At 56.2% G+C, this 54,592-nt stretch carries 57 protein-coding genes, 2 pseudogenes and 2 riboswitches (1 of these 61 cut by a window edge); of the genes and pseudogenes, 38 read left to right on the forward strand and 21 right to left on the reverse strand.

Annotated features, from left to right (window positions below; genetic code table 11):
- Window positions 1-374: 374 nt before the first annotated feature.
- Both AC3WJN_RS17545 and AC3WJN_RS17550 read right to left on the reverse strand, forming a co-directional pair.
- Window positions 375-884 (reverse strand): methyl-accepting chemotaxis protein, encoded by a 510-nt coding sequence (locus AC3WJN_RS17545; RefSeq protein ID WP_327945028.1) that lies wholly within the window; start codon window positions 882-884, stop codon window positions 375-377.
- A gap of 12 nt (window positions 885-896) precedes the next feature.
- Window positions 897-1,397: pseudogene (locus tag AC3WJN_RS17550) on the reverse strand (protoglobin domain-containing protein); the annotation flags it as partial.
- A gap of 505 nt (window positions 1,398-1,902) precedes the next feature.
- Between AC3WJN_RS17550 and AC3WJN_RS17555 the strand changes: the two are divergent.
- Both AC3WJN_RS17555 and AC3WJN_RS17560 read left to right on the forward strand, forming a co-directional pair.
- Window positions 1,903-2,439, forward strand: a complete 537-nt coding sequence (locus AC3WJN_RS17555; protein WP_005829356.1) for a suppressor of fused domain protein — start codon at window positions 1,903-1,905, stop codon at window positions 2,437-2,439.
- A gap of 16 nt (window positions 2,440-2,455) precedes the next feature.
- Window positions 2,456-2,920, forward strand: coding sequence for an NUDIX domain-containing protein (locus tag AC3WJN_RS17560; RefSeq protein ID WP_005829358.1), 465 nt, complete (start codon window positions 2,456-2,458; stop codon window positions 2,918-2,920).
- A 109-nt stretch (window positions 2,921-3,029) separates the two neighbouring features.
- On the opposite strand, the gene AC3WJN_RS17565 is transcribed toward AC3WJN_RS17560, so the two are convergent.
- The gene (locus tag AC3WJN_RS17565; protein WP_007787441.1) at window positions 3,030-4,214 is read right to left on the reverse strand and encodes a DMT family transporter; all 1,185 of its coding nucleotides are present in this window, start codon (window positions 4,212-4,214) and stop codon (window positions 3,030-3,032) included.
- 149 nt (window positions 4,215-4,363) lie between these two features.
- Between AC3WJN_RS17565 and AC3WJN_RS17570 the strand changes: the two genes are divergently transcribed.
- Window positions 4,364-5,800 (forward strand): aminotransferase-like domain-containing protein, encoded by a 1,437-nt coding sequence (locus AC3WJN_RS17570; protein ID WP_007787443.1) that lies wholly within the window; start codon window positions 4,364-4,366, stop codon window positions 5,798-5,800.
- A gap of 40 nt (window positions 5,801-5,840) precedes the next feature.
- Window positions 5,841-6,053: pseudogene (locus AC3WJN_RS17575) on the forward strand (hypothetical protein); the annotation flags it as partial.
- A gap of 13 nt (window positions 6,054-6,066) precedes the next feature.
- Here AC3WJN_RS17575 and AC3WJN_RS17580 read toward each other — a convergent pair.
- The 3 genes from AC3WJN_RS17580 to AC3WJN_RS17590 are packed head-to-tail and all read right to left on the reverse strand — an operon-like array spanning window position 6,067 to window position 7,501.
- The gene (locus tag AC3WJN_RS17580; protein WP_081494740.1) at window positions 6,067-6,300 is read right to left on the reverse strand and encodes a Ger(x)C family spore germination C-terminal domain-containing protein; all 234 of its coding nucleotides are present in this window, start codon (window positions 6,298-6,300) and stop codon (window positions 6,067-6,069) included.
- Window positions 6,243-6,572, reverse strand: coding sequence for a Ger(x)C family spore germination C-terminal domain-containing protein (locus tag AC3WJN_RS17585; protein WP_081494741.1), 330 nt, complete (start codon window positions 6,570-6,572; stop codon window positions 6,243-6,245). The genes AC3WJN_RS17580 and AC3WJN_RS17585 overlap by 58 nt, the downstream gene beginning before the upstream one ends.
- Window positions 6,566-7,501 carry a spore germination protein gene (locus tag AC3WJN_RS17590; RefSeq protein ID WP_007787447.1) on the reverse strand — a complete coding sequence of 312 codons (936 nt, stop codon included), beginning with the start codon at window positions 7,499-7,501 and terminating at the stop codon, window positions 6,566-6,568. Before AC3WJN_RS17590 ends, AC3WJN_RS17585 begins: the two co-directional genes overlap by 7 nt.
- Window positions 7,502-7,886: 385 nt before the next feature.
- Here AC3WJN_RS17590 and AC3WJN_RS17595 point away from each other — a divergent pair, with 385 nt between their 5' ends.
- The 3 genes from AC3WJN_RS17595 to floT all read left to right on the forward strand — a co-directional run bounded on the left by AC3WJN_RS17595 (window position 7,887) and on the right by floT (window position 11,478).
- The gene (locus tag AC3WJN_RS17595) at window positions 7,887-9,242 is read left to right on the forward strand and encodes an Nramp family divalent metal transporter (RefSeq protein ID WP_081494743.1); all 1,356 of its coding nucleotides are present in this window, start codon (window positions 7,887-7,889) and stop codon (window positions 9,240-9,242) included.
- Between the two features lie 110 nt (window positions 9,243-9,352).
- Entirely contained in the window at window positions 9,353-9,874 is a 522-nt protein-coding gene (locus tag AC3WJN_RS17600) for an NfeD family membrane protein (protein WP_005829372.1), read from the forward strand.
- Between the two features lie 17 nt (window positions 9,875-9,891).
- Entirely contained in the window at window positions 9,892-11,478 is a 1,587-nt protein-coding gene (floT, locus tag AC3WJN_RS17605; protein WP_007787451.1) for a flotillin lipid rafts scaffold protein FloT, read from the forward strand.
- Between the two features lie 95 nt (window positions 11,479-11,573).
- On the opposite strand, the gene AC3WJN_RS17610 is transcribed toward floT, so the two are convergent.
- Entirely contained in the window at window positions 11,574-12,329 is a 756-nt protein-coding gene (locus AC3WJN_RS17610; protein WP_007787453.1) for a polysaccharide deacetylase family protein, read from the reverse strand.
- A 174-nt stretch (window positions 12,330-12,503) separates the two neighbouring features.
- Between AC3WJN_RS17610 and AC3WJN_RS17615 the strand changes: the two genes are divergently transcribed.
- Window positions 12,504-13,913 carry an aspartate kinase gene (locus AC3WJN_RS17615; RefSeq protein WP_005829378.1) on the forward strand — a complete coding sequence of 470 codons (1,410 nt, stop codon included), beginning with the start codon at window positions 12,504-12,506 and terminating at the stop codon, window positions 13,911-13,913.
- On the opposite strand, the gene AC3WJN_RS17620 is transcribed toward AC3WJN_RS17615, so the two are convergent.
- Entirely contained in the window at window positions 13,838-14,281 is a 444-nt protein-coding gene (locus AC3WJN_RS17620) for a M67 family metallopeptidase (protein WP_237716709.1), read from the reverse strand. The genes AC3WJN_RS17615 and AC3WJN_RS17620 overlap by 76 nt on opposite strands.
- A gap of 112 nt (window positions 14,282-14,393) precedes the next feature.
- Between AC3WJN_RS17620 and AC3WJN_RS17625 the strand changes: the two genes are divergently transcribed.
- The 6 genes from AC3WJN_RS17625 (at window position 14,394) to AC3WJN_RS17650 (ending at window position 19,476) form a co-directional block, all read left to right on the forward strand.
- Window positions 14,394-15,245, forward strand: a complete 852-nt coding sequence (locus tag AC3WJN_RS17625; RefSeq protein ID WP_007787458.1) for a DUF72 domain-containing protein — start codon at window positions 14,394-14,396, stop codon at window positions 15,243-15,245.
- Between the two features lie 21 nt (window positions 15,246-15,266).
- Complete coding sequence (locus AC3WJN_RS17630; protein WP_005829385.1) at window positions 15,267-16,091, forward strand: sulfite exporter TauE/SafE family protein; 825 nt, start codon at window positions 15,267-15,269, stop codon at window positions 16,089-16,091.
- 28 nt (window positions 16,092-16,119) lie between these two features.
- Window positions 16,120-17,598, forward strand: a complete 1,479-nt coding sequence (locus AC3WJN_RS17635) for a bifunctional metallophosphatase/5'-nucleotidase (protein ID WP_007787461.1) — start codon at window positions 16,120-16,122, stop codon at window positions 17,596-17,598.
- The gene (locus AC3WJN_RS17640) at window positions 17,595-17,834 is read left to right on the forward strand and encodes a DUF6154 family protein (protein WP_005829389.1); all 240 of its coding nucleotides are present in this window, start codon (window positions 17,595-17,597) and stop codon (window positions 17,832-17,834) included. Before AC3WJN_RS17635 ends, AC3WJN_RS17640 begins: the two co-directional genes overlap by 4 nt.
- Window positions 17,835-17,917: 83 nt before the next feature.
- Window positions 17,918-18,220, forward strand: a complete 303-nt coding sequence (locus tag AC3WJN_RS17645; RefSeq protein ID WP_005829391.1) for a YunC family protein — start codon at window positions 17,918-17,920, stop codon at window positions 18,218-18,220.
- A 272-nt stretch (window positions 18,221-18,492) separates the two neighbouring features.
- Window positions 18,493-19,476 (forward strand): HD-GYP domain-containing protein, encoded by a 984-nt coding sequence (locus AC3WJN_RS17650; protein WP_007777803.1) that lies wholly within the window; start codon window positions 18,493-18,495, stop codon window positions 19,474-19,476.
- A gap of 5 nt (window positions 19,477-19,481) precedes the next feature.
- Here AC3WJN_RS17650 and corA read toward each other — a convergent pair whose 3' ends face one another.
- Window positions 19,482-20,417, reverse strand: coding sequence for a magnesium/cobalt transporter CorA (corA, locus tag AC3WJN_RS17655; RefSeq protein ID WP_005829396.1), 936 nt, complete (start codon window positions 20,415-20,417; stop codon window positions 19,482-19,484).
- A 357-nt stretch (window positions 20,418-20,774) separates the two neighbouring features.
- On the opposite strand from corA, the gene AC3WJN_RS17660 reads away from it, so the two are divergent.
- Together AC3WJN_RS17660 and AC3WJN_RS17665 are read left to right on the forward strand one after the other, a co-directional pair.
- Window positions 20,775-21,566 carry a YybI family spore inner coat protein gene (locus AC3WJN_RS17660; protein WP_007777806.1) on the forward strand — a complete coding sequence of 264 codons (792 nt, stop codon included), beginning with the start codon at window positions 20,775-20,777 and terminating at the stop codon, window positions 21,564-21,566.
- Window positions 21,567-21,745: 179 nt separating this feature from the next.
- Window positions 21,746-23,062 (forward strand): globin-coupled sensor protein, encoded by a 1,317-nt coding sequence (locus AC3WJN_RS17665; RefSeq protein WP_005829401.1) that lies wholly within the window; start codon window positions 21,746-21,748, stop codon window positions 23,060-23,062.
- Window positions 23,063-23,131: 69 nt separating this feature from the next.
- On the opposite strand, the gene AC3WJN_RS17670 is transcribed toward AC3WJN_RS17665, so the two are convergent.
- Window positions 23,132-23,611, reverse strand: coding sequence for a cysteine dioxygenase (locus tag AC3WJN_RS17670; protein ID WP_025844114.1), 480 nt, complete (start codon window positions 23,609-23,611; stop codon window positions 23,132-23,134).
- 341 nt (window positions 23,612-23,952) lie between these two features.
- Between AC3WJN_RS17670 and AC3WJN_RS17675 the strand changes: the two genes are divergently transcribed.
- Both AC3WJN_RS17675 and yunB read left to right on the forward strand, forming a co-directional pair.
- Window positions 23,953-25,158, forward strand: a complete 1,206-nt coding sequence (locus AC3WJN_RS17675; RefSeq protein ID WP_327953618.1) for an MFS transporter — start codon at window positions 23,953-23,955, stop codon at window positions 25,156-25,158.
- Between the two features lie 42 nt (window positions 25,159-25,200).
- The gene (gene yunB, locus AC3WJN_RS17680) at window positions 25,201-25,926 is read left to right on the forward strand and encodes a sporulation protein YunB (protein WP_035316748.1); all 726 of its coding nucleotides are present in this window, start codon (window positions 25,201-25,203) and stop codon (window positions 25,924-25,926) included.
- A gap of 190 nt (window positions 25,927-26,116) precedes the next feature.
- On the opposite strand, the gene AC3WJN_RS17685 is transcribed toward yunB, so the two are convergent.
- The gene (locus AC3WJN_RS17685; RefSeq protein WP_197186794.1) at window positions 26,117-26,533 is read right to left on the reverse strand and encodes a hypothetical protein; all 417 of its coding nucleotides are present in this window, start codon (window positions 26,531-26,533) and stop codon (window positions 26,117-26,119) included.
- A gap of 187 nt (window positions 26,534-26,720) precedes the next feature.
- On the opposite strand from AC3WJN_RS17685, the gene AC3WJN_RS17690 reads away from it, so the two are divergent.
- The 6 genes from AC3WJN_RS17690 to AC3WJN_RS17715 all read left to right on the forward strand — a co-directional run bounded on the left by AC3WJN_RS17690 (window position 26,721) and on the right by AC3WJN_RS17715 (window position 32,963).
- Window positions 26,721-27,371: an HAD family hydrolase gene (locus tag AC3WJN_RS17690; protein ID WP_025844110.1), complete on the forward strand. Its 651-nt coding sequence runs from the start codon at window positions 26,721-26,723 to the stop codon at window positions 27,369-27,371.
- Between the two features lie 86 nt (window positions 27,372-27,457).
- A riboswitch (FMN riboswitch) is annotated at window positions 27,458-27,603 on the forward strand.
- 105 nt (window positions 27,604-27,708) lie between these two features.
- Window positions 27,709-27,860: riboswitch (FMN riboswitch) on the forward strand.
- 133 nt (window positions 27,861-27,993) lie between these two features.
- Window positions 27,994-29,094, forward strand: a complete 1,101-nt coding sequence (gene ribD, locus AC3WJN_RS17695; protein WP_005829412.1) for a bifunctional diaminohydroxyphosphoribosylaminopyrimidine deaminase/5-amino-6-(5-phosphoribosylamino)uracil reductase RibD — start codon at window positions 27,994-27,996, stop codon at window positions 29,092-29,094.
- A 107-nt stretch (window positions 29,095-29,201) separates the two neighbouring features.
- Window positions 29,202-29,873: a riboflavin synthase gene (locus AC3WJN_RS17700; RefSeq protein ID WP_005829414.1), complete on the forward strand. Its 672-nt coding sequence runs from the start codon at window positions 29,202-29,204 to the stop codon at window positions 29,871-29,873.
- Between the two features lie 18 nt (window positions 29,874-29,891).
- Window positions 29,892-31,091, forward strand: a complete 1,200-nt coding sequence (locus AC3WJN_RS17705; protein WP_005829416.1) for a bifunctional 3,4-dihydroxy-2-butanone-4-phosphate synthase/GTP cyclohydrolase II — start codon at window positions 29,892-29,894, stop codon at window positions 31,089-31,091.
- A gap of 14 nt (window positions 31,092-31,105) precedes the next feature.
- The gene (ribH, locus tag AC3WJN_RS17710) at window positions 31,106-31,570 is read left to right on the forward strand and encodes a 6,7-dimethyl-8-ribityllumazine synthase (protein WP_005829418.1); all 465 of its coding nucleotides are present in this window, start codon (window positions 31,106-31,108) and stop codon (window positions 31,568-31,570) included.
- A 250-nt stretch (window positions 31,571-31,820) separates the two neighbouring features.
- Window positions 31,821-32,963, forward strand: a complete 1,143-nt coding sequence (locus tag AC3WJN_RS17715; protein WP_005829420.1) for a Ger(x)C family spore germination protein — start codon at window positions 31,821-31,823, stop codon at window positions 32,961-32,963.
- A gap of 15 nt (window positions 32,964-32,978) precedes the next feature.
- Here the strand turns inward: AC3WJN_RS17715 and AC3WJN_RS17720 are convergent, their stop codons facing one another.
- The 3 genes from AC3WJN_RS17720 to AC3WJN_RS17730 form a co-directional block, all read right to left on the reverse strand.
- Window positions 32,979-34,508 carry an aldehyde dehydrogenase family protein gene (locus tag AC3WJN_RS17720; protein ID WP_005829423.1) on the reverse strand — a complete coding sequence of 510 codons (1,530 nt, stop codon included), beginning with the start codon at window positions 34,506-34,508 and terminating at the stop codon, window positions 32,979-32,981.
- 2 nt (window positions 34,509-34,510) lie between these two features.
- A complete protein-coding gene (locus AC3WJN_RS17725; protein WP_005829425.1) occupies window positions 34,511-35,161 on the reverse strand; it encodes a TetR/AcrR family transcriptional regulator in 651 nt (216 codons plus the stop codon).
- A 108-nt stretch (window positions 35,162-35,269) separates the two neighbouring features.
- Window positions 35,270-36,277 (reverse strand): M23 family metallopeptidase, encoded by a 1,008-nt coding sequence (locus AC3WJN_RS17730; protein WP_005829427.1) that lies wholly within the window; start codon window positions 36,275-36,277, stop codon window positions 35,270-35,272.
- A gap of 164 nt (window positions 36,278-36,441) precedes the next feature.
- Between AC3WJN_RS17730 and larC2 the strand changes: the two genes are divergently transcribed.
- Entirely contained in the window at window positions 36,442-37,485 is a 1,044-nt protein-coding gene (larC2, locus tag AC3WJN_RS17735; protein WP_007777821.1) for a nickel pincer cofactor biosynthesis protein LarC2, read from the forward strand.
- A 45-nt stretch (window positions 37,486-37,530) separates the two neighbouring features.
- The gene (locus AC3WJN_RS17740) at window positions 37,531-38,082 is read left to right on the forward strand and encodes a DJ-1/PfpI family protein (protein ID WP_005829432.1); all 552 of its coding nucleotides are present in this window, start codon (window positions 37,531-37,533) and stop codon (window positions 38,080-38,082) included.
- Window positions 38,083-38,135: 53 nt separating this feature from the next.
- Here AC3WJN_RS17740 and larC read toward each other — a convergent pair whose 3' ends face one another.
- Complete coding sequence (gene larC / locus AC3WJN_RS17745) at window positions 38,136-38,897, reverse strand: nickel pincer cofactor biosynthesis protein LarC (RefSeq protein ID WP_005829434.1); 762 nt, start codon at window positions 38,895-38,897, stop codon at window positions 38,136-38,138.
- Window positions 38,898-39,029: 132 nt separating this feature from the next.
- Here larC and AC3WJN_RS17750 point away from each other — a divergent pair, with 132 nt between their 5' ends.
- The 3 genes from AC3WJN_RS17750 (at window position 39,030) to lipA (ending at window position 43,363) form a co-directional block, all read left to right on the forward strand.
- Window positions 39,030-40,154, forward strand: coding sequence for a metallophosphoesterase family protein (locus AC3WJN_RS17750; protein ID WP_007777825.1), 1,125 nt, complete (start codon window positions 39,030-39,032; stop codon window positions 40,152-40,154).
- Window positions 40,151-42,355, forward strand: a complete 2,205-nt coding sequence (locus AC3WJN_RS17755) for an ATP-binding protein (protein ID WP_007777827.1) — start codon at window positions 40,151-40,153, stop codon at window positions 42,353-42,355. The genes AC3WJN_RS17750 and AC3WJN_RS17755 overlap by 4 nt, the downstream gene beginning before the upstream one ends.
- A 99-nt stretch (window positions 42,356-42,454) precedes the next feature.
- The gene (lipA, locus tag AC3WJN_RS17760; protein ID WP_005829441.1) at window positions 42,455-43,363 is read left to right on the forward strand and encodes a lipoyl synthase; all 909 of its coding nucleotides are present in this window, start codon (window positions 42,455-42,457) and stop codon (window positions 43,361-43,363) included.
- Between the two features lie 80 nt (window positions 43,364-43,443).
- Here lipA and AC3WJN_RS17765 read toward each other — a convergent pair whose 3' ends face one another.
- Window positions 43,444-44,340, reverse strand: a complete 897-nt coding sequence (locus AC3WJN_RS17765; protein WP_005829443.1) for a YhcN/YlaJ family sporulation lipoprotein — start codon at window positions 44,338-44,340, stop codon at window positions 43,444-43,446.
- A 125-nt stretch (window positions 44,341-44,465) separates the two neighbouring features.
- Between AC3WJN_RS17765 and AC3WJN_RS17770 the strand changes: the two genes are divergently transcribed.
- On the forward strand, window positions 44,466-45,104 hold the full coding sequence (locus AC3WJN_RS17770; protein WP_007777835.1) for a YutD family protein: 639 nt from the start codon (window positions 44,466-44,468) through the stop codon (window positions 45,102-45,104).
- Window positions 45,105-45,976: 872 nt separating this feature from the next.
- Here AC3WJN_RS17770 and AC3WJN_RS17775 read toward each other — a convergent pair.
- The 3 genes from AC3WJN_RS17775 to glpX all read right to left on the reverse strand — a co-directional run bounded on the left by AC3WJN_RS17775 (window position 45,977) and on the right by glpX (window position 47,643).
- Window positions 45,977-46,231, reverse strand: coding sequence for a hypothetical protein (locus AC3WJN_RS17775; RefSeq protein ID WP_007777841.1), 255 nt, complete (start codon window positions 46,229-46,231; stop codon window positions 45,977-45,979).
- 155 nt (window positions 46,232-46,386) lie between these two features.
- On the reverse strand, window positions 46,387-46,656 hold the full coding sequence (locus AC3WJN_RS17780; RefSeq protein ID WP_005836598.1) for a DUF3055 domain-containing protein: 270 nt from the start codon (window positions 46,654-46,656) through the stop codon (window positions 46,387-46,389).
- Between the two features lie 12 nt (window positions 46,657-46,668).
- A complete protein-coding gene (gene glpX / locus AC3WJN_RS17785; RefSeq protein ID WP_005836600.1) occupies window positions 46,669-47,643 on the reverse strand; it encodes a class II fructose-bisphosphatase in 975 nt (324 codons plus the stop codon).
- Window positions 47,644-47,883: 240 nt separating this feature from the next.
- On the opposite strand from glpX, the gene AC3WJN_RS17790 reads away from it, so the two are divergent.
- From AC3WJN_RS17790 to AC3WJN_RS17810, 5 genes are all read left to right on the forward strand, one after another.
- The gene (locus AC3WJN_RS17790; RefSeq protein WP_005836602.1) at window positions 47,884-48,318 is read left to right on the forward strand and encodes a DUF86 domain-containing protein; all 435 of its coding nucleotides are present in this window, start codon (window positions 47,884-47,886) and stop codon (window positions 48,316-48,318) included.
- A gap of 94 nt (window positions 48,319-48,412) precedes the next feature.
- On the forward strand, window positions 48,413-49,039 hold the full coding sequence (locus AC3WJN_RS17795; protein WP_005836603.1) for a helix-turn-helix transcriptional regulator: 627 nt from the start codon (window positions 48,413-48,415) through the stop codon (window positions 49,037-49,039).
- A 52-nt stretch (window positions 49,040-49,091) separates the two neighbouring features.
- Window positions 49,092-49,760, forward strand: coding sequence for a hypothetical protein (locus AC3WJN_RS17800; protein WP_007777853.1), 669 nt, complete (start codon window positions 49,092-49,094; stop codon window positions 49,758-49,760).
- A 35-nt stretch (window positions 49,761-49,795) separates the two neighbouring features.
- Window positions 49,796-49,939, forward strand: a complete 144-nt coding sequence (locus AC3WJN_RS17805; RefSeq protein WP_157179492.1) for a hypothetical protein — start codon at window positions 49,796-49,798, stop codon at window positions 49,937-49,939.
- Between the two features lie 58 nt (window positions 49,940-49,997).
- Window positions 49,998-50,777, forward strand: a complete 780-nt coding sequence (locus AC3WJN_RS17810) for a TIGR01457 family HAD-type hydrolase (protein ID WP_007777856.1) — start codon at window positions 49,998-50,000, stop codon at window positions 50,775-50,777.
- Here AC3WJN_RS17810 and AC3WJN_RS17815 read toward each other — a convergent pair.
- A complete protein-coding gene (locus AC3WJN_RS17815; protein WP_025843829.1) occupies window positions 50,760-51,281 on the reverse strand; it encodes a phosphatidylglycerophosphatase A family protein in 522 nt (173 codons plus the stop codon). The genes AC3WJN_RS17810 and AC3WJN_RS17815 overlap by 18 nt on opposite strands.
- Before the next feature lie 123 nt (window positions 51,282-51,404).
- Between AC3WJN_RS17815 and AC3WJN_RS17820 the strand changes: the two genes are divergently transcribed.
- Genes AC3WJN_RS17820 through AC3WJN_RS17830 form a run of 3 tightly spaced genes read left to right on the forward strand, consistent with a single transcriptional unit; the run spans window position 51,405 to window position 54,353 of the window.
- A complete protein-coding gene (locus AC3WJN_RS17820; RefSeq protein WP_290426483.1) occupies window positions 51,405-52,490 on the forward strand; it encodes a protein kinase family protein in 1,086 nt (361 codons plus the stop codon).
- Entirely contained in the window at window positions 52,447-53,406 is a 960-nt protein-coding gene (locus tag AC3WJN_RS17825) for a 2-hydroxyacid dehydrogenase (RefSeq protein WP_429779514.1), read from the forward strand. Before AC3WJN_RS17820 ends, AC3WJN_RS17825 begins: the two co-directional genes overlap by 44 nt.
- Entirely contained in the window at window positions 53,403-54,353 is a 951-nt protein-coding gene (locus AC3WJN_RS17830) for an alpha/beta hydrolase (RefSeq protein ID WP_026558116.1), read from the forward strand. Before AC3WJN_RS17825 ends, AC3WJN_RS17830 begins: the two co-directional genes overlap by 4 nt.
- 52 nt (window positions 54,354-54,405) lie before the next feature.
- Here the strand turns inward: AC3WJN_RS17830 and AC3WJN_RS17835 are convergent, their stop codons facing one another.
- Window positions 54,406-54,592, reverse strand: the 3' portion of a protein-coding gene (locus AC3WJN_RS17835; RefSeq protein ID WP_005836042.1) for a NifU family protein. Its footprint extends 35 nt past the window's final position; the window shows 187 of its 222 coding nt (coding positions 36-222); its start codon lies beyond the right edge, outside the window; it ends in the stop codon at window positions 54,406-54,408.

Genomic DNA, 54,592 nt, shown 5'->3' on the forward strand with positions numbered 1-54,592 from the left:
CTTTGAATCATGCTCGTTGCTCCATTCGTTTTTCCTAAATCATACCACATTTTCTTTAGTTTTCAGACACGTCCTAAGTAATTTAAACTTGGTTCAATATCGAAAAATATAGCTTTTCAAGGAGGAACGGAATCGCTGTCTTGTCAGTGAAACAGTCGCCACCGTTTGACCACAGATGGCGGAAGCAAAACTAAACGGTCCTTTTTTCAACTGTTGCCCACCGAGATCAGAGTTTTAAAGTCTGACTTTAAAACCCCGAATATGCGAGAGTATGTTGCTGCCACTTCCTTCGCAAGGACAGCCCCTTACCAAAAAAAGCGCCAAGAAGAAGGCGCGTTATGCCCCCCTCCTGGCGCTCTCCCATCGAAACAACACTACCCCCTGCCCTGCAACCGGCTGCACAGCTCATCCAGCGTTTGAATAATTGATAATAATTGCTCCGAGGATGAATCCAGTTGGTCGGCGGACTGGGAGAAAAGCGTGACTTGCTCCTCGATCTTATGCAGTTGCTGATTGATGCTGGATAGCGATTGGTTGATTTCTTTGGAAGAAGCGTTGGACTTGTCGGCGAGCTTGCGCACCTCGTCGGCGACGACGCCGAAGCCGCGGCCGTGCTCTCCGGCTCTGGCAGCTTCGATGGCGGCATTCAGGCCGAGCAGGTTGGTTTGGGCAGATACGTCGGAGACGAAGCGGCTTAAGCTTTCGATTTCTTCGTTTTGCTGCTTGAGCACGCGCATCGATTGGACGATTTTCTCATTGTATTCCGCTAGCGTGGTGGCGGATTGGGCGAAGACGGAGGAGATTTGCAGCGCGGCTTGGGTAGTCGTTGCCAGTTCGGCGGCCATTTGCTCCATGTTGTTGCGGTAGGCGGCGTTTTCGCGCATCGTTTCCCCGATGTACTGCTCCAAAATGATAGCGGAGTCGAAAAACACCCTTTTGGACAGCGCCTGGTAAAAGGCGTCTGGATCGGGGAGGGCGTGCAGCCGTTCTGCAAATAGCCGCAAATAAAGAGAATAGCCTCCCAAAAACCAGGAGGCAGACAAACCGATCCGGGCATGCGTCGAGCCGATGCGTTGACGGCTGGCGATATAACTTTCGTCAATGACATGGCTCGCCAATGTTTCGATGTAGTCGTACTGCATGCTTTTCAATCTGTCTACCGCGGCATTGGCGTGAATCAGTTGCCGCAGGTGCGAATGCCGCTCCAGCTCCTCGTAAAAACAGTCCACGATTTCGTGCAAGTGAGCCTGAAAAAACCCCTTCTGACTGGCTAACAGATCCAAATCCGCCTCTGTCAAAGCGTAAAACTCCAGTAATTCTCTCCACTTCTGTTCTACTGTAACTATGTTGACGACCCCTTTTTCTTGTCTGCTTGTCTGATATGTTTTGGTAAACACTATTCAAATTCTATCAGAAAATTCATGGGAGAATGAAGGGATTTTGAGAATGGTTTGCTAATTGGTTGAAAAAAGTCCGGGAAAAACGCTTCGGAAGCGTCGAAAAGGGCCAGAAACCGAACAAAAAAAGCGAACCTAAACAAGAATCTAAAGACAAACCAAAAAGCAGGTCATCCGAGGAAGGCATCCCTCCGTGAGCATGTCTTTTTGCGGGAGACACTTGCTTGACCGAGGGCAGCACCAGCGCTTGGCTTGTACATTCCTTTGGGGCAGTGCTAAAATAAATAAGTATGGTTGAACACGCTGCATCGCCAATAAGACACGCACGCAAAGTATGCTTACTTTTACGGGCATGCTTTTTTGGGGCGATCACGCTTGAGAAAAATCCATCTCGACATAAAGGCAACGGAGAAAGACAGCGGAGGTCCGGGCAAAAAGACTGGCGAAGCCAAGTTTTCGCCTGGGGAACCGCACATTTTTTTCTTGTTGAAGCGGGGATATACATATGCTAGTAACAGGGCAACTGATGCAACATTGCGAGCGTTTTTGGGGGAGCCGGGGAGAGCTGTATCAGGCGGAAGAGGCGGATGTGCTGATTGGCGTCTATCCGGCGTCGCGCAGGCGCGGATGGTGGACATACGTTACGCTGGAGCTGCACAAAACGGGAGCGAGCGAATGTATGCTGTATTCCTACCGCTTTCAAAAGGAAATGATTGCGCACCTCGCAACGATCGCTTCGCAGGTGATTCGTCAGTGGGAAAAAGAGCGGACGCGCGTGCAGGCAGGAGATGTGTTTATGCTTGCCGACGCTATTGTGGAGGGCTCTGTGCTGAATCACGCGGTTCTTACTCCAGCCTTTTTTGAGGAAGTCGGCTTTGAATATTATACAAACGGTACGGATGTAATCCGGTTTATGATGCTGCATGCGATTGCGGAATCGGAAGCCCGGTATGTAGAGAGCTTTGGACTGGATGCACTGCAGGAACGGTTTGCGGACGTTGGTGTCGATTCCCTGCATGTATTGCGTCCCCCTGCCATCTGAGAAGGGAGCGAGCGGGATGAAAGAGATTCGGTTGAGAGTGACCGTAGTGGTTTGGCATGAAGGCAAAATTTTGGTGATCCGGGAAAAGAGCAAGAAAGGGATTTTTTACAGTTTGCCGGGCGGAAACGTGGAGTATTTGGAAGCGATACCAGATGCGACGAGAAGAGAAGTGTGGGAAGAAACGGGATTGCTCGTCGAAATGGAGCGTCTGCTGTGGGTGGATGACCGGATTGACCAGGAAGGCAACGGAAAGCACACCGTAGGGATTGCCGTGCTGGCCAAACTGGTTGGCGAGGAGACGACGCCAATCCCCGGTGGGCTGGAGGATGAGGAAATCGACTGGGCTGGCTGGGTGACGCTGGAGGAGTGGCGGGCGCTGCCGCAGTACCATAGCGCGCGGCCTGACCAGGTTTTGCAAGCGTTGAGCGACCCGGTTTATCGTCCGGGGTATATGGGGAACATGCTGGATCAGACCAATTGAACGAAAAGACGCGTGAGCACCGTCCTGCAAAAGCGGGACGGTGCTTTTCGTTGTTTCCCGGGTTCTCGCCGAGGAGCTGCTTGTGCGCCCCGCCCCGTCTGACCGGAAGCTACTTGTTATTCGCCGTTTTGCCGTTAGTCGACGGCGCTTTTTGCTTTTGCTGTATGGACGCATTTTTCCCTCTGGCAACGGCGAAAACGACGATGACGGCGGCCAGCACGGCTCCCGGCGTGAACGGCTCGGAGAGGAGCAGCCAGGCGGCGAGGATTGAGAGAAACGGCTGCAAGTACTGGGTCTGGCTGACTCGCGCAACTCCGCCCAGCGCCAGTCCGTGGTACCAGGCAAAAAAGCCGAGGAACATGCTGACGACGCTGATGTAGCCGAAGCCTGCCCAAACGGTCCAGGTGGCGTGCTGCAATTGCTCAAGCAGCGGCCCGGCGATGGGCACGACGAGAAATGGAAAGGCGATGAGCAACGACCAACTGATGACTTGCCAGCCGCCCATTGTTTTGGAAAGCTGTCCGCCAACTGCATAGCCGACTGCAGCGGAGATGACGGCGCCGAGCAGGGCGAGGTCGGCCCATTGCAGGGCGCTGAAGCCGGAGAAGACGGCGTAGCCGATAATCGTCAGGCAGGCGACGCCGCTGGAGATCCAGTACATTTTCGCAGGGCGCTCTCCGGAAAAAAAGGCGGCGGCTCCTGCGGTCGCAAGCGGCAGCAGGGCGATAATGACCGCCCCGTGGGTGGCGGGGACGCGCTCCATCGCCCACGAGGAGAAAAACGGAAAGCCGATGACGACCCCTGCCGAGACGAGGACTAGCTGCTTGAGCTGTGCCCAGGTTGGCAGCGGAACGCGTTTCAGCCAAAGAACGAGGGCGGCGAGCAGCGCGGCAATGAGTGCGCGGCCGAGGCCGGCTGACACGGGCGATAGGGTGGTGACGACGACTTTTGTCGCGGGCAAGGTCAAGCTGAAGCTGCACACTCCGAGCAAGCCGTAGAGCAAGCCTGCTTTTTCGGGGGGCATGCTGTTGCCTGGAATTGGTGGTTTGGATGGCGGGCATGTGCTCGTGCTTGGTAGCATCGTGTCGCTGTTTGACTGTCCCTGCACACCTCTGTCCGCTGCCGACTTGCCACTCAGTTGTGCGGGCAGTCGACTGTTCCATATCGAGTCACCGCTCGACTGCGCCAGCGCACTCATTTTCAACAACTCGCCATCATCCATCACTGCCCGAGCCCCCACACCCGCCACATTCCGCATCCAGCCAGCTCTCCCCAGCGAACCTCCTGCTTTCATCTGTATCCCGTCCTTTGCTTGTAAAAAATGCGAACTGTTTTTCCAGCTTAGTGGAGGACAGTCAGGAACGGTAGAGCCAATTGGCGGCAGGAGGAGTAAGCCAATTTGTCGAAGCAGTGGCACAAAGACATGGGGGGAGGCGTAGGAGGATGGAATGGAAGCCTGACAAACATGCGGGAGCCCCGGTGTATCAGCAAATTACGAAGAGACTGGAGCAGCAAATCGTTTCCGGCGAGCTGCCGCCCGGGGCGTCCCTGCCTCCCGAGCGGGTATTGGCGAGGCGATACGGCGTCAATCGCGGGACGGTGTCGGCGGCCTATGAGGAGTTGCGCGCGATGGGGCTGCTGCAATCGTGGCAAGGGAGCGGGACATGGGTAAGCCGCCATTTGTGGGGAGTCCGGCAGATGCCGAATTGGTACAAGTACACAAATGGCGGGGCGTTTTTGCCTGCCTATCCGCTGGCGAAGCGCATCCAGGAAGCGTGTCTGGACGAGGGGATTATCAATCTGGCAAAAGCAGAGTTGCACAGTTCGATGATCCCGTCGCTGTCCGCAGAAAAATTGGGTGGGCTACAGCACATGAACCTGGAGCTTGGATACGCCCAGCCAAAAGGCGACCCGGCGCTGCGCGAGGTGCTGGTGGCGCATTTGGCGGAGAACTACGGGATCGAGGCATCGAGCGAAGAGATTTTGGTGACCTCGGGTGGGCAGCAGGCACTGCACCTGATTTCGCAATGCCTGCTGAATCCGGGAGATGCCATTGCCATGGAGGGGCCTTCTTACTCGTATTCGCTTCCGCTGTTCAGCTCCGCGGGCTTGCGCCTGTATCGCCTGCCGCAAGATGAGCAGGGCATCATCACAGAGGCGGTTTCGGCGCTGCACCGCGAGCAGCGCATTCGTATGGTGTTTGTCAACCCGACCTATCACAATCCGACCGGGATCGTGATGAGCGAAGCCAGGAGAGCGCAGCTTCTGGCCGTATGCCAGGAGCAGCGGATTCCGCTGGTGGAGGACGACGCCTACGGGGCGCTTACGCTGGCGGGCCAACCCCGGCCTCCCAAGCCAATCAAGGCAATCGACCAGTCCGGCAACGTGCTGTATGTAAACAGTTTGTCGAAGACGATCGCGCCCGGGCTGCGCATCGGCTGGCTCGTCGGGCCGCGCTCTGTGGTGGAGCGGCTGGCCGATGCCAAGCAGCAGATGGATTTCGGCACGAGCAGCATTTCCCAGCAGTTGGCGCGGCATTTTTTGCAGGAAGCATGCTGGCGCGACCAGTTGCAAAAGCTATCGGCCTACTTGCTGCAGCAGCAAAAAGCGATGCACACCGTACTCGAAACCGAAATCAAACAGTTTGCGGCATGGAACAGGCCAGGCGGGAGCTATCACATCTGGTGCCGACTGCACGAACCGATCGAGGAAAAAGAGCTGCTGGATGCGGCGATCAGAGAAGGAGTCGTCTTTACACCGGGCGGCGTGTACGGCGCCGAGCCAGGCTGGCTGAGGCTGACCTATTCGTGGGAGGACGCGGAAAAGATCGAGGAAGGGATTCGCCGCCTGAAAAAAGTGCTGCAAACAAGCAGGCGTTAAGGAGCGCTTCCCTGGACCATACTAGGAAAATCACACCGGTATGGAAAAGGGGGAGTTCCATGGGATTTTCGCTCATCATCGGTTTTATCGAATCCCTGACCTCGTATTATTTGGCGCTTCTGCTTTGGTAATCGGACTGATCCTGCGTTTTCGCTACTATATCGCCTACCGCAATCGGCAACTGACCCGCGATGCGGCCTTCGCAAAAGGGGGAGGCTACGCGCTCATCATCTTGTCAGGGGTCGTGATTATCGCCCATATGATCGTTATTTGCATTGGCCGAAGCGGCGGAGGTACGTTTGCACATGTACGCGGATTTCCGCCTGCGCGAACAAGTCATCCCACTCGTCTTTGTGCGCTTTCCAGTAAGCGTACTGATGCCTGCGAAATTCTTCGCCAAAGCCGAAGATGTCGGTCGCGTATTTTTTTTGCATCATGGCAATCAGATTTTCCGCCCGATGCTTGAGCGTGTGGTTAATTTGCCCTTCTTTCTTCCTGATTTTTCCAGGGTAGGGCGATGGTCGAAGCTGTTTTCGGCCACGTTGCCCTCGCCGCGAATCAACAGCGTAATTACCGGCTTCCCGTTTTCGACCGATGTTTTGACGGTAGAGCGGGCGCCCTTTACTTCCATCGTAATGAAATGGGGCCTCTTGTCTTTGTCCAGTTGCTTGACGATCACTTCATCGCCTGCCAAAAACGTTCCGTTAATCCAGCGGAGCGTTTTTACTTCCTGATCGCTCAGCCAGCCGATGAGACGATCTCCTTTCAGGATCGCGCCCCCTGCACAGGGCTGACGATGCCTGCTTCTACGGCAGCTTGTCCGATGACGAGACCGCCGACGATGCCGATCGTCTGGCCCATGATCTTAGGCAAACGCAGCCCGGCTTCCCACAACATTTCCAACGTTACCTCCATGAAGAATGCCTCCATAAGTGAAGGAAACGGCACTTCCGCTCTGGCGGAAGAGATGGTGAGCGCAAGCTGGGTCGGGATCATTCCCGGGTGGTAGGAAATAAGCGCAATGTACAAGGAAGGCAAAATGAGAGCGATACTGGCTCCGAAAATGCGGACGAGGCGGATGGCCGAGCCGATCATCCACCGTTCGTAATAATCGTCGGGCGCCTGAAACAGCATCGAAAATGTGACAGGGACGATCAGCACAAACGGGGTGCCGTCTACCATGATGGCAATGCGCCCCTCCAGCAGCATGTGCAAGACTCGCGCCGGATTCTCCGAGTATTGCGTCTGCGGAAAAGGAGTGTACCAGCTATCCTCAATCCACTGCTCCACTGTTCCGTTGTCCAGCACCCCGTCGATATCCATGGTCGAGAGACGGGTTTTCACTTCATCGAGAATGACCGGGTTGACGATGCCGTTTATGTACAGGAGCGCGACTTTTGTTTTCGTTCGCCTGCCGATTTGCCGAATGTCCACTTTCAGTTCCGGGTATCTGCGCCGGACGAGCGAAAGGTTGGTGCTCAACGATTCCACGAATGCGTCACGAGGGCCACGGAGCGTACTTTCATTTTCCAACTCTTGCACGCTGCGCTGCTCCATCCCGGTTCCGCTTGCCCGATACCATTTTTGATCTGCACGACTGTAGATCGCGACATTGCCGTATAAAACCGCTTCTATGGCCTCCTGGGCTGTTTCCAAAGAGCGAAAAGGAAACGGGCAATCCGGAACCGCCAGTTTTTCCACAATTTTATCCTGAATATAGTTGCTATCGACCAAGCACTCTAAAAAAATAAGCTGTAGTCATTTTCCCCGCACTGTAGCTGCCGCTTTACATAATCAAAGCTGCCATTCATTTTCTCTGTGATTTCTTGTTCCCAATTCAAAGCAAAACCTCCTGAAAAGGAATACGAGTAGTGTTTTAACAAGCGCCCAAATATATGCAGAAGAAGAAAAAAGACGCAAGCAGAAATGAACCGCAGCCATTGCAAAAGGCCACGATCGGAGTATAATGAGAAATATAATTTGCTAGGTAAATATTTGCGTCGAAGGCTCGTGCCTATATTTTTTTGTCGAAAAGTTGCCTTCGGGCAAAAAAAGTGACTTGATGCACAAATTGGGGTGAGGACATATGCTAACCAGATCAAATTCGAGCGAAGCGGCCCAAAATCAGCAAGGCTGGAGAAAAGAGGCTGCTGCGCCATCGCTGCCGGAGGTCCACCGCTCCATGAAAATCCCGGCCAAAGGCTCCTGGATTCGCAAGTTCCTTGCTTTTGCCGGCCCGGGCTATCTCGTGGCAGTCGGCTACATGGACCCGGGAAACTGGGCGACGGACATTGCAGGCGGCTCGCTTTTCGGCTATTCGCTGCTGTCGGTCATCCTGCTGTCCAACCTGATGGCGATCTTGCTGCAGGCATTGGCCGGCAAGTTGGGGATTGTGACCGGACGGGACTTGGCCCAGGCGTGCCGCGATCACTACAGCAAGCCTGTCGCCATGGGGCTGTGGGTGCTGTGCGAGCTTGCCATTGCGGCGTGCGACCTCGCGGAAGTCATCGGCGCCGCGATCGCGCTCAACCTGCTCTTCGGGATTCCGCTCGTGTACGGGGTGCTCATTACAGCTCTCGACGTGATGATCGTGCTGTTTTTGCAAAACAAAGGCTTTCGCTACATCGAATCGCTCGTAATCGCCCTGATTGTGACGATTGGCGCCTGCTTTGCGTTTGAGATGATTTGGTCGCAGCCGGATATCGCAGGCATTTTCGGGGGCTTTATCCCGACGGCCGAGATCGTGAAAAATCCGGAGATGCTCTACATCGCCATCGGGATTTTGGGAGCGACGGTCATGCCGCACAACCTGTATCTGCACTCGTCCATCGTCCAGACGCGCCAGTACGAACAGACGACATTGGGGAAAAAAGAAGCGATCAAATACGCGACGCTCGATTCGACGATTGCCCTTGTGTTCGCGATGGCGATTAACGCCGCGATTTTGATCTTGTCGTCCGCGACCTTTCACAAGGCAGGCATGACGGACGTGGCCGATATTGCCGATGCATACCATTTGCTGGCGCCGTTGCTCGGAACTACGCTCGGAAGCATTTTGTTCGGCGTCGCGCTGCTTGCGGCGGGCATGAACTCGACCTTGACCGGGACACTCGCCGGACAGATCGTCATGGAAGGTTTTTTGAACTTGCGGATTACGCCTTGGCTGCGCAGGCTGATTACCCGCCTGATCGCGATTGTGCCAGCCGTCATTGTCACCGCGCTGTACGGCGAGAGCGGGGCCACTGACTTGCTGATTTTGAGCCAGGTCATCCTCTCCTTGCAGTTGTCCTTCGCTGTTGTGCCGCTGGTCCAGTTCACTAGCGACAAGGCGAAGATGGGCGAGTTTGCCAACGCCGGATGGCTGAAATGGCTGGCCTGGATCGTGGCCACAGTCATCATGGGGCTGAACCTGTATTTGCTTTTTCAAACGTTTTTCGGATAAACAACGGAAATCCTCTCTGTTTGCCAGGGAGGATTTTCCTTATTTACGCAACCTTTTCCCGGCTGGCTCGTATGAAAAATAGAAGCATTTTTTGAAAGGAGTGACAGGATATGGACGTGCTTGAAACCGTCTACATGGTTTGCCTTGTGAGTGGCATTATTTATACCGTCATATCGCTTTTATTCGGCGATACGGTCTCGGATTGGCTCGACCAGCTTCATCTGCCGCTGTTTCAGCCAATCACTTTTGTAAGCGGCCTCACCGCTTTTGGCGGCGCCGGGTATATTATGTCCCGGTTTACCTCCTTGTCTGATCTGGTCGTGTTTGCTTTGGCCGTGGTCATTGGGGCGGGGCTTGCGGTCTTCGCGTACTTCCTCTGGGTGAAGCCGATGAGCAAGGCGGAAAACTCGACGGGCTATTCGATGGCCCAGCTAGGCGGAAAGCTTGGCGAGGTAGGGACGACGATTCCGGCAGAAGGCTTGGGCGAAGTGTTGCTGCCCATGATTAGCGGGACGACCTACCACATGGCAGCCAGTCTGGAAGGAAAAAGCATCCCGCAAGGAACCCGTGTCGTGGTGGTCGAAGTGCGCGACCATGTCCTGTACGTAATCCCTTTCTCTACTGACTCATAAAAAGGAGCTGAGCGAACATGTTTGAACCTGGCATTTTGACAACGGTCGGTGTCGTCGTCGCAGTCTTTCTCGTGTTAGGTATCGCGTTTTGGGCGCGGTATAAAACGGTTGGCGCCGATGAAGCCATGATCGTGACGGGAAGCTACCTGGGCACGAAAAACGTGCTGAGCGACGAATCCGGCCGCAAGATGAAGATCGTCCGCGGGGGCGGCGCGTTTATTCTTCCGATTTTTCAACAGGCCAATTTTTTGAGTCTTCTGTCTCATAAGCTCGATGTGTCCACTCCGGAGGTTTACACCGAGCAGGGCGTACCCGTCATGGCGGACGGCGTGGCGATCATCAAGGTAGGCGGCTCCATTGAGGATATTGCCACCGCAGCCGAGCAGTTTATGGGCAAAAAAGACGAAGCGCTCCGCGCAGAGGCGCAGGAGGTGCTGGAAGGCTACCTGCGTGCGATTCTCGGCAGCATGACCGTAGAGGAAATTTACAAAAACCGTGAGCGCTTTGCCCAGGAGGTTCAGTCGGTCGCGGCGAAGGACCTGAAAAAAATGGGACTGTCCGTCGTCAGCTTCACGATCAAGGATGTTCGCGACAAAAACGGCTACCTGGCGGCGTTGGGGATTCCGCAGATCGCGGCCGTGAAGCGGGACGCGACGATTTCCCAGGCCGACGCAGACAAGGAAGCGCGGATCAGACAGGCCCAGGCGGAGGAAGAAGCGCGCAAGGCCGAGCTGTTGAAGGAAACGAACATCGCCGAAGCGGAAAAAGAAAAAGAATTGAAGGTGGCCGCCTTCAAGCAGGAGCAGGACAAAGCGCGTGCCAGTGCGGACCAAGCCTACAAGCTGCAGGAGGCTGTCGCCAAACAGCAGGTAACGGAAGAGGAAATGAAGATTGATCTCGTGCGCAAGCAAAAAGAGATCGAGCTGGAGGAAAAAGAAATTTTGCGCCGCGAGCGGCAATATGACGCGGAAGTGAAGAAAAAAGCCGATGCGGACCGCTACTCGGTGGAGCAGGCGGCAGAAGCGGAAAAGGCGAAAAAGCTGAAAGAAGCGGATGCGCTCAAGTACCGGATCGAGGCAGAGGCAAAAGCGATGGCGGAACAGAAGCGACTCGAAGGTCTGGCGATCGCGGAAGCCGAAAAGGCGCGAGGAAGCGCCGAAGCGGAAGTTACCCGTCTCAAGCTGGAAGCCGAAGCGGAAGGGAAGGAAAAGCTGGCGGAAGCATTCGAAAAGTTCGGGCATGCGGCCGTCCTGGACATTATCGCCAAGATGCTGCCTGAGCTGGCTGCGAAAATTGCCGAGCCGATGAAAGCGATCGACAAGGTGACGATTGTGGATGCAGGCGGCGGCCAGGGCGACGGCGTCAACCGGCTGAGCGGCAACGTCACCAAGCTGATGGCGCAACTGCCAGAGATGCTGAAAGACGTCTCCGGTCTAGACATGAACAAAATGATTAGCGATTTCATGCAAAAGGGCGGCTCTGCCCCAGCCAATCCTGCTGCCGCTCCTGGCCAGCCATCCGCTCCATCCGTCTCTAACCTGCTGGCGGGAAAAGCCGCAGAAGACAAGGCGCAAGCAGCCAAACCGACGGATCATCAAGCATAGAAACCAAGGCATAACCCAAGCATAGAGAGCCACATCAAAATGCATCAAAACGCATCGCAAAAATCCCCCTTCGCTTACAAGGGGGATTGCTGTTTTTAATCGGCCCTGTCCACCTGCTTCAAGTTGCCGGAGTGCTTCATCAGCTCACTGACGGTCACGAAGCGGTAGCCGCGTTTTTGCAGCTCGGGCAAAATCTGTTCCAGCGCCTGTACGGTCTGCTTCCGGTTTCCGCCGTAGTCGTGGAACAGGACGATGTCGCCATTGCGGGCGTTGCCCAGCACCTTGTCGACGATTTTTTTGACGCCGGGGTCTGTCCAGTCGCGCGTATCCTGGTGCCACGACCACATGACAATCAAAAAGCCGGCCTGCTTCGCGGTATGGACGACAGACTCGCTGTAGTATCCCCCAGGCGGACGGAACAGTGGAGGCCTGACTCCGGTTGCGGAGAAAATCGCCTCCTGCGTTTTTTCTACCTCGTCGCGCAGCCGTTCGGGAGTGAGCTTGCGAATGTCGGGGTGGTTGAAGGTGTGATTCGCGATCTCGTGCTGATCCTGGGCGAGCGAGCGAACCAATTCCGGGTATTGGCTGACGCGCGAGCCGACTACGAAAAACGTCGATTTTGCCTCATACTTTTTCAACAGGGCAGCGATCTCCGGGGTGTACCTCGGGTCGGGGCCGTCGTCAAAGGTGAGGGCGATCACCTTGCTGTTTGTCGGCACCTCCCAGACGATTTCGCCGCGCGTCTCGTAGTATTCGCGATTTTTTTCACGCAGCGCCAAAGCGGACTGGTTATAGGAAGTAACGAGCAAAACGGCACAGGTGATGAGCCAAAAGCGCATATGTTTTTTCATCGGTGGCACCTCTCATTGAATCTATCTCCCGTTACTATGCGCCAACCGTTCGGGAATATTCTTTTCAGTCCTCATGGAAAAGACACTTGTGCTTTTTGGGTGGATACATTAAGCTAGTAACAGACTTCCTGAACGAAAAAGAACGGACAAGAGCGGATAGATGGAGGAGTAGAGATGAAAGTAGCAAAATTTGGTGGCACTTCCCTGGCGAATGCCGAGCAAATAAAAAAAGTATGCAGCATCGTTTTGGCTGATCGAAAGCGGCGGATTGTCGTCGTTTCGGCACCTGGCAAAAGACATAAGGACGACACGAAAGTAACCGACCTGTTGATTCGCTACGCCACCCGTTTTTTGCAGGACGGACAGGCGGACGCGGAAAAACAGGCTGTTTTTGAGCGCTATCGGGAGATCGTGGCGGAGCTGGGACTGGGAGAGGAAGCCGGGCAGCAACTGGAAAGCGAGCTTGATGCGGTGCTGAGCAACCGAAAGGGGCTGTCGGCTGAACGGTTTATGGACGCGGTCAAAGCCGCAGGAGAAGATACGTGCGCGAAGATCGTGGCGCACTACTTGCGGAGCCTGGGCGAAGAGGCCAGCTATGTGAATCCGAAAGACGCCGGAATGCTGGTGACAGATGAAGCGGGCAACGCCCACGTCTTGCCGGAGGCGTACGAGCAGCTTGCCGCGCTGCGGGAGAGAAAGGGGATTACGGTCTTTCCGGGCTTTTTCGGCTATGCGGCGAGCGGGGAGCTGGTGACGTTTTCGCGTGGAGGCTCGGATATTACCGGCTCGATTCTCGCTGCGGCGGTGACTGCGGACGTGTACGAAAACTTCACCGACGTAGATTCGGTGTACGTCGTCAACCCCAATCTGATCGCCAATCCGCGAAAAGTGAAAGAAATCACGTACCGCGAGATGCGCGAGCTGTCCTATTCGGGCTTCAGCGTCTTTCACGAGGAAGCGCTCATTCCGGCGTACCAGGCGGACATTCCCGTTTGCATCAAAAATACAAACAACCCGTCTGCGCCGGGAACGATGATCGTAGCCGAGCGGCCCTACGCGACAAACCGGGTGTCGGGGATTGCCAGCGACAGCGGCTTTTGCAGCATCTACGTCAGCAAGTTTTTGATGAACCGCGAGATCGGCTTTGGGCGCAAGCTGTTGCAAATTTTCGAGGAGGAAGGCATTTCCTACGAGCATACCCCTTCTGGCATTGACAACATTTCCGTCATCCTGCGCGAAAAAGACCTGACGGAAGACAAGGAGAAGCGGATTATCGAGCGCATTTTCCGCGAGTTGGAAGCCGATGATGTCGCGGTGCAGCACAGCCTCGCGCTCGTCATGATTGTCGGGGAAGGCATGCGTCAATCGGTCGGCACGACCGCCAGAGCGACGACTGCGCTCGCGGCGGCGAAAATCAACCTGGAGATGATTAACCAAGGCTCGTCTGAGGTCAGCATGATGTTCGGCGTCAAAGCGGCCGAAGCGAACCGCGCCGTCATCGCCTTGTATCAGGAGTTTTTTGGAGACGACGCGGAGTCGGCAGACGAGGTGTCTGCCACTTCTGTTGCGTCCGTAAGCGTGTAGTCGCGCGCAACGAATCTGCCGTCCTGCCATTGATAGACGCGCCAATCGGGAACATCCGCGGCCAGGCCGACAATCCAGTAGGACAGCGATGGGTAGTGCCAGCCCGCCGCATCCCGCGCGGAAGGGATGGGAGCGGTGTGCGGATGGGTGTGCAGGACGCCCAGCCATTGCAGATGGCGCTTGCGAATGTCGCCAACCGCCTGGAGAAACGCAGGGCCACCCCAGGAAAAGGCGTGCTTGTCCAAAGAGATCGGCATGGAAATGAAATCGGTAATCGCTGCCCCTCTGCCAACGAGCAGGGCAGAATATTCATAGGGAAACGCCTCTTGTGCAGCATACAGGAGGCGTTTCGCTACTTTTCGCTCCAAACATATTTTGTTATCCTTAGACGCAAAGGGTTCACCTAACCAGTCCGTTGATTGCATGAGGAATCGTCCTCCTTCTGCTCTATTCCATTAAAATCCGGAGGTTTTTTGTGCCATGAGTACGATACATGTGGGAGTCTGCGGGTGGGGCGACCATGACACATTGTACGGCCAGGGTGTACGGAGCCGTGACAAGCTGGCTGTTTACGCCAGCCACTTTCCGATCGTGGAGGTGGACAGCTCCTTCTACGCCATTTTACCACAGCGCAATTACGAGTCGTGGGTCCGGGATACGCCGGACCGCTTTGGATTTATCGTGAAGCCGCATCAAGCGATGACCGGCCATCTGCGAGGGGATGCCCCTGTCAACCGCCGCGAGCTGTTCGCGCAGTTTGAAGAGAGCATCCAGCCGCTGGTGGAGGCGGGCAAGCTGAAGGCGCTGTTGTTTCAGTTTCCGCCGTGGTTCGATTGCACGCGCGAGCACGTCCAGTACGTCCAGGCTTGCCGTCAGGCGCTGGCCGCTTATCCGTTTGCCGTGGAGTTTCGCCACCAGAGCTGGTTTGAAGCGTGTTTTGCGGAGCGCACACTGGACTTTTTGCGCCAGATCCATGCGGTGCACGTCCTGTGCGACGAGCCGCAGGTGGGAACAGGTTCGGTCCCGATCGTGCCAGCCGTCACGCATCCTGCTCTGGCGATTGTCCGGTTCCACGGGCGCAACAAAGCAGGGTGGCGCGATCCGGGCGAAGGCCAAAACTGGCGCGACGTGCGCTACCTGTACCGCTACAGCGAGCAGGAGCTGACAGAGTGGCTCGTCCACATTCGCAAGATCGAGCAGGAAGCGGATGAAGTTTGCATTTTGTTCAACAATAACTCTGGAGGCGATGCGGCAGCGAATGCCAAGCAGTTTTCAGACATGCTCGGACTCGATCCGAGCGGTTTGAACCCTCGACAGATGGAGTTGTTCTAAAAGGAAGAAAGAAGGGTAGCCATGCTTGTAGCTATCGCTGCGTTGTTTTTGCTAATTGGGGTAGTCGCTGGCGTGATCGGCAGTATCGCCGGGCTGGGCGGCGGCATCTTTTTTGTGCCGGCGCTGATGTTTTTCGCCAACTGGTATGAGCCGGGTTCGATGCCTCCGCAGGTGGCGGCTGCGACTTCCTTGCTCGTGATTGCGGTGACGGCCTTGTCGTCATCCATCTCGTACATCAAACAAAAAAAGGTCGACATGCAGAGTGCCCTGCTTTTTTTTATCGGCAGCGCACCGGGTGCTATCGTGGGTGTCTACCTTAATACATTACTAGCAACAGAAGATTTTACACTGCTGTTTGGCCTGTTTCAGTTGTGCATGTTCGTGGTCCTGATGGTCAAGGACAAACTCCGGCCGCGCCAGATCAACTGGGAAGTGAAGCGGCAGTTCGTCGACAACGAAGGCAAGGAATACGAGTATGGATATAGCAGGTGGAGCGTCATTACGATCGCCTTTTTTGTCGGGATCACGTCCTCGCTGTTCGGCGTGGGTGGCGGCGTGCTGATGGTTCCGGCGATGATGCTGCTGTACCGTTTTCCTCCGCATATCGCCACAGCTACCTCCATGCTGGTCATTTTTTTCTCGGCGGTGGTTGGCTCGGTGACGAACATTTTCCACGACCATGTGAACTGGCTGTACGCCGCCATGCTTGCCCCAGGCGCATGGGCGGGCGGAAAGCTGGGCGCCATCGTGGCGAGCAAGCTGAAAGGGCGCACAATCGTCCTGTTTTTGCGCATCTTGATTTTGGCGATTGCGGTACAAATGATAATAAAAGCGGTTATCGGATAACGAAGAGAGACAAAGGGAGGGGAAAGTCGTGGCGGACACCTGTACCTTGCATTTGCTGCACACCAACGATTTGCACAGCCATTTCGAAAAAATGCCGCAGATTGCGACTTGCCTGAAAACGCGCCGCGAGCAGTGGGAGAGCCAGCAGGAGCATGTGCTGACCGTCGACATCGGGGACCATATGGACAGGATGGACGTCCGCTCGGAGGCGAGCTTCGGGAAAACGAATGTGAGCGTCCTGAACAGATGCGGCTACCAGTACGCGACGATTGGCAACAACGAGGGGATCACGCTGCCGAAAAGCAAGCTCGATTCGATGTACGAGCAAGCCGGCTTCACCGTCATCGTCGGCAACCTGCTGGACAGAGCGACGATGGCCCCTCCGGCCTGGGCTGTCCCGTATGCGATCCACACGTTTGGGGAGCTGCGCATCGCCTTGCTCGGCATGACCATCCCTTTTTCCTCCTATCAGAACATGGGCTGGGAAATCCGCGAGCCGCTGCCTGTTTTGCGCGAGCAAGTGGCCGCCTTGCGTTCTTCTGTCGATATCGTCATCCTGCTGTCTCACCTCGGCTACCCGACCGATTGCCGGCTTGCGCAAGAGGTCGAGGGACTGGATGTGATCCTCGGCGGACATACCCATCATACGCTGCCGCATGGCGAACGGGTGGGCAACACGCTGATCGCCCAGACGGGCCGCTTCGGCGAGCACGTCGGCCACATCAGGCTCGTCTGGGACCGCGCGGCCAAACAGATCGCAGACGTTTCGGCAGAGCTGTTTGAAACCGGGCAGTACGAGCCGGACCAGCGGCTGCTCGCTTTTTTGCAAAAAGAACACGAACGGGCCCATGCGAGCCTGATTCGGCCGATTGCCAGGCTGGAGCGGGATTTGCGCGTCAACTGGACGGAGGAGACTCCGTTCGGCTCTTTTTTGGCAGCCAGCATTCGCAAGTGGACAGGGGCTGAAGTGGGAATTGCCAACGGCGGGCTTTTGCTGTCTGACTTGCAGCGCGGCAGCCTGACTTTTGCCCAACTGCTGAAAAGTGTGCCTCATCCGATCAACGCCTGCGCCGTGACGCTCACCGGCAGTCAGCTCGCTGCCGTGCTGGAGCAGGCGATCCAGCCGCAGATCGTGCATCGCGAGCTGCGCGGCTGCGGTTTTCGCGGCAAAATCGAAGGCTGGATGGCGGTGGACGGGCTGCGCATCCGGTATGAGGACTCCGAGGAGCCGCATATCGTGGCGATCGAGGTCAACGGCCAGCCGCTGGCAAGGGAGCGGGAGTATCGGGTCGGAACGGTCGACATGTTCATGTACAACCGCCTGTTCCCCGATTTGCTGCAGGGCAGGGAGATCGAGTATTTTCTTCCGGAAATGCTTCGCGAGGTGATCGCCAGCACGATTACCGACACAGCGCTTGTGCAAAACGCTTTTTTGCCGAGATGGGAAAAAGTGCCCTCGCCCGGTTCTGGGCATGCTATCGAGAGAAGCAAGGGGGATGAGCGATGAGGTTTATCGACGAAGTTTACGAACTGTACAAAGGACACTTCAATGGCGACGAGGAGGATATTACGGCAGTGGTTGTCGGCGTTTTGCACGAGCAGACGCGCGACGACCTGCTTGAGCTGGTGGAGGGCATGGACGAGGAAGAGCTGTTTCACATGCTGGCTACGTACATGATCGAAGTGATGAAGCGCAAGGTCGCGATGGAGGATGAACAGTTCCCGGCACCGCTCGTGCATTGAATGCGCCGCTTGGCGGCACACACTTTTGGCTCCTGTGTCATAGGATGGTAACGCAAAAGCAGGAGAGAAAAGGAGGGAGCGGGATGGTCGAAGTACAGCCTATCCACTTTCCGGAAGGGACGGCGATCGCAGTCACCGTGCGGCTGCCCAAGACGACATTGCTTGCGGTGACGACAGACAAAGGCTACATCATGTGCGGGGCATTGGACGTGGGCTTGCTGAATGAACGGCTGGCCAGCCGCGAAATTATTGCGGGCAGAGCCGTCGGCGTCAAGACGATCGACGAGCTGCTGGACGCGCCGCTGGAATCCGTGACGACGACAGCAGAGGCGCAAGGAATCACGGCCGGCATGATCGGGCGGGAAGCCGTCGTCAAAATGCTGTAGCATACACAGATAACGATACACGCTGAAACAAGGACGCCTTTGTCGATGAGACGAAGGTGTTTTTTGTGGGCGCGATTTCTTGGGAGCTAGAAATTTTTTCATGTAGAATTACGTCGAATCACGCTATAATAGGGGTACTCTGATGAAAGGCGAAGGTTGGAAATGAGACTGAAATCCATTCATAAATGCCAGCCGGGCGACAAGCTTGCCCGTTCCATCTACGCAGAAAACGGAACGGTACTCGTTGGGCGGGAGTAGAGCTGACCCAGCGAATGATCGAGCGCCTCAAGAGCAAGAACATCAACAGCCTGTACATAGAAGATACTCGCACGGACGATATCATGGTGGATACAGTCATTTCCGAAGGCACGCGCAGACAGGCGATGTCCATTATTCACGATACGTTTCGCAGTGTTCAGGAAGTGCCGCAAAAATGGCAGCAACTGTTAACGGACAAAAATCTGGGCCTCCAGTTGAGGCAAGTCATGTCGGCTGTCGCTGACGAACTGAAAGGCAGCAAATCAGCCATGAACCTGCTCGCCGACGCATGCGCCTTCGATAACTACATTTTCAGCCATTCCTTCAACGTCGCGCTCTACAGTACGGCACTGGCGATCAACACAGGCTGTACGGAAAGAGAGATTTTGGATATCTCCATCGGCGGCATGCTGCACGACATCGGCAAGATGCACATTCCGGATGAAATCCTGAAAAAGCCGGGCCGCTTGACGACAGAAGAGTTTGAAGTGATGAAAAAGCATGCCGAAATCGGCTTCGAGATGCTGCGCAGGCAGGACGACATCCCGCTGCTCGCCGCGCACTGCGCCTTCCAGCACCACGAGCGCTGGGACGGCTCCGGGTACCCGCGTCATCTGAAAAAAGAAGAGATTCACCCTTTTGGCCGCCTGATGGCCGTCGCTGACGTATTCGACGCCTTGACCTCGCATCGCGTCTACCGCCGGGGGATGCTGCCGCACGAAGCGATGGAAGTGCTCTATTCCGGGTCAGGCGTATTGTTTGACCAGTTTTATGTCGAAGCTTTGCGCGACACGATTGCGCTCTACCCGGTAGGCTTGAGCGTGACGCTCAACACAGGCGTATCCGGCGTGGTTGTGGATTCCAACAAAGGTATGCCAAGCCGCCCCATCATCCGCATCTTGGTCAATGAAGAAGGGCAGGATCTGGCTCAGCCGTATGAATGCGATTTGTCGAAAATGCTTTCGCTGATGATCGTGGCGTGTGGCGACCTCGTCTAGCCAGTTCACAGCCACTCTTTTTTCTTGAACAGGATGAACATCGTCAAGCCGATCGCCGCCATGCAGCCAAGCACGATGTAGTAGCCGTAAGGAGAGTGCAGCTCCGGCATGAAGTCGAAGTTCATGCCGTAAATCCCCGTGACGATCGTCAGCGGCATGAAAATCGTGGTCAGGGCGGTAAACACGCGCATGATGTCGTTTGCCCGCCCGGCGAGAGCTGCCTGGTAGGCTTCGCGCAAGTTTCCGATCAAGTCGCGAAACGTCTCGAAGTTCTCCACGATCTTGCTCGCATCCTCCAAAATATCGCCAAAGTACTTCCGCAGCTTCGGCCGAATCAGCGGGAGTTCTTTTTTGTGCAAGGCATCAATCAAATCCCGTTGCGGCACGAGCATTTTTCGCGCGTACAAAATCTCGCTGCGCAGCCCGATGATCTGGTCGAGGTGGGATTTGCGGGTGTTCATCAAAATTTCCTCTTCCAGCGCTTCAATCAAGTCCTCGATTTTTTCCGTCACATCAAAATACCGATCCACTATCTGATCGACGAGATGATACAAAAAAGTGTCCGGGTGGTTCACTTCTTTTTCCCGGACGATGGGGAGCATGGAAGCGAACTCTGGCGCTTCCTGCTTGGTCACGGTAATGATCGCATGGCTGCCGAGAAAAATATTGATCTCCCGCAGGAAAATGTCCTGATTGTGGAAGGCGATGCCGTTTAGCACCATGAAATAATGGTCGTCGTATAGTTGCAGCTTGGGCCGCTGCTCTTCTTCGTCGATGCAGTCCTCGACCGCGAGCGGGTGAAGCCCGAACAGCGGCTGCAAAATATCGAGGTCGAAGGGAGAAGCGTCAATCCAATAGAAGCCTTTTCCGGGCACTGCGACAGCTTCCTCCACGTCATCTATTTCCGTTATGAGGCCGTTTTCGATCAGTCGTATCTTCATGCGTGCATCTCCTGCCAGTAGAGTGAGGGGATGGCGGCAGACGTGGCAAAATACGTGTGAGAATCAGCTCATAGGCAGAGCGCAGCGCTTCGCGGCTGGGGGGAGCCTGTGCGGCCCGCCGTTTTTTTGGCGTATCCACCCTTGTCTCGCCTCCTTGTTTGGCTGTCATTCTCATACGTATGACAATCGGCTCGTCTGCTTGCCAGAGACGGTCAACGTTCTTTGGAATAGTGTACCGCACTTTCCTGCATCTAGCCATTTTGGAAACGGGGCAGTTTTCGCAAAAATAACGGCATGGCCTGGCGATTTTTCTAACATACTACGAACGATAGCGAAAACGTAAAAAGGTGGATGCATATGTGGAAGGGTAAACGAGTAGGGATGGCAGCCGTGCTGGCGTGGGGGTTGATCGCGGGAGCAGCAGGGCAACCGGTTAGCGCTCGGGAAGCGCGCCAGGTTCAGCCGCCGCCGAGCGTGTATGAGGAAATTCAGATCAAACGGCAAGATGTCACAGGAGACGGGCGTCCGGATGTCGTGACGCTGCTCGGCCACCGCTTTGCCGCTGACAGCCCGTACTATGAAAAGCTGAAGGTGATGGTGCAAGATCCGGTGGCGGAAAAGACGGTGTTTTTTACGACGCCGTATGGCGGGTATCAGCCGGACATGGCTTTTTGCGATTTCATCGGAAACGGCACGAAACAAATTTTGCTCCAGGCGCCGACGGGCGGCAGCGGCGGAACATCGGAGTTTTACCTGTTTGGCAACAAGGACAACAAGCCTGTCGTTTTGCCGGTGCCGCAGCCGCTGACGATCACCGGTTCGTACCAGGACAACTACAAAGTGCCGATTCACATCAAGGAGACGAACCATACCACCGTTCTCGACCTGACTGACCGCAAAAAAATATACGACGAAAACGGGGTGTACAAGGACGGAAAGCTGCTGACGCCGACCGAGGTGATGCCGAACAGCTTCAGCGTGCTTACGCCTGTGGACGAGAACCGCGACGGCGTCTGCGAGCTGAAAGGCGTGCAGCGGGTGAGCGGCGTAGCCAACGCCGACACGATTGCCTACGTCGAGTCGCTGTGGAAATGGGACAAGACGGGCTGGAAGCTGCAAAAGGCAGAAGTGAAAAAAGCAGAGATGTAGAGCGTGGAGGGGGCCTTCCTTTTCAAGAGAAAGGGCGCTCTCTTTGTTTGGGGCGTGGTTTACACGATAGAAGAATCGGGTATATAATTAAAAGGATATGCCAATTGGAAATTATTCGTTTACTCTACCTAATATGGTTAGTACAGCCATTTTTTATTCGGTAAAAAGGAGTTCGGCGTATGAGTACATGTCCATTTTCCAGCCTGTTTGGATTGAAAGGAAAAGTCAAAAAGGAGTCGTTTTTCCAGGAGCGCAAGGAACAGGGAAAAGTACAGCTTCACGGGCAAACCACCCTCTCCAGGCAACTGGCGCTGATCCATCTGACAGAGGAGGACTTGTCGATTGTCAAAGCGCTTCAACCGCTTATCGTTCGCAATATTGACAAAATTGTAGACTTCTTTTATTCGAATATTGAAACTGAACCACTGCTCATGAGCATTGTGGACAAAAACAGCACCATTGCCAGACTGAAGGGCACACTGACCCGCCATATCACAGAGATGTTCAACGGCTGTATCGACGCCGCGTACATCGAGCAGCGCAGCAGGATCGCCATCATTCACATGCGGATCGGACTGGAGCCGAAATGGTACTTGAGTGCGTTTCAAAATTTGTTCATATCCATTATGGATATTCTGCATAAAAACATCGCGGACAAGGATGAGTTTGTGCTGGCGCTCACTGCGGTGAGCAAAATTCTCAACATCGAGCAGCAAATCGTGCTGGAAGAATACGAGAATGAACATGAGCGTGTTCGTCGCGCCGAGCAGGCCAAAAAGGACGAACTGCGGGTTTTGCTGACCAATTCCGCGCATGAGCTGGCAGCCGTCTCGGAGGAAAACAGCGCGTCCGTCGAGCAACTGACGGAGCAGTCGCGCGAAGTGCTTCGCTACGCCGAAAACGGCACGGATTTTTCCAGCAAGGCGCAGGAGCTGTCCCGGGAGGGCAAGGAAAAGCTGGAGAAGCAGCAGGAGCAGATGGGGCTGATCCAGCAGAGCGTGAAGCAAATTTCCGAAGAAATGAACACGCTGGAGGACAACGCGGAAAAAATTCGCGGAATTGTCGACGTGGTGACGGCGATTGCCGAGCAGACCAATCTGTTGGCGCTCAATGCGGCGATCGAAGCCGCGAGAGCCGGAGAGCAGGGGCGAGGCTTTGCGGTCGTAGCCGACGAGGTGCGCAAGCTGGCCGAGCAGACGAAAAAATCGGTATTCGGCGTGCGGGAGCTGATCGAGAAAACGAATCAGCAAACGACTGTCCTGTCATCGGTCGTGCTGGAAATCCAGGGGCTCGTGAAGTCGAGCACAAAAATGACGGACGAGACGAATGCGTTTTTCGAGGGCATTATCAACGCTGTCTCCGACAGCAAGGAGCAGAGCTCGCACATTCAAAAAGAGCTGGAAAACTTCTTCAAGGTCATGGAGGATATGAACCAGGCTGTGGCGCAAGTAGCCAGCTCCGCGGACGAGCTGTCGGAGATCACGGAAAATTTGTAGGCGAAGAAAAAACAGTACGGCCGTCGGTGGGGGGCGTACTGTTTTTTTCATGAGCGTGTGTTCGTTGCGTCAGGTCGCAGAAGTGGTCGGGTGATACTGCCGGGAGTTTTGCAGCGGCGGCGTGTAGACGTTGAGCGAGTACACCGGCGCGTCTGTGTTGTTGCGGATGGCGTGAATTTCGCCGGGGGCGACGTAGTAGCAGTCTCCGGCGCTGACATGGGTTGTCTGGGCGCGAAACACCTCTCCCTCGCGATCGGCAGGAAGGTAGACGACATTGGTGAGCGTCCCGGAAATGATCCATTCCCAGCCAAAGGAATCGCCATGGTTGTGCGGGACAGACTCCTGCATGCTGGGCAGATGGATCAGGACGACTTCGACGTGCGGCGTCTGGTACAAAATTTTGCGTCCGTAGGGGAGCTGTTCAGGCTGGGGAATGTGGGACGCGATATCTTCTGGGCAGAGCGAAAGGGAAACGAGCGCCTGCCTCAGCTCAGCGTGACTGGGGAAAACGAGGGAGCCAAATGCTTGTTCCAAACGTTGCAAATTCATGACAAACCTCCTGAGGCGAAAAAAGATCTTCCCCTTACCATATGAGAAACGGTTGCAGTCTGACGTAGGGGAAGCGCGTTTTTTTGCGAAGGCCAGTCAAACGATTTGGCGTGACAAGGCAGCTTGCCTCGCTCTATCATGGGGATACGGCAGTTGGTGCCGCACGAAGACGGTGAGGGGACGGCCCCCGTCAAAAGTGATTGTCCAAGTTCAACAATGGTTTGTACCCAACTCAACACATGAGGAGGCATGCGCATGTCAACTGCCACAATCAGTGTACGCACCCTGTAGCGGGGGGCGTCTGTCCGAACCGCCTGCGACTGACAGGAGGTTTGGCACACATGAACGTAAAACATTACTTGTACGTCAATGCGCTGTCTTCGCTTGGCTCGCGAATGGATTTGATCGCGTGCAGCGCGTTGATTTTCACATTTGAGCATAGCGCCTTTTGGCTGACGGCCTTTTTTGTCGCCCGTCAGGTAGGCGGCATGCTGTTCAGCCCGTTTGCGGGCATGCTGGCTGACCGGATGGACCGCAGGCATGCCATGATCGCAAGCGATATCGGAGCAGGACTTGCGCTTCTCGCAATCATCGCTGCTCCGCATCCGTATGTCGTGGTTGCCGCAGCGTTTCTCAAAGGCATGCTGTACACGCTGTTTACGATCAGCTTTCAGGCTTCGCTGCCGCAGATGTTCGGGATGGAGCGGCTGGTGTGGGTGAACGGGCTCAAGGTGCGCCTGGAATCGCTCGTAGGCATGGCGGGCTTTGTGCTGGGGGGCTTTTTGACTGACCGTGTTGGCTACGCGCTCGTCATTGGCGCAGATGCAGCCAGCTTCTTCCTCTCGGCTTTGCTCTTGACCCGGATGCGCTGGGAGAGCCGGGCATGGCCGAAAAGCGGGGCGGCTGGCGAGCGCTCTGCCGGAGACAGCGGGGGGAAGCAAAAGGAGCGTGGCATGCGGGCAGCCGTCAGGTACTTGCAAAGCGCGCCCGTATTGCTTGCCATCAGCCTGCTGGCTGCGCCGCTGTCGATCAGCACGGCTTCGCATAACTACGGTTTGCCGTTTTTGGCAGATCAGATTAGCCACGGGGACGCGACCTTGCACGGGATGATGTGGTCAGTCATGAGTGTCGGTGGCCTGATCGGCGCTTATCTGGTGGCGCGCATTCCCGTTGCGCCTTGGCCTGGGATGCTGGGGGCGCATTGGCTCCTGGCTGTGTTCATCGTGCTTGCGTTTGCCGCCGACGGTGCGGTTTGGGCGCTGCTTTTGCTCGCGGGCGCGGGGCTTTTTGGCGGAGCGGCTCAAGTCTTGGAGAGCACGCTGTTGCAGCAGGCCAAAAACGAGGTGCGCGGCAAGGTGCTGGGGGTACAGGGCTTGTTTAGCCGCAGCGGGTTTTTTGTCGCATTTTTGGCGGCGCCCGCGATTTCCGCTGTCTTAGGATTGGCAGCGATGGTCGCCGTCGCGCAGGCGCTTTTGGCTCTGGCACTGCTCGGTCTGGGATGCTATGTGCGCAAGGCACAGCAAGCGGGTGGCGCTCGTCGCGGGTAGTCTTTTTTCCCGTCACTCACCATAGGATGTACCAATTGGGAGGTGACGGGAGTGGCTATATTTCGACCCCGTCGGCGTTGGAGAAACCCGCTTTCCCGAACGAAAGCGTTTTTGATCGCGCTGGTGATTTTTTTTGTGCTGTCGATTCAGACGCTCGTTTTTTTGCAGCATCGGCTGGAGCCGACACTGTTGATCCTGGCTACTCAAAAAGCAGAGCAATTGGCGAAGGAAGCGATTACGGATGCGGTCACCAAGCGGATTTCCCAGCAAGGCGTCGACTTCAACCAGATCGTGAAGATCGAGAAGAACAACGAGGGGCAAATTCAGGCGTATCAGTTCAACTTCAAGGAGTACGCAAGAATTGTCGGCGAAACCACCTCGCGCGTCCAGAACAAGCTCCAGGAGTTCGAGACGGAAAAAGTGGACCGCACGATTCCGCTTGGCCTGGCGACAGGGAATACGTTTCTGGCGCAAATGGGGCCGAACTTGCCCGTGACCTTCGTGCCGATCGGCTCTGTGAAAACGAAGCTGGAGACAGAGCTGAAGGAGGCGGGCATCAACATGGTGCTCGCCACGGTCTACATTTTCGTAGAGGTCGACTTGCGCATCGTCATTCCGTTTGCGACCGAGGAGCAGACGGTTACGACGAAAATCCCGATCACGCACTCCCTCATCATCGGCGACGTGCCGCAGTATTTGTACAACAATCCGGAAGGCAAGCCGGATGTGCCGCGTGCGCCCATGGAAGGTATGGACGACAGCCCGTAGAAGGCGCGGCGGAAACGAAAAAAAGCGGCAGCGTGCGAGCTGTCGCTTTTTTCATGGAGATGGCTGCCCTTGCTTACTGCTCCGCCCAGGTGACAGTCAGCTCGATGACGCCTTCCTGGCCGCTGAGCGGGCCGCCGATCATCGACCAGGACTGTTTTTTCTCGATGTTGCCTCCCTGAATAATGATGTTTTAGTCGTCGATGGTTTGCCCGGAGTCAGAGAGGTTTTGCGTCTTGAAGTAGTCTTTGTACAGCTTGGTTACGGCTGGCATGCTTTCCTTTGTGCTGAAAATGAGCAGGACAAACTTTTTGCCGTCTTTGATTTCGGAATGCGAGGTGCTAATTTCGGCGACCTCCGGGAGCGGGAAATCGGCTGGGAGATATTCCGGCCGCTTCTGTTCAGAGGCAGGCTGGGCAGCAGTGTCGCCGGAAGTTTGCTGGGTCGGCTGTTGCGCAGTCTGCTGTGCTGGTTGCTGCGCTGACTGTTGCGGTGTTTGCTGTTCCGCTTGCTGTGCCGGTTGATCCACTGAAGCTGGCTGGCTGCACGCACTGATCGCCACTGCCACAAAGAGCGACAGAGCGACGTGCGCCCACGCTTTCTTTTTCATCACGTATCATCAGCTCCTCTTCATCATACGTAGAAAATATTCTATGTCATTTTTGGTTCTCCATATGGAAAAAGTCCTGTTTCCAGCATTCGGCAATCGGGGGAGCAACTTGTTTGCTATACTGAAAAAAGCGGCTTGCGAGCGCAAGAGACGGGAACGGACCGAAGACGAGGGGGCTGGAAAGGAAATGAACAGACGCTTTGCAACAGGCATCATTTTTGACATGGACAATACGCTGCTGCACTCGAAGATCAATTTTGCGGAAATGAAGCAGGCAATTTTTCAGTTGTGGACGGAGCATGGTCTGATAGAGCCGACCTTCGACTGGCACAGCCATACCGCCTCGCAACTGATCGAGCTTGGCCGAAAGTCGGGCAGGCTGACCAGCCAGCTCGAACAGGAGATGTGGGGAGCCGTCACGGCAATCGAAAAGGCGGGGATGCACGAGGCTGTTCTCGAGAACCATGCCCAGGAAGTGCTCGCGCAGCTCATGGAGCGGCATCATTTGTTCATTTTGACCAACAACGCCTACGCTGCCGCAGAGGAAGCGCTGCACCAAACCGGTATTGCGGGCTGCTTCGAGAAGATTGTGGCGCGCGAGCAGATGACGACCTTGAAGCCGCACCCGTCCGGGATTCATTACATTCGCAGGCAGTATCCCGATATGCCTGCTTCGGCCTGGACGATGGTCGGGGATTCCTGGATTGACGGAAAAGCCGCGCAGGACGGGGAGGTGGCGTTTATCGCCTACCAGGGACATGCGCAAGACATGGAGCGCCATGACGTGGCACCGCAAGCGTACATTGCGGATTTGCGCGAGCTGCTGACTATGTTGTAACAAAGCTTGCAGGCAGGAGAAAAACACTTCTGCCTAAAAAAATGACAGCGAACGTGAAAAATGTGCTATACTTTGCCTAACTGAATACCAGCCTTCAGGGTAGGGTGAAATTCCCGACCGGCGGTAATGACGAACGCACGTCTGAGCCCGCGACTCGCTATCGCAGTTGGATAGCGACTGACTTGGTGCAAATCCAAGGCCGACGGTAAAGTCCGGATGGGAGAAGGTATTGGCATAACCTCAGAGCTGTTTTTTCAAAAACAGGCATTTGCGAGGTTTCTTTCCCTACGCCCTGAGCATGTTCTCACGGGCGTTTTTTATTCCGCAACTTCATAGCGAAAATCTTCAGGGCAAGGTGAAATTCCTGACCGGCGGTAATGGCGATGGCGAACCATCGTCTGAGCCCGCGACTCGTGGACCGTGACGGTTTGCGACTGATCTGGTGCAACTCCAGAGCCGACGGTAAAGTCCGGATGGAAGAAGAGCTGACTGCGCTTTTTGGCATCGTTATTTTTGCAAAAAACGAATGCGAGAAGGCTTCTTTCCCTATGCCCTGAAACGCTTGAGGTTTCGAGGGCTTTTTGTTTTGGCTGGAATCCAGGCAGGAAAAAGGAGGTTTTACATGGAGCAGGACAAGCGGTTCATGGCATTGGCGCTGGAGCTGGCGCGCTCGGCCCACGGCCAGACCAGCCCCAATCCACTGGTCGGTGCAGTCCTGGTGAGCAACGGAGCAGTTGCAGGCATGGGCGCGCATTTGCGTGCCGGGGAGCCGCATGCGGAGGTGCATGCGCTGCGCATGGCAGGGGAAAAGGCGGCTGGCGCTACTTTGTACGTGACGCTGGAGCCGTGCAGCCACTTCGGAAAAACGCCCCCTTGCGCCGATGCGGTAGTGGCGGCGGGGATTCGCCGGGCTGTGATTGCGACGCTGGACCCGAATCCGCTCGTGGCTGGAAAAGGCGTGGAGAAGCTGCGCGCCGCAGGAGTGGAAGTGCTCGTCGGGGTAGGCGAAGCGGAAGCGAAAAGGCTCAACGAGGTGTTTTTCCACTACATCACGACGAAGCGCCCGTTTGTGACGGTGAAAACGGCGAGCACGCTGGACGGCAAAATCGCTTCGGTCACAGGACACAGCCGCTGGATCACGGGCGAACGGGCGCGCGCGGAGGTGCACGAACTGCGGAGACAGCACGATGCGATTTTGGTCGGGGTAGGAACCGTTTTGGCGGACGATCCGCTTTTGACGGCCAGACAAGGGGAGCAGTTGTATGGGCGGCAGCCTGTGCGGATCGTCCTGGACAGCGAGCTTCGCACGCCACTTGCAGCGCGCGTGATCGAAAATGCGGATGCGCCGACCTGGATTTTCACGACAGAGGCGGCTCCGCCAGAAAAGCGTGCGGCATTGGCGGCAAAAGGCGTCAGGCTGTTTGTGGCAAGCGGACAAATTTCGGTGGAAAACGTACTGGATACGCTGGGCGAGTGCGGGATTACTTCGCTGCTGGTTGAAGGCGGGCAGGCAGTGAACGGGGCGTTTTTACAGGCGCGCGCGATCCAGAAGATCGTCAGCTACGTGTCGTTGAAGCTGATCGGCGGAAGCGGCGCGCCCACGCCATTTGGCGGACCGGGCTTCGCCACGATGGATCAGACTGTCCGGCTTGCGGATGCAACTGTCGAGCTGCTGGATGAGCAGGACGTGCGCATAAGCGGTTATCCGCTATGGGAAAAGTAGCTGGAAGCAGGTTTTCCGTTTTCTGCGCATTCGCGCCAGAGAGCAGCAGTCGCCAGACGACGGGAGCAAATTTTTGTTCAGAAAGCACAAAGAGGAGGAAAAGGCCGATGTTTACCGGACTGGTGGAGGAAGTCGGAACGTTGGAATCCAGCACAGGCAACGGGCAGGCGAGTCGGCTGGTCATTCGGGCGCAGCGGGTGCTGGAAGGCGTCAAGCTCGGCGACAGTATCGCCGTCAACGGGATTTGCCTGACGGTCACGTCTTTTTCGGCTCGGCATTTTAGCGTAGATGTCATGCCGGAGACGATGAAAAAGACAACCCTCCGTCACCTGCGCACAGGCCAGCGGGTCAATCTGGAGCGGGCGATGCGGCTGGGCGACCGCTTTGGCGGGCATATCGTCTCCGGGCATATCGACGGAACGGGCACGATTTTGTCCCGAGAGCCGCACGCCAACGCTGTGCTGTTTCGCATTGAAGCCGCGCCGGAGCTGTTACGATACGTCATCAGGCAAGGCTCGATCTGCGTCGATGGCATCAGTCTTACGGTCGTGGACGTTGCCGATGCGCATTTTTCGGTGTCGATCATCCCGCATACGCTGGCAGCGACCAGCCTGCACGATCGGCGCGCGGGCGATCAGGTGAACCTGGAGACAGATATTATCGGCAAGTACGTCGAGCGGCTTTTGGGCTATCGCGGCAAGCCAGCAGGCGGCAATCAGACCGAAGCAAAAGGCGCGAAAATCAGCATGGCTTTTTTGCAGGAAAACGGATTCGTTTGAACGAGGAGGGACAAGCCCATGTTTCATCGCATAGAAGAGGCGCTGGAAGATTTGCGCCAAGGAAAAGCCATCATCGTCGTGGATGACGAGGATCGGGAAAATGAAGGGGACTTCGTCTGCCTGGCGGAAGCGGCTGCGCCGGAGATGATTAACTTTATGGCGACGCACGGGCGCGGTCTTGTCTGCGTCCCGGTGACGGAGGAACAGGCCGCGCGGCTTGCGCTCACCCCAATGGTCAGGCACAACACGGACAAGCAAGGGACGGCGTTTACCGTGTCGATTGACGAGGTGAGCACGCATACAGGCATCTCGGCGCAGGAGCGTTCGCAGACCGTGCTGGCGATGCTGGACGAGCGGAAGACGGCAGAGGACTTTCGCAGGCCGGGGCATATTTTTCCGCTGATTGCGAGAGCCGGGGGCGTTTTGCGGCGGGCGGGCCATACCGAAGCGGCGGTGGACCTCGCCCGGCTGGCGGGGAGCGTGCCCGCAGGTGTCATTTGTGAAATCATGAACGAGGATGGCTCGATGGCGCGGTTGCCGCAGCTCGTGGAGATCGCTCGCCGCTTCGACTTGAAGCTGATTACGATTGCCGATCTGATCGCCTACCGGATGCGCACCGAATCGCACGTGCGAAAAGAAATCGAAGTGAGCCTGCCGACGAGCTATGGCGATTTTCGGATCGCCGCCTATACGAACGAGCTGGACGGCAAAGAGCACGTGGCGCTCATCAAGGGCGAGATTGATTCGGCCAAGCCCGTTCTCGTCCGGGTGCATTCCGAGTGCCTCACAGGAGATATTTTCGGGTCCCACCGCTGCGATTGCGGCCCGCAACTGCATGCTGCGCTGGAGCAGATCGAGGCGGCGGGCTCCGGCATCCTTTTGTACATGCGCCAGGAAGGCCGCGGCATCGGGCTTATTAACAAGCTGCGCGCCTACAAGCTGCAGGAGGAAGGGCTGGATACGGTGGAGGCGAACGAAAAGCTCGGATTCCCCGCCGATCTGCGCGATTACGGCATCGGGGCGCAAATTCTCCGCGACCTGGGCGTGCAAAAAATGCGGCTTTTGACCAATAACCCGCGCAAAATCCGGGGGCTGGACGGCTACGGGCTGAAGGTGGAGGAACGGGTGCCGCTGCAAATGCAGGCACATCCGCACAACAAACGGTATTTGTCGACCAAACAGGAGAAGCTGGGACACCTGCTTCATTTCAAAGGCTAAGGAGAGTGGAGAAGATGAGAACATTTGAGGGACATTTGGTAGGAACGGGCTTGCGCGTAGGGATTGTAGCAGGAAGATTTAACGAGCTGATCGTCAGCAAGCTGGTAGGCGGTGCGCTCGATGCGTTGAAGCGCCACGGCGTAGAGGAAGACAACGTAGACGTGGCCTGGGTGCCGGGCGCTTTTGAAATTCCGTTGATCGCGAAAAAAATGGCCGAGTCGGGGCGCTATGACGCGGTTGTGACATTGGGCGCGGTCATCCGCGGAGCGACTCCGCACTTCGACTACGTCTGCAACGAAGCAGCCAAAGGCGTCGCCTCGCTGTCGCTTTCCACCGGGATTCCGGTCATTTTTGGCGTGCTGACGACGGACAACATCGAGCAAGCGATTGAGCGCGCCGGCACAAAAGCGGGCAACAAAGGCTGGGAAGCGGCAACGGCAGCGATTGAAATGGCGAACCTGTCCAAACAGTTCGCCTAAACGATACGAATCGCTTGTCTAGGTGAGGAAGCGGGGGCTGCGGCTCCCGTTTTTTCGTTTGCCCGAAAGCACACATAGATCCCATTCTTGATTCATGTTATTTGGCTGATATTTTTTGTGAATGAAGTGCTAAACCAATGAAGGAAAGTAAAGGGAATGCCTGGTAGAAAGAGTAATGTAATTTTTTTTGTGTAAATGGGTTTTTAACAGGTGAATAGTTACGTCAACGGCTTTACATGGAGGAGCGGGCATGATAGATTCGTTAGCCATGCTATGCATGGTTGCCCCCTTTAGGGGCGGGATATCGACGGTTTTTTCCCTGGCGCTTGCCGGATGCACGGGAGAGTTCGAGCGGCCAGCCCTCGAAGACATGGCGATGATCGGCGTCATGGGCTTTGACTACATCGACGACAAGCAAATGAACGTCGTTGTCGCCATCCCCGTTCCCGCCAGAGGAAAGGAATCGACACAAGTTTACTCGACCAAAGCTTCCATGACGAGCGAAGCGATGTTGAAGCTCGCCACAAAATCCGAACGGACGATGACGCTGTCACAGCTTCGCGTCATTTTGTTCAGCGAGGAGCTGGCGCGCAAAGTCGGCATCGGCAAAGTCGTGCTCGACCTGTACCGGAATCCGATTGTGGGCGAGAACGTATTCATCGCGATTGTCAAAGGCAAAGCGGAAGATATCATCAGGGGCGAGTACCGAAACAAGCCGGAAGTGAACACGTATTTGAACGATTTGCTGCGTCCGCGGGTGGAAACGGCTTTTTCGTCTTTTTCTACGATCCACGACTTTGTGTTCATGATGACCAGCAAGACGGGCGATCCGAACTTGCCCTATTTAATCAAGCAAAACGGAAACATTCAGATCGCCAAAGTCGCTCTGCTGCGCAAAGACAAGCTGATCGGCTTCTACTCGCAGCGCGAAGGCAAGCTGGTGCAATGCTTGCTCGGACAAAAGCGGCTTCCCCGCGTCAAGTTTGAGCTGACGGAGCAGACGAACGAAGGCGAGCGTCTGGAAGAGATCATTTTCGATTTTGTCTGGTCCAAGTCAAAAGTGCGGAGCAACGGCAACCAGAAAAAGCCCGTCATTGACATCAACCTCGAACTGCGGGGAGTGGTGGTAGGCTACGATGGCAAGAAAAATTTGGACAAACGACCGCAAATGGAAAAGCTCGTGAAGCAGATGGAAGCGCTGATTAAACGGGAGACCACTGTGATGCTGAAAAAATTTCAACAAGAGGGCGTTGATCCGGCCGGAATCGAAGAGAGCCTGCGCCAGAAATACTACGGAAAATGGACGCGGGAAAAAGGGCTCGCGCTCTATCAGCAGGCCGGATTCAACATCAAGGTCAAGCTCGATATACTCGGCTACGGCACGATCAAGTAAGCGTGGCCGCTCGCGTTATCGCAACCGTTTCAGCTCCCGCCAGATCGCTTTCAGCGTCGGGCGGTCCCATTTTGGCCGCTTTCCGTACAGAAAACGGGTCAAGCCGCTGAACATCAACTGCTGGTCTTCCGTGTACGGGTACCAGTTGAACTCGCGTTTTTTCGAGCCGGGGTCGTGAATGACCGAGATGCTGTGCGTGAACGCTTGCAGCCCGGCTGGCCCGCGGTAGCGGCCGATGCCGCTCTCTTTGACCCCGCCGAACGGGAGGTGCGGATTGGCGTAGCTGATGATGACGTCGTTAATGCACACGTTGCCGCTCAACAGCTTTTCTGCTACGCGCTGCGCTCTTTGTTTGTCAGACGACCAGACAGACGCATTCAGGCCGTAGGGCGACTCGTTTGCCAGGCGGATGGCTTCTGCCTCGTCGGAAAACGTCATGATCGGCAGGACAGGGCCGAATGTTTCTTCCCGCATGATCTTCATGTCCGGCGTGACGTCTGTCAGGATGGTCGGGGGGATGAACATGCTGTCGGTTTGCGGCAGCCCGCCTGTGACGGCTTTGGCTCCGGCGGCGAGCGCTTCCTCGATATGCGCCCGGACGATGCCGAGCTGCTCACGCGAAGTCATCGAGCCGACTTCCGCCTGAGCGGGAAACCGTTGGCGCAGCGCTTTCGTTTTTTCCGTGACCAACCGCAAAAACTCGGGGTACACACGCTCGTGCACGTACAGCCGCTCAACGGACATGCACACCTGGCCGGAGTTCGTAAAAGCGCCCCAGATCGCTCCGTTTGCCGCCCTCTCCAGATTCGCGTCTTCGAAGACGATCATCGGGTCTTTTCCGCCCAGCTCCAGCGAGACCGGAATCAGATGCTCCGCTGCTGCGGCCATAATTTTTTTGCCTGTGGCGGCCGAGCCTGTAAAAAAGATTTTGTCCGGGCGGGCCGCCACCAGCCGACTGCCGACCTCGCGTCCCCCGTGCAGGACGGTGACGACTCCTTCCGGCAGCCCGGCAACGGCAAACAGCTCTTCGATGAGCAGGCCAGTAGAAGGGGTGACTTCGGACGGTTTGAGAATGACCGTATTTCCCGCGACAAGCGCGGACAGCATCGGGATGATCGCCAGTTGAAACGGATAGTTCCACGGCGAAATGACCGCGATTACCCCCATCGGCTTGTAGTGAATGTACGATTTTTTCGGCCAGAGCACGAGCGGGGTCGGCACGGGCTGGGCAGCCAGCATTTGCGGCGCGTGCTTCTCGTAAAAGCGGATCGTATCGGCAGTGACAAAAATTTCGGTCATGTACGCTTCGATGGTCACTTTTCCGGTGGCCTGGCTGATTTTTTCCGCCAGTTCTTCGCCGTGCTCGACGAGATAGTGGCGCAGGCGCGTCAAGTAGCGCAGCCGTTCGGACAGGGAGGTAGAGGACCACGCTTCAAAGGCGAGCCGGGCTTTGGCGACTGCCGCGTCTACCTGGGCGGGACTGGCTTCAGTCACGGAGCCGAATGTCTCGCCAGTGGCCGGATTGCGCAGAGGGAGTACGGACATTATCAATCACCTCGTTCGACAGGATGGGTGGCAGGTGAACCAGAAGAAAAAAGCGACTCGAGAACATGGTGGAGAGCAAGCTGAAAGCGGCTGATCGCTTCTGCGGCCGTCCGGGATTCGTCCAGCAAGCATTGCAAGATCATGCCGTCGATCACGGAATAGAGGATCGAGCTTGCCGCGCTCACGTCCACGGCAAGCGCGGCTCCACGCTCCGTCTGCAGCCGCTTGAGCATGCGGGCAATCAGGTCGTGCAGCCGGTTTCGCGTGTGGTGCACCTGCTCCAAAAAGACAGGGGTGTACAACGCCTGCGCCTGCAAATCGTACCAGAGCCGATGCAGCTTGCGGTCTTCCAGCAGGCTGCGGCCGAGAACGGCAGCGAGAGCCGGGAAAAAGTTGTCCAGGGGAGCGGCAACCACTTCGCGCTCCAGCTCGGCGATGAAGCGTTCCTTGTAGCTGGCGATCACTTCGAGCAGCAATTCTTCCTTGCTGGCAAAATAATAGTGCAGAATGCCGAGCGAGACGCCGGATTCCTTGGCGATATCGCGCAAGGAGACGTGGGCATAGCCTTTTTCCGCGAGGCAGATCGTCGCCTGCTCGATCAAAAAGGCCCGCTTCGCTTCGGCTTTCGCCTGGCTTTTCGAAGGGGGAGTCATGCTGTGCACCTCGTTTTTGGACGATCGTCCAAATTTTGATTTGATTGTAATGCGTCCGTCTTGCTCCTGTCAACGCCCGAATGGGCACACAAAAAAGAAGCGGCTGTGCTACCGCTTCCTTTGTCGTTCCCAGCGCTTTAGATACGGGTAAGGGTCGAAAGCCCAGTCAGCTCCCCCAGTCTCCCGATACATGCCGTAGTGCAGGTGGGGCGGGAATTTTCCGGCGGTGCCAGGCTTGCCGTAGCCGGAGCTGCCGACGTATCCGATCACTTGCCCCGGCTCCACGATGTCGCCGGGCTTCAGTCCCTTTTTGAACGACGACAGGTGGGCGAAGTAATGATACACATTGCCCATGTCGCGCATGCCGATCCGCCAGCCGCCATAGCGGTTCCAGCCGATGACCTCGATCACTCCGTAAGCTGTGGAGAGCACGGGCGTCCCGTGTCGGGCGAAAATGTCGGTGCCTTCGTGAATCCGCCGCCCTCCCCAGCCGCGCGCGTCTCCCCAGGTGCTGCGGTAGCTGTAATCGTACCTCGCCGGGATGGGAAAATGACGCTCGTCCAACTGTAGGTGCTGGTATTTTTCGTACACCTGCGCGAACTGCCGGATCGTTTTCACCGAGCGATCCCGCTGGTAGTAAGACCAGACGCCGATTTGCCAGTCATCCGCAGAAAAGCCGTACTGCGCCAGGTAATGAATGAGAGAAGTGAGTGCGTCGAGATCGTTGTTGCGGTCGGCGAGTCCATCCCCGTCGCCGTCCATGCCCATCCCGCCGAAAAACTGGATCGACACCGGATTCGTGTCCTCCTGGTCGGGGTTCATGCTGCCCGTCCAGCGATCACTCGGGATATCAACGGCAGTCAGACGCGAGGACGATGCCTGGTTGTCCGTTTGCTTTTTGCGTATTTTCATCGTGCGCTCGTACTGATCGATAGCCGCCAAATAGTTCCAGGGAATGCCGTACAAAGACTCCATGCGCCAAAAAAGCTGCAGCCGTTCCCGCAGGAGAGGGTCTGCCTGGTTGGCAGAGGAGCCTTTGGCGAAGGCAGATTCCAGCGGCGAAATGACTGCTGCCACGCATAAGCTGATCTGAATGATGAGGCGGAAAACTCGCATGCCGACTCCCTCCAGCCCGGGTAGTTTCCGTTGTAGTTTCTGCCAGTCTCTGCGGATTATCCGCGAGACTTTTTGGAAGCGGCCGCTGAACTTCTCCGCGCAGCGCAAGCTTCTGGTGTATGATGCAAGGAAGAAATGCTTTTTCAAAAACGGAGGGAGAAAAAATGAAGCTGGTCATTCGGGCAAATGGCCCGCTCTTCCTGGAGTCGCTCGTGAAGCCGCTGCAGCGCATTGCAGGCAGACAGTGTGCGGGATCGTCTGCGTGTTCGGCAGGTGACGCGGTGGACGCCGGGCGCATTTTGGACATGGCGGAACCGTATCGCCCGTATATGGAGGAGGAGCGCTGGCAGTGGGAGACGGCTGCCTTGCGCGAGCTGATGGCAGACCATGGCGCCGGCTCGTGCGGGGGAGAGCTGTATGTGCAGCCGCTTGCGGTGCCATTCGGCCTGTCGCCGCAAGTTTTGTCGCTCGCATCCGGGCTTGTCGTGCGGGAGACGGATGGATTGGACGCAGCGCGAGACTTTTCGGCAGTCGCCATGCTCTGGCTGCAAGTGATGGGCGCAAAGCCGCTGCGGACGCTGGAAGGCGAGCTGCTACAGGTGGAGCATGACGAAGACGGCACAGCGGTGCTTTTGCTTGCATCAGACGGCAGGAGTGAGGGCGAGGACGCGATCCCCGTTTTTCGCGAGCGCAGGCAGCATGCCGATGAGCATATCGACGAAGGCATGCTGCTGCTGCAAGCGAATGTGGACGACGCCAGTCCGGAGTGGCTCGCCTACCTCATGGAGCAATGCTTCAAGGCAGGGGCCAACGACGTTCATTTTTTGCCAGTCACGATGAAAAAAAGCAGGCCGGGGACCATGGTGCAGGTCATGTGCTATGCAAGCCAGTTGGACGCGATGAAAACGCTGTTGTTCGAGGAAACGACGACGTTTGGCATCCGCTACTTCCCTGTGGCCTGCCATCGCCTGGCGCGACGCCATGTCCGTGTAGAGACGAGCTGGGGCGAAGTCGCGGTCAAGCTCGGCTACCATCGGGGTCAGCGGGTGCAGGTCGCGCCGGAGTACGAGAGCTGCGCGGCGGTTGCCCGAGCCAATGGCGTTTCGTTGAAGCAGGTGCATCAGGAAGCGCTGGAATTGGCGACCCGTAAAAGTTCTGTTAAAAAATGGACAGACAGGCAGGAGCGAGACGTGCCTCCAAAGAATTGAAAACGTGGAGTATCCAACCAAACATGTATGGAGGAGGCTCGTGTGATGAGCAAAAAAGTGTTGATCGTGACAGGGGATGCCGTAGAAGCACTGGAGGTGTTCTATCCGTATTACCGTTTGCTGGAGGAAGGCTACGAAGCCGTGATTGCCGCGCCCAGCGTGAAGACGCTGCACACCGTTTGCCATGACTTTGAAGCACACAGCGAGACGTACACAGAAAAGCCTGCTTATCAGTTGCCTGCGCACGCCGCGTTCTCCGACATCAATCCGGAAGCTTTCGACGCCTTGATTATTCCCGGCGGGCGAGCGCCTGAGTACATCCGGCTGAACGAAAGCCTAAAGCCGATCGTCGCCCATTTTTTTGAGGCGAACAAACCAGTTGCGGCGATTTGCCACGGCTCGCAAGTGCTTGCGATCGTGTCCGAGCATCTCGCCGGCCGCAAGCTGACCGCCTACCAGGCGTGCAGACCGGACGTAGAGGCGATGGGCGCGATTTACGAAAAAGAAACGCTCCACGTAGACGGCAATCTCGTGTCTGGTCATGCATGGCCGGATTTGCCCGGCTTCATGCGCGAGTTTCTCCGCCTGCTGCGCTAACGGATAGACAAACCAAAAACTTCCGTCGAATGTCGACGGAAGTTTTTTTACGTTTAGCGGCGTCCGACCAAGAGCCGCAGCACATTCGGCTGGTCGGGCAAGTCGCGGGTTCCTGCGCCGTAGCCGATAGCCTCGACGGTCATGGACGGCAGCGGGCCGAACTGCTCGACCAGCGCGGCGGCAACACCCGCTCCGGTCGGAGTGGTCAGCTCCTTGTCGATCCGCGTCTCGCGCAGCGGTATGCCGACCAAAAGCTCCATGGTAGCGGGGGCCGGAACCGGATAAAGACCGTGGGCGCAGCGCACGTAGCCGTTGCCTGTCGGGATCGGCCCGCAATGCAATTGCCCGATGTCCAGCTCCTCCAGTCCGAGCGCGATGCCTACGACGTCGACGATCGAGTCGAGCGCCCCTACCTCGTGAAAATGGACAGTATCGACTGGGACGTTGTGAATTTTCGCTTCGGCGATCGCGATTTTTTCAAAAATAGCCAGCGAGCGGCGCGTTACGCGCGGGGCCAGCCCGGCTGCCTGAATCATGTCCACGATGTCTTTGTGGCTGCGGTGCTCGTGATCGTTGCCGAGCACCTTCAACGGCTTGAGCGGAAGGGCAGGAGCCTGGCTCTCGTCCACGACGTCCAGCTTCAGCGCGGAGACGCCTGCTTTGACGACCTTTTTCCACTCCAGACGGAAATCTCCTACGGGAAGCTTCCGCAACTCCTGCTCGATCCGGTCGCGATCAGCCCCGGCGTCGACGAGCGCGGCCAAAAGCATGTCGCCGCTTATTCCCGAAAAGCAGTCCAAATACGCAATGCGCACGAGAAACACTCCTTTTCAACCAGTCATTTCCTCTGTATCATATAGGGAAAGTATGTTCGTCTGTTTACTGATTCGTTGTCCAAAGTGTACCATTTGCCGATTCGGTTTGTCATGCGAGGAGTTGATCGGTTCGTGTTGTCATTCATTCATACGGCGGACGTCCATCTGGACGCGCCTTTACATATGCTGGCGGATCTTTACGAGCTTCGGCAGGACGATTTTCGCCGCACCCTGCAAACGATTCGCGATCTGGTTGCAGAAAAGCAGGCCGACTTTTGGCTGATTGCCGGAGATTTGCTGGAATATCACGGGGGCAGGCGCTCCACGGCCATGTTTTTGCGCGACCTGTTTGCGAGCATCGCCCCGATCCCGGTCTGCATCGCGCCGGGAAACCACGATCCGTGGCGGCCGGATTCGTTTTACCAGACGTTGGAGTGGCCGGGCAACGTGTACTGGTTTACGCCGGAGTGGGGCGCTTTTGAGTTTCCGGAAAAGTCATGCGTCGTCTACGGCTGGGGATTTGGGCAGCCGCATGTCTACGAGTCGCCGCTCGCCTCTTTTCCAGGCAAGCTGGACGGCTATCGGCACCACCTGATGGTGCTTCATGCCAGCGTCCTGAACAGGGCAGGGGACGAGCACCAGCCGTACGCTCCGGTTACGTTGCAGGAGCTGGTCGAAACCGGAATGGATTACGTGGCGCTCGGCCATATTCACAAGCCGGAGCAATTTGTGCACCCGCAAACAAGGCAGCCGCTCGCCGCCTATCCCGGCTCGCCGGAAGGGCTGACGAGCAAGGAAGCGGGAGAGCGCTCTGTGCTGTACGGCGAGCTGGATGACGCCGGGAGGTTGACGCTGCAGGCGCTTCCGGTCTGCCAGCGCCAGGTTCGCAAAGTGACGATTCACGCCGCCGGGGCGGAAACGACCGAGCAGCTCGTCGAGGTGATGAACGCGCAGCTTGCGGAAATCGCCAGCACGGATATTGTGTACGTGACCTTGACCGGAGAGCGGGCCGCTCATTTTGTGCCGGCGATTTCCGTCTTGGAGCAGCGCTTTTCGCGATTTTTTTCACTGGCGATCACAGACGAGACGTGGCCTGACATCGACGCAGACAAGCTGGTGGCAGAAGGCGGCGTATGGGGCAAATGGCTTGCCAAGCTGGCGGAGGCCGAGGCGAGCGCCAGAAACGACGAAGAGCGCGAAATTGCCCGGCTGGCGAGGCAGGAGGCGCTCGCGCGGATTGGGGGGAGCATCCGTTGAGGATCGAGGAAATATCGCTTACGGGGTTTGGAAAATGGCAAGGGGCTGACTTTCGCTTCGCTCCCGGACTGAACCTGTTTTACGCTCCCAACGAAGCGGGGAAGTCGACGCTGTTGCATGCCATTTTCGCCGCCCTGTACGGGATGAAGCGCGATTACGTCAAAACGGCGCGCTATTTGCCTGCCTATGAAAAATACCGCCCCTGGCACCAGGGGGACTACGAGACGATCGTCACCTATCAGCTCGGGGGCAAGAAGTACCGCTTGCACCGGACGCTGGCGAAAGAAAGGGAGCAGGCACGCCTGTTTCTCGACCCGGAGTGGACGGAGCTGACAGACGTGTACATGGAGGATCGGCGCAAGGAGCGGAACTTTCTGGAAAAGCATCTGGGGCTTACCCGCAGCCTGTTTACGGATTTGACCTGGATCAGACGGGAGCCGCTGGAAGCTGCCGAGCATCTCATGCCTGCTTTTGCAGATGCACAGGAGGCAAGCCCGCACGTCCACGCCGTTTTGGCGGAGCTGGACCGGGAGCTTGTAAGCATCGGCAAAAAGGAGCGGGCGGAAAACACGCTGTTGGGCAAAGCGGCGTCGCGCGCAGCGAGCAAGGAGCAGGAGCTGGCTCACGCCGAAGCGGCATGGCGCCTGATCCGGCAACTGACGCAATCGATCCAGCTCTGGGAGGAGGAGCGCGAAAGACTCGAACAGCGGCGCATCCGGCTGCGGGAACGTATGCAGAAGTGGCAGGAGCAGGATCAGCTTTGGCAAGAAAGCTGGCAGCGAAGCTATTCGCCCATCGACGCGCAAGATTGGCAATGGTGGCTTGCGCGGGCTGCGAGCGAAGAGGAGCGGCAACTGCACGAAAAAGCGCGCAGCTCGATCATGGCATGGGACGAGCAGACGCCAGACGGTGCGCAGGGAACAGCGGCGAGTCAAGCGCTGGGCGAACTGGAAGCGGATTACGAGCGCGGCACTTCGCTGCGCAAAGCGCGGGAGCAGCGGCATATGCGGCTGGCCGAGCTGGCTGTGCTTGCCCTGTCCACCGGGACGCGCAGCCAGGCGCGGACGCAGCGGCAAGGGAATCGGGCCAAGCGCAAAAAGGGAGCCGTACGCCTGTGGGGCGGCGCTGGGCTATTTGCTATCCTCGGCGCCGTCGGCCTGGCGACGGGGCATCCCGTCCTTGGCGGCAGTTCGCTCGGCTTGAGCTTGCTGTTGCTCGCACTCGGGATTTTCGTGCTGCGGGCAAAAGGGAGCGGACATGCTGTTGCGCCTGTTGCCGCCAGCGAGCAGTTGCAAGAAAGCGAGCGGCTGCAGCAGGAGATCGCCGCCATCGACGCTGAATGGGCGTCCCTTTTGGAGCGCTGGGATGTTCGGGATTGGGATACTTTTCTGGCAAAAAGGGAAGAGCTACAAAGAAGCGCGCAGGAGCAGCGGGCCGTCCGGCTGGAGAGCGATCTGGCCAAAGCAAAGCGGGAGGAAATGCTGCAAGCCGACTGGGGCGAGGCGGTGCGAGCGATTTTGCGGCAGGAAAAGCGGCAGCGCGAGGAAGCAGAGAGCGACTGTCTGGCGCAGTTGTCCCGGATGGAGGACGAGCTGCAAGAGCTGCGGGAAAAAATCGCCCGCGCCTATGGAGAGATGGCCGCCCATGAAGGCGTGTCCGTAGCGAGAGCCAGAGACGAATACGAAGAGGCTGCTATTGCACTGCGTCGGTTGTTGCAGCGCCGGGACGCCCTCCAGCTTGCGCGGGATGCGTTGCAGGAGGCGCAAGGCGAATGGAAGCGCGACGTTTCCCCGGATGTGAACCGGATGGCTTCCGAGGTGATGGCGCAAATTACGGGGGGAGCCTACCGCGACGTGCGGCTCGACCCGACAGAGGGCTTCGCGGTGCGGCTGCTGGAGCCGACGCGCAACCTGATCGTCAGCCACGAGCAATGCTCCACGGGAACGGCCGATCAGCTCTACCTGGCGCAGCGGCTCGCCCTGCTGCAGCACATAAGCAAACGGACAGAGCCGTTGCCGCTGTTTCTGGACGACCATTTTGTCCACTACGATGACGAGCGCCTGCAGCGGACGCTGGCGTACATCGCCAAGCTGGCGGAGCAGCATCAGGTCTTTCTGTTTACTTGCCACGAACGGGAGCAGCGCTTGCTTGCGCCGCTCTTGCGCGGATCGGATTGGCACAAGGCGCATCAGCTCGGGTAATTGTTACCTGACTTGTGAAAGAGGTTGCCCCTTGTAATTCCAACCTCTATAATGGAGTTTGATTATGTCTCGTACCAAGATACATGAGGAGTGGGCCCTATGACGCAACGCAAGCCGGAGTGGCTCAAGATCAACCTTGTTTCAGGACCAGAACTCGCCAGCTTCAAAGAGCTGAAGCAAACCATGCGCAGCAAGACACTACATACCGTTTGCGAAGAAGCAAAATGTCCCAACATTCATGAGTGCTGGGCCAGCGGTACAGCTACGTTCATGATTTTGGGTGATATATGTACCCGTGCCTGTCGGTTTTGTGCCGTAAAAACCGGATTGCCGACAGAGCTTGATGTGGCCGAGCCGGAACGCGTGGCAGAAGCTGCCGAGCAAATGCGTTTGCGGCACGTCGTCGTCACATCCGTTGCCCGTGATGATCTGAAAGACGGAGGCGCGCAAATTTTTGCGGAGACGATTCGGGCGATTCGCCGCCGTCTGCCGTTTGCCTCTGTGGAAGTGCTGATTCCGGACTTCCAAGGGAATTGGGATGCGCTCAAGCTTGTGATGGACGCGAAGCCGGACGTGCTGAACCACAATATTGAGGCAGTCCGCCGCCTGTCTGACCGCGTGCGGGCACGCGCCAAGTACGACCGGACGCTGGAGCTGCTGAAAAAGGCGAAGGAATTCCAGCCGAACATTCCGACGAAGTCCAGCCTGATGATCGGAGTCGGGGAGACGCTTGAAGAAGTGATCGAAACCATGGACGATTTGCGTTCCGTGGATGTCAACATCATGACGATCGGCCAGTACCTGCAGCCGACGAAAAAGCATCTGAAGGTCGAGCACTACTACCATCCGGACGAATTTGCCCGCCTGAAGGAAGAAGGCATGAAGCGCGGTTTCAGCCACGTGGAGGCAGGGCCGCTCGTGCGCAGCTCGTACCACGCACACGAACAGGCGAATGCCGCGAAGGAAACGATTGCCAAGGAGGCCTTGCCACAGGCGCAAGGTCAGTAATAAGAAGAAAAACCCCCTCATTGCATGCGAAAAGGAATCGCTGCAAAAGGGGGTTCTTCTCTATACAGGGGAGATTCGCCTTAGCGACTGGTTGTACCCATTTTCGCTTTTTGAGTCGCATTCGCGTTCTTTTGAGTGTTCATGCTTTTTGCTTGCTCGCCGTCTGTTACGCCGCCCATGCGCTTGATGAGCGTATCGATGCTCGCAGCATCCTCGGTACGCGCTGTATGCACATTGCTGGAACGGCTGGCGACACGGACAATTTCCTGAATGTCATTCGGGTTGTCCGTCACATACACCTTGTAATAGCGTGGCGAGATCGACTGCGCATTCATTTTCGCCTGGTTTTTGGCTGTGCGCGGGTCTACTCCCTGGGTGTTCAGACCGACGAAAATTTCTTCATCCGTCACCAGGACAGTAGAACGCTGAACGCCAGGGCAGCTCGTGGTGACGTTGCCGACTGCTTGCGCCAGAGCGTCGCGGTCTACGTAGACGTTTTGGGCGCCAGCGGTCTTCATGCCTGCCCGGTTTGTCTGGACGTAGCCCATTTTCGGCATGCCGGTTTGCATGATGCCGGCTCCTGCGCGATTCCAGGCCCGCTTTTGATAAATGGAATGGTTCATTCCATTCGGCGTGCCCAACACTCCGTCGTTATGGTCGGTAAAGGCGTTGTAAGGTCGCATGCCACTGGTGTAGGCGTTGTAGTTGTTGACGTTCGCCCGTGGATACGTCCCATTCGGGTACAGGCCGTTATCGACGCCCGGCGTGTTGTTCAGACCGACACCGTTGCGGACGTGCAGTCCGTCAAAGTTTGCGGAGCGCACGCCGTCGTAGTTGCGGACATGCAGCTCGTCAACGTTTGTGACGTGAGGAGCGGTCTGGTTTGGATGCGTGTAGTTCGGCGCAGCGTTGTTCGCACATGCGGAAGCCAAGAGAGCAATGCCTGCAATCGCAGGATACAACCATGTCTTTTTCAATGGTAACACCCCCTACACGATAGAATGTCCAGGGGGCTTGCGCAGTTTTCGTGGGAATTTTATCTCTTGCTGTTTGAAATGTGATAAGATGGACGAAAGTACACAAGTGTAAGGAGGAAGCGGACTTGATTCGCACGCAAGCCGGTACTTATGAAGTCATGGAAGAAAATCGCGACGGCTGGAATCCGGAAGCATTCAGGGAGCGTTACAGCGATATCCTCGACAAATACGATTACATCGTCGGAGACTGGGGCTATGGACAGCTTCGTTTGCGGGGATTTTATACAGATTCCAACCGCAAAGTACCGTTCGAGCAGCGGATCGCCGCTTTGGATGAGTACCTGCACGAGTTTTGCAACTTTGGTTGCCCGTACTTTGTCTTGCGCAAAGTAAAAGCGGCGGTCGGCAACAACGGCCCGGAACAGGACGGCCAGGACGAGAATCAGGATAACATTCTCGATATCCGCCAGAACGCATCCCGTGGCGACAATTCTCCGCTGATTGTCGAGCGCAAGGAGCGGCGCCGTTTTCATCCGCGCCAAAACAGGCAGGAGCGCCAGGAACGAAACAACGGAGGCGCCAACGAGCGGTCCGGAGGCCGCAATGAGCGCTCGGACAAGCCGAAGTTTCACAAGGATAAGCCGGAGAAAAACGGCAAGGACTCGTCCTCGCGGGAGAAGCGCCCGAACCAGTCGCGTCCCAATCGCGAGCGCGACAAAGTTCCAACCGGACAAGGCCAAAGCACGCCGAGGCGTGACACATAAGGAAGACAAACAAAAAAGAAGCTGGGAAAAACAACGCGTTTTTCTCCGGCTTCTTTTTCATTTGAGGAAAGCGGCTTTGTTTTTTTGATTCGTAGACTGAACAAATCTTGCAAAACGCCAGTCGTTTTATGTAAAATATTTACACGCATATGCTCGTTTTTGTAAAATGTAGTAAAATTTGTATATTCGTGCGAAGAAGGGGGGAGGAAATATGGGGGAATGTAAGACCATGATATTTTACGTTGTCTGGTTTTAGCCACTATCATGAAGAATGACAGCGATTTCATTCGTTGTGTGACACTATTCGAAGCTTTCCGACCACACGCAACAGATCAACAAAAAACGGAATACAAGCAAATCATGGAGGGGATACGAAATGAAGAAGTCGATTTTGCTAGCAATCGTTTTAGTTTTGGGACTGTATAGTAGCGTTACGAGTGGACAAGCACCAATCCCAAAAGGAACCGTTATCCAATATGAACACGGTGTTGGCGGGTAAACGCGGATAAACATGGAGAAAAATCATCCTCAAAAGAGGATGATTTTTTTTACTATTCAAATTTTTTCAACCGCCAACTTTCTGAATGTCGATGTATAGTTATAAATGTGCTTTTCTGCAAGAAAAAGGGAGTGATAACCTTAGGGGTTATTTCATATAAAAATGACGTTCCATCAACGCAGGACACAAGAGAGTAAAGGGGTATTTTCCCGTACTTACCAGCCAAAGGGGCCGTCTCCAAGTCGATTTTTCGGCTTTGGAGATGCCCCTTTTCCATTTCAAAAACCTTGGTCGATCATGCTGCTGATTTTGAGAAATGAGTGGATTTTCCCCTTTGGAACAACCCCTTTTTATACCATCTCAGCTCTTAGCGTTAGAACCCGTATCCGCCGAAAAACGGATAGGGCTGGTACGGATATGGATAGTACGGATACGAGTATGGATACGGGTACGGATAGTAATAGGGCGGATAGAAGCTATAAGGGAGCGGGATGATGAGAGGGAACCCGCTGTCGTTTCTTCTTCTGCGAAAGAAGACGGGGTGCGCCTGATCTTCCGGAATCGTCTGGTATTGGTCTTCCGCCTGGTGAGCCTGAAGTTGTTGATCGTCAGCTTGATAAGATTGCATGGTGCGACTGCACTCCTCTCGTTTGTCTGTACGTGCAGTAGCATTATACGAGACATCCGCCTGTGTGGAGAGTTGTCCTCATGGATTTGGGCACAAAACAGCCCATCCCGAAAGGCTCGTTTCGAGATGGGCTTGGGACATGCAGAAGACGGATGTTAAATCACAGTTTCCAAAAAGGTTTTCAGCTCTTCCGCTTCCTGCTCGTTCAAGTTAAAGGCAAATTCGAGATAGCCTTCTTCCTCCAGATCGTCGTGCCCGATAATGGCAGAACGGCCGTTTTGGATGTTAATGACGAGCTTTTTGCCGTAAAAACGGTTGGTCGTCGTGATAGCCAGGTCGAAGCGGGTCGCTTCGCCTGTGAAGCTGACAAATCGCGTTTTGGTGTCCTCCGATTCGTCGTACAAATAAAACAAGTCATTCGCCATAAATACGCTCCTCTACTTCCATGCCAGATTTGGTTTGTGCTCGATATTGTGCAAAGCGCGGACAAAACGGATCGTTTTCGTCTGGGCGCGCATGACGATGGAGTGCGTCTCCACCATGTCGTCGCCCAAGTAGCGGACTCCCTGCAGCAGCTCGCCGTCCGATACCCCTGTTGCCGCGAAGATGGCGTCGTCTCCTTTTACCATATCGTGCAACGTCAGCAACTGCTCCGGATTGGCAAGCCCCATCTTGATGCAGCGCTCCCGCTCGCTGTCGTTTTGCGGCTTGAGCATCGCCTGCATGTCGCCGCCGAGACATTTGATCGCCGCCGCGCTGATGACGCCTTCCGGTGCGCCGCCGATTCCGAGAAACAGGTCAATCCCTGTATGCGGCAGACAGGCGGCAATCGCTGCGCCGACATCGCCGTCGCCGAACAGCTTGACGCGCGCGCCTTTTTCCCGGACGGTGTCGATGATGTCCTGGTGCCGCTCCCGCTCCTGGATGATGACGGTCACATCCTGAACGCGTTTGTTGTTCGCTTTGGCTACTACTTCTATCATTTTATCCACGGGATCGAAAAGGTTGATTTTTCCCGCAGCCCGCTTGCCAACCGCCATTTTCATCATGTACATGTCGGGGGCATGCAGCAAGGTTCCGCGGTCACCGACAGCGATCACCGACATGGCATTGTTGTGTCCCTTGGCGACGATCGTCGTTCCCTCCAGCGGGTCTACGGCGACGTCTACCTCCGGGCCGACCGCATCCGGGTGGCCGAGCTTTTCGCCAATGTACAGCATCGGGGCTTCGTCCAGCTCGCCTTCGCCAATGACGACCGTCCCTCTCATGTTGATCGTGTCAAACATGGCGCGCATGGCGCTGGTCGCTGCTCCGTCCGCTTCATTTTTCTTTCCTCGTCCCATCCAGTGTGACGAGGCGAGGGCAGCCATTTCTGTCACCCGCACGATTTCCAATGCCAGTTCGCGTTCCACAGTTGTGTTCCTCCCTTTATGCCGGCAAAAAATTCACCCCATCATTGTAACATAAAGTACAAGCTGATTCGTGACAGCCGGGACAAATTTGGTATACTGTTGGAGGAAAAGAGGTGAAAGCCGTGAGCAATTCCTATTTGCAGGAAGGGGAATTGGTCCTTCTCGTCCTGGTGCTGACGTTTGTGTTTACTACCTATTATGCAAAACGAAAAGCAAAAAAGCGAAAATAAGGAGAATCTCATGTACGACGTGAATACAAAGCGAATTGACCAAGTATTGGCCTATATGTCTCGCATGCTTGATCTGCTGGACAAGCTCAGGGAACGGGGAGCCGAAGCGGTTTTGTCGGACGAAGTGGCTGTTGCAGCGATGGAGCGAGCCCTGCACTTGTCCATCGAAGGAATTGTCGATGTCGGAAATGCGCTGATCGACGGCTTTATCATGCGCGATCCTGGCAGCTACAGTGATATTGTAGAAATTTTGCGCGACGAGCAAGTCGTTACCGATGAGCAGGCGGCGATTCTGACCCGCGTTGTCGATTTCCGCAAGCATCTGGTCATTGACTATACGAGCGTTCCGGCGGAGGAAATGTTCGCGCTGGTGAACGAAGCCGTGGCAGCGATGCGGCAGTTTGACCCGCATGTGCGTGCGTTTTTGCAGAAAGAATTGTTCTAGAAAATGGAGAAGCGGATTTTTTATACAAAACACTTTCGTTTGTTTACTAAAGCGTGCCGATCCGCTACAATAAGTAGAAAGGACGGTGATACGTATGACAAACGAGGGGACGTCCACTCGTGACCAAATCCTGCACATGCTCAAGGTAAAAGGCTCACTCTCTGTCAGCGACATGGCCGTCGATCTTGGCATTACAGAAATGGCGGTAAGACGCCATCTGAACACCCTGGAGAGAGACAATCTGATTAAGTCTACGCTTGTGAGGCAAGCGATGGGACGACCAACCAACGTATATTCCTTGTCGCAGGAAGCAGATGAGCTGTTTCCGCGCAATTATTCTCATTTAACGCTCGACTTTTTGCAAGACTTAAAGGAGATTGACGGGCCGGGAAAAGTCGAAATGCTGTTCCGCCGCCGCGAAAATCGCCTGGAGGAAACGTATCGCGCCCATATGCAAGGAGACTTGCGGGACCGCGTGGCCAAGCTTGCCGAACTGCAAAACGAAAAAGGCTACATGGTCGAGTGGGAAGCGGATACGGATGGAAACACGTATCGCATCCAGGAGTTCAACTGTCCAATCGCCCAGGTCGCGCGCGAATTCAATCAGGCCTGCACCTGTGAGCTGTCGCTGTTTCGCCGGGTGCTGAAAGCCGACGTGGAGCAAACGTCCTGCATGGCAAAAGGCGGAGACAAGTGCGTGTTTGAAATCAAAAAAGCGTAAAAACAGTGTCAATGATCGCCACTTTTGTACGATTCGGTGCAGGGTGGCTTTTTTGCAACAAGATGTGCAGCGGCAAGAAGAAGTAAAGGCAGATGCGAGCGCATTCCAGGATTCGTCCATTCGCGAGCTGTTTCTGCACGCCAAGGCGCATCCGAAGCAGATTGACGGCTTGCTGGGTTCGATTGCGGATTTTTTGGACGGGGAAGCGGATACGTATAAAAAAGGACTGGCCTGCATTATCGCCGGGACGTTGGTTGAAAAGGGAGGCGACCCGGCCGGGATCGTCGGGGCGGTCGTCCGGCAACTGGAGCGCCACCTGATTTTGCTGGAAGCGTATTTTCAACAGGACGACGAGCTGTCGCTTGCCGAGCGGTTCCAGACAGCGCCGGATACGGTCAAGGCACAGGTGACGTCGGACTTTGTGGTTTTGGCGACGATGACGATGATTTGCCGCGACAAGCAGGCGAGAATCGAGCTGAGACAAAATCAGCAACTGCTTCGACTGATCGAGGAGCTGGAGGAACAGATCGACAATCTGCATTTTGTGAACATCGTGCTGGGCAGCGAAGACGATCTGGAGGTCGTGGCCCTGCACCCGGAGACATCGACGGGGATCAGGCTGCGGCTGTCGATGGTGCAAAACAACTTTCATCTGTTTACGCGCTCATGGGATTTGTCTTTTTGCGTTCCGGTTCACAATGCGCTGACCCCGCAAGCATAACTGGTCGAAGTGCTGTCTTGCGAACAGGTAAAAGCATGGACCGAGAAGATCGTAGAGCAGTGGAAAAAAGCCAGGTAGCGAGACGAAGGCAGGAAGCGGCAGAGCCCGTTTTCCTGCCTTTTTTGGCGGGCAAAAGCAGACGGGCGGCTCGTCAAATGGCGCAAAAGCGGGTATCGTAAAGGAAGGCCAGAAGTTTTGGCAACAGAGATAGATCAGACTGGATGGAGGAGAAGCAACATGAAACCGTACAAAGGCTACCTGATTGATCTGGATGGAACCATTTACCGAGGCAATGAGCCGATTCCCGGCGCTGCCGAATTTGTCCGCTACTTGAAAGCGAACCGCATTCCGTACCTGTTTTTGACCAACAATTCGTCCGCATCGGCCGAGCGCGTGGCAGCGCGACTGAGCGGGATGGGAGTTGAGGCAACCGCACAGGATGTATATACGACCAGCATGGCGACTGTTGAATATTTGCAAGAAAAGGCGCCCGCAGGGGCAAGCGTGTATGCGATTGGCGAGGAAGGCTTGCTGTCACAACTGGAAGCGGCAGGCTTCAGGCTGACAGCAGACGATCCTGCCTACGTCATCGTTGGAATCGACCGTGCCTTCACGTACGAAAAGCTGACGATCGCTACCCGCGCCATCCGCGCAGGCGCTACTTTTATCGCGACCAATGCAGATGCCGCGCTGCCGACAGACAACGGACTGTTTCCAGGAAACGGCTCGCTCGTTGCCGCCGTGTCGGTCGCATCCGCTACGAAGCCGATCGTCATCGGCAAGCCGGAGCCGATCATCGTGCGCTACGCGCTTTCCGTCCTCGGCACAGAGGCATCCGAGACGTTGATCGTCGGCGACAACCTGTTCACCGACATTGAAGCTGGAGCAAACAGCGGCCTGGACAGCCTGCTCGTCCTGACAGGCTATTCGACGCGGGAAGAAGCTGCCCGCCACGCGGTGCAGCCGACGCATATCGCCAAAGACTTGCCGGAGTGGCAGCTACGCATCTCGCTCTAGGCACTCTTCCTGCTGCTTCTGGCGATGGGCAATCCGGCTGGAAGCAGCAGCGGCAATCGCTCCGACGAGGTCGTCCAAAAACGTGTGGACGCCGAAGCGTTTGTCGTTGAGCTGGGCCAGCTTGCCGTGTTTGAGCTTGTCGACGTAGCCGAAGTTGGTAAAGCCGATACTGCCGTACAGATTGACGATGGCAAGCGCCATTACCTCATCCACGCCGTAAAGCGGCTCGTCCGTTTCGATAATTTTTTGAAGCGGCGGCAGCAGTTGTTTTTGCTCCGCGAGCATGTCCAACTGGATGCCAGTCAGAAGCGCATTTTGCACCTCGCGCTTTTTCAGCACGGCCTTCACGCTGTCCAGGCACAGCTCCATCGTCAGGTCGGGGACGTATTTCGTTTGCAAGAAAAACACAATCTCGGCGATGTCATCGAGGGAAACGCCGCGTTTTCCCAAAAGCCCGATGACCACCTCCAGGCAGCTCTCGCTGTTGAGCGGATGCTCGATCATCTAGGTTTTCCTCCTTTTCCGGCGATCATGAGTTCTTCTAGTATCTGCATCCAGATAGGCACCTATCCCGGTTTTGCGACATACAATGCGCCAAGAGAAGGTGTGCAAGGAGGATGGACCCGTATGGAGGAAAAAGAGCTGCTGCAGGAGCGATATGGCTTCCAGTTGCAAAACTACCGCGTGACGGGCGCCAGCAAGGTGCTCGAAACCGACCAGGGCCTGTATTACATGTTCGAAGCGCCTGCCGGCTATCGGTACAAAAGCAAGTTCGTCGAGCGCGTGCGCAAGCATTTGAGCCAGCAGCAAGACATCCGCATGCTGAAGCTGGTCAAGACCACTGGCGGACAGTCCCATTTTGTCGAGGACGACCAGCTTTACTATTTGTATCGCGGAGTGCGCGAGGCCGTTCCGGACAATGCGCCCTATGCAAGCGGCCAGTCGCTGGCGCAATTTCATCAGGCTACGAAAAATTTTTCCGGAGACAAACTGTTTATTCCGTACAGCTCGCTGGGGAACTGGCCGAGCACGTGGCGCAGAAAGCTACGGCATTACAACGAGTACCGGGATGAATTGGACGAATCGGACGTCGAGCTGACGCCGATGGATGAGCTGCTTTTGACCTGCTATACGTACGTGCATCAGCTCGGGGAAATCTCGGTCCAGTACTTGCAGGAAGCGGGCTACGACAAAGTCGTGAAGGAAACGGCCGGGCTTGGAAAAGTAGCCTACCAAAATTTTGACCAAGGGTATATGCTATGGAATGAGAAGGATGTACGCCTGATGGCGGGGGAATGGAACTGGGTTCTCGACATGCGGGCTCGCGATCTGGGGCAATGGCTGAAAGCCGAAACGAGACGCAACGGCTGGAATGACGAAGCCGCGATCAACTTTTTCGACGGCTACAACAGCGTTGCGCCGCTGCTTTCCGGGGAGTACGCCGTGATCTACGCGCTCATGCTCTATCCGGGCCGCTTTTTAAAGCTTGTGGAAGCCTACAAGGAGCTTCCGCTGGAGGAGAAGCAGGAAGTGAACGTGGAAGCGTGGCAATCCCAACTGGAAGACGAGCTGGCGAAAATGGAAGAAGGACTCCGGCACTATCCCCGTCTGGTCGAAGAGCATTACGGCGTGTCCATTCCACAAATTGATTGGCTGTGGAGGCAAAACAATGAGCAAGCCACAAGTATTCGTCACGAGGAAACTGACCAATGAAGTCATAGCCATGCTGGAGACAGTAGCCCATGTCAGCGTGTGGGAGGGAGATACTCCAGTGCCGCGCGCGAAGCTTTTGGAAGAGATCGAGCAAGCGGACGCGGTGCTGACCATGCTGACAGAACGGGTGGATGAGGAGCTTTTGCGCCGTGCGAAGAAGCTGCGCATCGTTGCGAATATGGCTGTAGGTTATGACAATATCGACGTGGCCGCCTGCAAAAGACGAGGGGTCACGGTGACCAACACGCCTGACGTGTTGACAGAGGCGACGGCGGATTTGGCGTTTGCGCTGCTCTTGGCGACTGGCCGCAGATTGACGGAAGCGAACCGTTTTTTGCTCGCCGGAGAATGGACCTCGTGGAGCCCGTACCTGATGGCCGGGCAAAGCGTGTACGGAACGACCTTGGGCATTATCGGCATGGGACGGATCGGCGAGGCGGTTGCCCGGCGAGCAGCAGGCTTCAACATGCGCATTTTGTATCACAACCGCAATCGCAAGGAAGAGGCGGAGGCAAAAACGGGAGCGCGGCTGGCCGGGCTGGATGAGCTGCTCCAGGAGTCGGACTACGTCGTGCTGCTGACGCCGCTGACAGAAGAGACGCGGCATTTGATGGGGGAAAGAGAATTTGCCCTGATGAAAAAGTCGGCTGTCTTCGTGAATGTGTCCCGGGGTGGCACCGTCGACGAAGCCGCCTTGTACGAGGCTTTGGTTTCCGGACAAATATGGGCGGCGGGGCTGGACGTATTTAGACAGGAGCCGGTTCCGCTCGACCATCCGCTTTTGTCCCTGCCAAATGTAGTCGCACTCCCGCATATCGGCAGCGCCACGATCCAGACGCGAGATGAGATGGCACGGCTGGCGGCAGCCAACATCGTCGCTGTGCTGAGCGGGAAGGAGCCGTTGACCGCGCTATGAGCACTGTGTTGATCCTGGCGGCGGGGCTGTTGCTTTTGGCAGTCGTAGCGGCTTCCGCTATAGCCTTGCATGTCACCTGGCGTCTGACTCATCCCGTGCGCAAGCCGATCGACATGGACCCGCAAGACTTCGGGATCGAGGGAGCGGAGGCGGTGGTATTCCCAAGCAGAGAGCCGGGGATTTCACTGGCGGGCTGGTATCTGTCCGCTACCCAAAATGGGCGAACGCCAAATGGCCGGACAGTGATTTTTGCCCACGGCTACAGCCAGAACAGGCAGGAGCCGCATCTGCCCGCGCTGGCGCTCGCCGCAAAGCTGGTGCATGCCGGCTATGATGTGTTCATGTTCGACTTCCGCAACAGCGGCCAGTCCAGCCCATCGTTGACCACGATCGGGTTGCGCGAACAGCAGGATTTGCTCGGCGCCATAGATTTTGCCGAAGCGAAAAAGCCGGGACAGACGATCGGCCTCATCGGCTTTTCCATGGGGGCAGCGACGTCGCTTCTCGTCGGCGGGGCAGACCCAAGAATTGCGGCTGTTGTGGCAGACTCTCCGTTTTATTCGCTCAGGGAATATTTGGAGGAAAATTTGCCGCAATGGACGGGCCTGCCGCGCTTTCCTTTTAGCTGGCTGATTTTGACCTTGAGCCCGGTATTGCTCCGCGCGAATCCGCGCCATGTCAAGCCGTATGAAATCGTAAGCCGCGCGAAAAAGCCGATCATGTTCATTCATGGGACCAAAGACTCGACTGTGCCCGCGGAAAACAGCAAGCGGCTGCACGCGTTGGCACAGGATGAGGACTCGCAAATTTGGCTCGTTCCGCACGCCGGGCACGTGCGCAGCTTCGCTTTGCTTCCGGATGAGTATGCGGAGCGGGTCATTGCCTTTTTGGAAAAAGGGATGAGAAAAGCAGGCAAGAGCGCGGGAGCATTCGCCCTGCGAAAATAAAAAAAGCAGCTACGCCGAAGACGGTAGCTGCTTTCATGGCTGTGCGCCTGGATTAAAATACTTGTTGCACTTCTTTGATGCCTGGGATTTCTTCCACCAGTGCGCGTTCGATCCCTGCTTTCAGGGTGATGGTGGAGGAAGGGCAACTGCCGCATGCACCCATCAGGCGCAGCTTCACGATGCCATCTTCTACGTCAACAAGTTGTACGTCACCGCCGTCACGTTGCAGGTAAGGGCGC

The organism is Brevibacillus sp. FW306-2-1A-C05A (genome assembly GCF_058781555.1).

Coding starts and splice junctions, on each gene's coding strand:
- AC3WJN_RS17545 (WP_327945028.1), bottom strand. CDS start 884: ATGCGCGAAAACGCCGCCTACCGCAACAACATGGAGCAAATGGCCGCC.
- AC3WJN_RS17555 (WP_005829356.1), top strand. CDS start 1,903: ATGCTAGTAACAGGGCAACTGATGCAACATTGCGAGCGTTTTTGGGGG.
- AC3WJN_RS17560 (WP_005829358.1), top strand. CDS start 2,456: ATGAAAGAGATTCGGTTGAGAGTGACCGTAGTGGTTTGGCATGAAGGC.
- AC3WJN_RS17565 (WP_007787441.1), bottom strand. CDS start 4,214: ATGAAAGCAGGAGGTTCGCTGGGGAGAGCTGGCTGGATGCGGAATGTG.
- AC3WJN_RS17570 (WP_007787443.1), top strand. CDS start 4,364: ATGGAATGGAAGCCTGACAAACATGCGGGAGCCCCGGTGTATCAGCAA.
- AC3WJN_RS17595 (WP_081494743.1), top strand. CDS start 7,887: ATGCTAACCAGATCAAATTCGAGCGAAGCGGCCCAAAATCAGCAAGGC.
- AC3WJN_RS17600 (WP_005829372.1), top strand. CDS start 9,353: ATGGACGTGCTTGAAACCGTCTACATGGTTTGCCTTGTGAGTGGCATT.
- floT (WP_007787451.1), top strand. CDS start 9,892: ATGTTTGAACCTGGCATTTTGACAACGGTCGGTGTCGTCGTCGCAGTC.
- AC3WJN_RS17610 (WP_007787453.1), bottom strand. CDS start 12,329: ATGAAAAAACATATGCGCTTTTGGCTCATCACCTGTGCCGTTTTGCTC.
- AC3WJN_RS17615 (WP_005829378.1), top strand. CDS start 12,504: ATGAAAGTAGCAAAATTTGGTGGCACTTCCCTGGCGAATGCCGAGCAA.
- AC3WJN_RS17625 (WP_007787458.1), top strand. CDS start 14,394: ATGAGTACGATACATGTGGGAGTCTGCGGGTGGGGCGACCATGACACA.
- AC3WJN_RS17630 (WP_005829385.1), top strand. CDS start 15,267: ATGCTTGTAGCTATCGCTGCGTTGTTTTTGCTAATTGGGGTAGTCGCT.
- AC3WJN_RS17640 (WP_005829389.1), top strand. CDS start 17,595: ATGAGGTTTATCGACGAAGTTTACGAACTGTACAAAGGACACTTCAAT.
- AC3WJN_RS17645 (WP_005829391.1), top strand. CDS start 17,918: ATGGTCGAAGTACAGCCTATCCACTTTCCGGAAGGGACGGCGATCGCA.
- AC3WJN_RS17650 (WP_007777803.1), top strand. CDS start 18,493: ATGATCGAGCGCCTCAAGAGCAAGAACATCAACAGCCTGTACATAGAA.
- corA (WP_005829396.1), bottom strand. CDS start 20,417: ATGAAGATACGACTGATCGAAAACGGCCTCATAACGGAAATAGATGAC.
- AC3WJN_RS17660 (WP_007777806.1), top strand. CDS start 20,775: ATGTGGAAGGGTAAACGAGTAGGGATGGCAGCCGTGCTGGCGTGGGGG.
- AC3WJN_RS17665 (WP_005829401.1), top strand. CDS start 21,746: ATGAGTACATGTCCATTTTCCAGCCTGTTTGGATTGAAAGGAAAAGTC.
- AC3WJN_RS17670 (WP_025844114.1), bottom strand. CDS start 23,611: ATGAATTTGCAACGTTTGGAACAAGCATTTGGCTCCCTCGTTTTCCCC.
- AC3WJN_RS17675 (WP_327953618.1), top strand. CDS start 23,953: ATGAACGTAAAACATTACTTGTACGTCAATGCGCTGTCTTCGCTTGGC.
- AC3WJN_RS17685 (WP_197186794.1), bottom strand. CDS start 26,533: ATGAAAAAGAAAGCGTGGGCGCACGTCGCTCTGTCGCTCTTTGTGGCA.
- AC3WJN_RS17690 (WP_025844110.1), top strand. CDS start 26,721: ATGAACAGACGCTTTGCAACAGGCATCATTTTTGACATGGACAATACG.
- ribD (WP_005829412.1), top strand. CDS start 27,994: ATGGAGCAGGACAAGCGGTTCATGGCATTGGCGCTGGAGCTGGCGCGC.
- AC3WJN_RS17700 (WP_005829414.1), top strand. CDS start 29,202: ATGTTTACCGGACTGGTGGAGGAAGTCGGAACGTTGGAATCCAGCACA.
- AC3WJN_RS17705 (WP_005829416.1), top strand. CDS start 29,892: ATGTTTCATCGCATAGAAGAGGCGCTGGAAGATTTGCGCCAAGGAAAA.
- ribH (WP_005829418.1), top strand. CDS start 31,106: ATGAGAACATTTGAGGGACATTTGGTAGGAACGGGCTTGCGCGTAGGG.
- AC3WJN_RS17715 (WP_005829420.1), top strand. CDS start 31,821: ATGATAGATTCGTTAGCCATGCTATGCATGGTTGCCCCCTTTAGGGGC.
- AC3WJN_RS17720 (WP_005829423.1), bottom strand. CDS start 34,508: ATGTCCGTACTCCCTCTGCGCAATCCGGCCACTGGCGAGACATTCGGC.
- AC3WJN_RS17725 (WP_005829425.1), bottom strand. CDS start 35,161: ATGACTCCCCCTTCGAAAAGCCAGGCGAAAGCCGAAGCGAAGCGGGCC.
- AC3WJN_RS17730 (WP_005829427.1), bottom strand. CDS start 36,277: ATGCGAGTTTTCCGCCTCATCATTCAGATCAGCTTATGCGTGGCAGCA.
- larC2 (WP_007777821.1), top strand. CDS start 36,442: ATGAAGCTGGTCATTCGGGCAAATGGCCCGCTCTTCCTGGAGTCGCTC.
- AC3WJN_RS17740 (WP_005829432.1), top strand. CDS start 37,531: ATGAGCAAAAAAGTGTTGATCGTGACAGGGGATGCCGTAGAAGCACTG.
- lipA (WP_005829441.1), top strand. CDS start 42,455: ATGACGCAACGCAAGCCGGAGTGGCTCAAGATCAACCTTGTTTCAGGA.
- AC3WJN_RS17775 (WP_007777841.1), bottom strand. CDS start 46,231: ATGCAATCTTATCAAGCTGACGATCAACAACTTCAGGCTCACCAGGCG.
- AC3WJN_RS17780 (WP_005836598.1), bottom strand. CDS start 46,656: ATGGCGAATGACTTGTTTTATTTGTACGACGAATCGGAGGACACCAAA.
- AC3WJN_RS17790 (WP_005836602.1), top strand. CDS start 47,884: ATGTACGACGTGAATACAAAGCGAATTGACCAAGTATTGGCCTATATG.
- AC3WJN_RS17795 (WP_005836603.1), top strand. CDS start 48,413: ATGACAAACGAGGGGACGTCCACTCGTGACCAAATCCTGCACATGCTC.
- AC3WJN_RS17805 (WP_157179492.1), top strand. CDS start 49,796: ATGGACCGAGAAGATCGTAGAGCAGTGGAAAAAAGCCAGGTAGCGAGA.
- AC3WJN_RS17810 (WP_007777856.1), top strand. CDS start 49,998: ATGAAACCGTACAAAGGCTACCTGATTGATCTGGATGGAACCATTTAC.
- AC3WJN_RS17815 (WP_025843829.1), bottom strand. CDS start 51,281: ATGATCGAGCATCCGCTCAACAGCGAGAGCTGCCTGGAGGTGGTCATC.
- AC3WJN_RS17820 (WP_290426483.1), top strand. CDS start 51,405: ATGGAGGAAAAAGAGCTGCTGCAGGAGCGATATGGCTTCCAGTTGCAA.
- AC3WJN_RS17825 (WP_429779514.1), top strand. CDS start 52,447: ATGAGCAAGCCACAAGTATTCGTCACGAGGAAACTGACCAATGAAGTC.
- AC3WJN_RS17830 (WP_026558116.1), top strand. CDS start 53,403: ATGAGCACTGTGTTGATCCTGGCGGCGGGGCTGTTGCTTTTGGCAGTC.